The organism is Chryseobacterium sp. SIMBA_028 (assembly GCF_046535285.1).
GTDB lineage: Bacteria > Bacteroidota > Bacteroidia > Flavobacteriales > Weeksellaceae > Chryseobacterium.
Window position 1 is genome coordinate 1 of record NZ_JAWRWZ010000002.1, and the last position, 57,671, is coordinate 57,671.

At 34.9% G+C, this 57,671-nt stretch carries 59 protein-coding genes, 1 tRNA gene and 1 riboswitch (1 of these 61 running past the window's edge); of the genes, 18 read left to right on the top strand and 42 right to left on the bottom strand.

Features of this window, described 5'->3' with window-relative positions:
• Positions 1-28: 28 nt before the first annotated feature.
• The 3 genes from SCA31_RS02235 to SCA31_RS02245 form a co-directional block, all read right to left on the bottom strand.
• Positions 29-181, bottom strand: coding sequence for a hypothetical protein (locus tag SCA31_RS02235; protein WP_410695195.1), 153 nt, complete (start codon positions 179-181; stop codon positions 29-31).
• Between the two features lie 168 nt (positions 182-349).
• Positions 350-449 (bottom strand) — tRNA-OTHER (locus SCA31_RS02240).
• Between the two features lie 38 nt (positions 450-487).
• Positions 488-1,870, bottom strand: a complete 1,383-nt coding sequence (locus tag SCA31_RS02245) for an RtcB family protein (protein WP_410695197.1) — start codon at positions 1,868-1,870, stop codon at positions 488-490.
• A gap of 166 nt (positions 1,871-2,036) precedes the next feature.
• Here SCA31_RS02245 and SCA31_RS02250 point away from each other — a divergent pair, with 166 nt between their 5' ends.
• The 3 genes from SCA31_RS02250 to SCA31_RS02260 all read left to right on the top strand — a co-directional run bounded on the left by SCA31_RS02250 (position 2,037) and on the right by SCA31_RS02260 (position 3,716).
• Positions 2,037-2,372, top strand: coding sequence for a HopJ type III effector protein (locus tag SCA31_RS02250; RefSeq protein ID WP_410695198.1), 336 nt, complete (start codon positions 2,037-2,039; stop codon positions 2,370-2,372).
• A 75-nt stretch (positions 2,373-2,447) separates the two neighbouring features.
• Complete coding sequence (locus tag SCA31_RS02255; protein ID WP_410695200.1) at positions 2,448-3,482, top strand: helix-turn-helix transcriptional regulator; 1,035 nt, start codon at positions 2,448-2,450, stop codon at positions 3,480-3,482.
• A gap of 96 nt (positions 3,483-3,578) precedes the next feature.
• Positions 3,579-3,716 carry a hypothetical protein gene (locus tag SCA31_RS02260; RefSeq protein WP_410695202.1) on the top strand — a complete coding sequence of 46 codons (138 nt, stop codon included), beginning with the start codon at positions 3,579-3,581 and terminating at the stop codon, positions 3,714-3,716.
• Between the two features lie 181 nt (positions 3,717-3,897).
• On the opposite strand, the gene SCA31_RS02265 is transcribed toward SCA31_RS02260, so the two are convergent.
• Both SCA31_RS02265 and SCA31_RS02270 read right to left on the bottom strand, forming a co-directional pair.
• Entirely contained in the window at positions 3,898-5,082 is a 1,185-nt protein-coding gene (locus SCA31_RS02265) for a DUF1501 domain-containing protein (protein ID WP_410695204.1), read from the bottom strand.
• Between the two features lie 174 nt (positions 5,083-5,256).
• Positions 5,257-6,636, bottom strand: a complete 1,380-nt coding sequence (locus SCA31_RS02270) for a DUF1800 family protein (protein ID WP_410695206.1) — start codon at positions 6,634-6,636, stop codon at positions 5,257-5,259.
• Positions 6,637-6,999: 363 nt separating this feature from the next.
• Between SCA31_RS02270 and SCA31_RS02275 the strand changes: the two genes are divergently transcribed.
• The 6 genes from SCA31_RS02275 to SCA31_RS02300 all read left to right on the top strand — a co-directional run bounded on the left by SCA31_RS02275 (position 7,000) and on the right by SCA31_RS02300 (position 12,437).
• A complete protein-coding gene (locus SCA31_RS02275) occupies positions 7,000-7,563 on the top strand; it encodes a hypothetical protein (RefSeq protein ID WP_410695208.1) in 564 nt (187 codons plus the stop codon).
• Positions 7,564-7,679: 116 nt separating this feature from the next.
• The gene (locus SCA31_RS02280) at positions 7,680-8,729 is read left to right on the top strand and encodes a glucokinase (protein WP_410695210.1); all 1,050 of its coding nucleotides are present in this window, start codon (positions 7,680-7,682) and stop codon (positions 8,727-8,729) included.
• Between the two features lie 141 nt (positions 8,730-8,870).
• Positions 8,871-9,437, top strand: coding sequence for a YceI family protein (locus SCA31_RS02285; RefSeq protein ID WP_106916551.1), 567 nt, complete (start codon positions 8,871-8,873; stop codon positions 9,435-9,437).
• A gap of 78 nt (positions 9,438-9,515) precedes the next feature.
• The gene (locus tag SCA31_RS02290) at positions 9,516-10,145 is read left to right on the top strand and encodes a YceI family protein (RefSeq protein WP_410695212.1); all 630 of its coding nucleotides are present in this window, start codon (positions 9,516-9,518) and stop codon (positions 10,143-10,145) included.
• 198 nt (positions 10,146-10,343) lie between these two features.
• Positions 10,344-10,994, top strand: a complete 651-nt coding sequence (locus SCA31_RS02295; protein WP_410695214.1) for an alpha/beta hydrolase — start codon at positions 10,344-10,346, stop codon at positions 10,992-10,994.
• A gap of 99 nt (positions 10,995-11,093) precedes the next feature.
• Positions 11,094-12,437, top strand: coding sequence for an ammonium transporter (locus SCA31_RS02300; protein ID WP_410695216.1), 1,344 nt, complete (start codon positions 11,094-11,096; stop codon positions 12,435-12,437).
• Between the two features lie 61 nt (positions 12,438-12,498).
• Here SCA31_RS02300 and SCA31_RS02305 read toward each other — a convergent pair whose 3' ends face one another.
• Together SCA31_RS02305 and SCA31_RS02310 are read right to left on the bottom strand one after the other, a co-directional pair.
• Positions 12,499-13,122, bottom strand: a complete 624-nt coding sequence (locus SCA31_RS02305; protein WP_410695218.1) for an FMN-dependent NADH-azoreductase — start codon at positions 13,120-13,122, stop codon at positions 12,499-12,501.
• 60 nt (positions 13,123-13,182) lie between these two features.
• Positions 13,183-13,761 (bottom strand): Crp/Fnr family transcriptional regulator, encoded by a 579-nt coding sequence (locus SCA31_RS02310; RefSeq protein ID WP_410695220.1) that lies wholly within the window; start codon positions 13,759-13,761, stop codon positions 13,183-13,185.
• A gap of 179 nt (positions 13,762-13,940) precedes the next feature.
• Between SCA31_RS02310 and SCA31_RS02315 the strand changes: the two genes are divergently transcribed.
• Positions 13,941-15,359, top strand: coding sequence for an L-serine ammonia-lyase (locus SCA31_RS02315; protein ID WP_410695222.1), 1,419 nt, complete (start codon positions 13,941-13,943; stop codon positions 15,357-15,359).
• A 186-nt stretch (positions 15,360-15,545) separates the two neighbouring features.
• On the opposite strand, the gene SCA31_RS02320 is transcribed toward SCA31_RS02315, so the two are convergent.
• From SCA31_RS02320 to SCA31_RS02330, 3 genes are read right to left on the bottom strand one after another with little or no spacing between them, the layout of a single operon-like run.
• On the bottom strand, positions 15,546-17,183 hold the full coding sequence (locus tag SCA31_RS02320; RefSeq protein ID WP_410695223.1) for a serine hydrolase domain-containing protein: 1,638 nt from the start codon (positions 17,181-17,183) through the stop codon (positions 15,546-15,548).
• A gap of 5 nt (positions 17,184-17,188) precedes the next feature.
• The gene (locus tag SCA31_RS02325; RefSeq protein ID WP_410695224.1) at positions 17,189-17,770 is read right to left on the bottom strand and encodes a YIP1 family protein; all 582 of its coding nucleotides are present in this window, start codon (positions 17,768-17,770) and stop codon (positions 17,189-17,191) included.
• 10 nt (positions 17,771-17,780) lie between these two features.
• On the bottom strand, positions 17,781-18,053 hold the full coding sequence (locus tag SCA31_RS02330; protein ID WP_076353689.1) for a DUF2089 family protein: 273 nt from the start codon (positions 18,051-18,053) through the stop codon (positions 17,781-17,783).
• A gap of 173 nt (positions 18,054-18,226) precedes the next feature.
• Here SCA31_RS02330 and SCA31_RS02335 point away from each other — a divergent pair, with 173 nt between their 5' ends.
• A complete protein-coding gene (locus SCA31_RS02335; protein WP_410695225.1) occupies positions 18,227-18,895 on the top strand; it encodes a hypothetical protein in 669 nt (222 codons plus the stop codon).
• Between the two features lie 91 nt (positions 18,896-18,986).
• Here the strand turns inward: SCA31_RS02335 and SCA31_RS02340 are convergent, their stop codons facing one another.
• The 16 genes from SCA31_RS02340 to SCA31_RS02415 form a co-directional block, all read right to left on the bottom strand.
• On the bottom strand, positions 18,987-19,829 hold the full coding sequence (locus SCA31_RS02340; RefSeq protein ID WP_410695226.1) for a prephenate dehydrogenase: 843 nt from the start codon (positions 19,827-19,829) through the stop codon (positions 18,987-18,989).
• A 331-nt stretch (positions 19,830-20,160) separates the two neighbouring features.
• The gene (locus SCA31_RS02345) at positions 20,161-20,298 is read right to left on the bottom strand and encodes a hypothetical protein (RefSeq protein WP_410695227.1); all 138 of its coding nucleotides are present in this window, start codon (positions 20,296-20,298) and stop codon (positions 20,161-20,163) included.
• A gap of 156 nt (positions 20,299-20,454) precedes the next feature.
• Positions 20,455-20,934: a hypothetical protein gene (locus SCA31_RS02350; RefSeq protein ID WP_410695228.1), complete on the bottom strand. Its 480-nt coding sequence runs from the start codon at positions 20,932-20,934 to the stop codon at positions 20,455-20,457.
• Between the two features lie 46 nt (positions 20,935-20,980).
• Complete coding sequence (locus SCA31_RS02355) at positions 20,981-21,493, bottom strand: hypothetical protein (RefSeq protein WP_410695229.1); 513 nt, start codon at positions 21,491-21,493, stop codon at positions 20,981-20,983.
• A 141-nt stretch (positions 21,494-21,634) separates the two neighbouring features.
• The gene (locus SCA31_RS02360; protein WP_410695231.1) at positions 21,635-22,426 is read right to left on the bottom strand and encodes an SH3 domain-containing protein; all 792 of its coding nucleotides are present in this window, start codon (positions 22,424-22,426) and stop codon (positions 21,635-21,637) included.
• Positions 22,427-22,470: 44 nt separating this feature from the next.
• Entirely contained in the window at positions 22,471-23,019 is a 549-nt protein-coding gene (locus tag SCA31_RS02365) for a DUF5991 domain-containing protein (protein ID WP_410695232.1), read from the bottom strand.
• Between the two features lie 134 nt (positions 23,020-23,153).
• Positions 23,154-24,200 carry a hypothetical protein gene (locus SCA31_RS02370; RefSeq protein ID WP_410695233.1) on the bottom strand — a complete coding sequence of 349 codons (1,047 nt, stop codon included), beginning with the start codon at positions 24,198-24,200 and terminating at the stop codon, positions 23,154-23,156.
• Positions 24,201-24,215: 15 nt separating this feature from the next.
• Positions 24,216-25,010 carry an SH3 domain-containing protein gene (locus tag SCA31_RS02375; protein ID WP_410695234.1) on the bottom strand — a complete coding sequence of 265 codons (795 nt, stop codon included), beginning with the start codon at positions 25,008-25,010 and terminating at the stop codon, positions 24,216-24,218.
• A gap of 28 nt (positions 25,011-25,038) precedes the next feature.
• Positions 25,039-25,686 (bottom strand): hypothetical protein, encoded by a 648-nt coding sequence (locus tag SCA31_RS02380; RefSeq protein ID WP_410695235.1) that lies wholly within the window; start codon positions 25,684-25,686, stop codon positions 25,039-25,041.
• A gap of 15 nt (positions 25,687-25,701) precedes the next feature.
• Entirely contained in the window at positions 25,702-26,835 is a 1,134-nt protein-coding gene (locus SCA31_RS02385) for an SH3 domain-containing protein (protein WP_410695236.1), read from the bottom strand.
• Between the two features lie 50 nt (positions 26,836-26,885).
• Positions 26,886-27,317 (bottom strand): hypothetical protein, encoded by a 432-nt coding sequence (locus tag SCA31_RS02390; protein WP_410695237.1) that lies wholly within the window; start codon positions 27,315-27,317, stop codon positions 26,886-26,888.
• A gap of 25 nt (positions 27,318-27,342) precedes the next feature.
• Entirely contained in the window at positions 27,343-27,924 is a 582-nt protein-coding gene (locus SCA31_RS02395) for a hypothetical protein (RefSeq protein WP_410695238.1), read from the bottom strand.
• A 49-nt stretch (positions 27,925-27,973) separates the two neighbouring features.
• A complete protein-coding gene (locus SCA31_RS02400) occupies positions 27,974-28,636 on the bottom strand; it encodes a hypothetical protein (RefSeq protein ID WP_410695240.1) in 663 nt (220 codons plus the stop codon).
• Positions 28,584-31,385, bottom strand: coding sequence for a hypothetical protein (locus SCA31_RS02405; RefSeq protein WP_410695242.1), 2,802 nt, complete (start codon positions 31,383-31,385; stop codon positions 28,584-28,586). Before SCA31_RS02405 ends, SCA31_RS02400 begins: the two co-directional genes overlap by 53 nt.
• A 3-nt stretch (positions 31,386-31,388) precedes the next feature.
• Positions 31,389-32,237: a PAAR-like protein gene (locus SCA31_RS02410; protein ID WP_410695244.1), complete on the bottom strand. Its 849-nt coding sequence runs from the start codon at positions 32,235-32,237 to the stop codon at positions 31,389-31,391.
• A gap of 1 nt (position 32,238) precedes the next feature.
• Positions 32,239-33,264 (bottom strand): LysM peptidoglycan-binding domain-containing protein, encoded by a 1,026-nt coding sequence (locus SCA31_RS02415; RefSeq protein ID WP_410695245.1) that lies wholly within the window; start codon positions 33,262-33,264, stop codon positions 32,239-32,241.
• 238 nt (positions 33,265-33,502) lie between these two features.
• On the opposite strand from SCA31_RS02415, the gene SCA31_RS02420 reads away from it, so the two are divergent.
• From SCA31_RS02420 to SCA31_RS02430, 3 genes are all read left to right on the top strand, one after another.
• Positions 33,503-34,156 (top strand): hypothetical protein, encoded by a 654-nt coding sequence (locus SCA31_RS02420; RefSeq protein WP_410695246.1) that lies wholly within the window; start codon positions 33,503-33,505, stop codon positions 34,154-34,156.
• Between the two features lie 220 nt (positions 34,157-34,376).
• Positions 34,377-35,141, top strand: coding sequence for a hypothetical protein (locus tag SCA31_RS02425; protein ID WP_410695247.1), 765 nt, complete (start codon positions 34,377-34,379; stop codon positions 35,139-35,141).
• Positions 35,142-35,492: 351 nt separating this feature from the next.
• Positions 35,493-36,254: a hypothetical protein gene (locus SCA31_RS02430; protein ID WP_410695248.1), complete on the top strand. Its 762-nt coding sequence runs from the start codon at positions 35,493-35,495 to the stop codon at positions 36,252-36,254.
• Positions 36,255-36,518: 264 nt separating this feature from the next.
• On the opposite strand, the gene SCA31_RS02435 is transcribed toward SCA31_RS02430, so the two are convergent.
• The 8 genes from SCA31_RS02435 to tsaE all read right to left on the bottom strand — a co-directional run bounded on the left by SCA31_RS02435 (position 36,519) and on the right by tsaE (position 43,649).
• Complete coding sequence (locus tag SCA31_RS02435; protein WP_410695249.1) at positions 36,519-37,055, bottom strand: hypothetical protein; 537 nt, start codon at positions 37,053-37,055, stop codon at positions 36,519-36,521.
• Between the two features lie 23 nt (positions 37,056-37,078).
• The gene (locus SCA31_RS02440; protein ID WP_410695250.1) at positions 37,079-37,564 is read right to left on the bottom strand and encodes a hypothetical protein; all 486 of its coding nucleotides are present in this window, start codon (positions 37,562-37,564) and stop codon (positions 37,079-37,081) included.
• A 96-nt stretch (positions 37,565-37,660) separates the two neighbouring features.
• Positions 37,661-39,934, bottom strand: a complete 2,274-nt coding sequence (locus tag SCA31_RS02445) for a cation:proton antiporter (RefSeq protein WP_410695600.1) — start codon at positions 39,932-39,934, stop codon at positions 37,661-37,663.
• Between the two features lie 198 nt (positions 39,935-40,132).
• The gene (locus tag SCA31_RS02450; RefSeq protein ID WP_410695251.1) at positions 40,133-40,843 is read right to left on the bottom strand and encodes a LytR/AlgR family response regulator transcription factor; all 711 of its coding nucleotides are present in this window, start codon (positions 40,841-40,843) and stop codon (positions 40,133-40,135) included.
• Positions 40,818-41,591 (bottom strand): histidine kinase, encoded by a 774-nt coding sequence (locus SCA31_RS02455; RefSeq protein ID WP_410695252.1) that lies wholly within the window; start codon positions 41,589-41,591, stop codon positions 40,818-40,820. Before SCA31_RS02455 ends, SCA31_RS02450 begins: the two co-directional genes overlap by 26 nt.
• A gap of 20 nt (positions 41,592-41,611) precedes the next feature.
• Entirely contained in the window at positions 41,612-41,983 is a 372-nt protein-coding gene (locus tag SCA31_RS02460) for a hypothetical protein (RefSeq protein ID WP_410695253.1), read from the bottom strand.
• A complete protein-coding gene (locus SCA31_RS02465) occupies positions 41,984-43,174 on the bottom strand; it encodes an alanine dehydrogenase (protein WP_076353720.1) in 1,191 nt (396 codons plus the stop codon).
• Positions 43,175-43,241: 67 nt separating this feature from the next.
• Positions 43,242-43,649, bottom strand: a complete 408-nt coding sequence (gene tsaE, locus SCA31_RS02470) for a tRNA (adenosine(37)-N6)-threonylcarbamoyltransferase complex ATPase subunit type 1 TsaE (protein WP_410695254.1) — start codon at positions 43,647-43,649, stop codon at positions 43,242-43,244.
• Between the two features lie 97 nt (positions 43,650-43,746).
• Here tsaE and dnaG point away from each other — a divergent pair, with 97 nt between their 5' ends.
• Positions 43,747-45,735 carry a DNA primase gene (dnaG, locus tag SCA31_RS02475; RefSeq protein WP_410695255.1) on the top strand — a complete coding sequence of 663 codons (1,989 nt, stop codon included), beginning with the start codon at positions 43,747-43,749 and terminating at the stop codon, positions 45,733-45,735.
• A 109-nt stretch (positions 45,736-45,844) separates the two neighbouring features.
• A complete protein-coding gene (clpP, locus tag SCA31_RS02480; protein ID WP_034726592.1) occupies positions 45,845-46,531 on the top strand; it encodes an ATP-dependent Clp endopeptidase proteolytic subunit ClpP in 687 nt (228 codons plus the stop codon).
• 101 nt (positions 46,532-46,632) lie between these two features.
• Here the strand turns inward: clpP and SCA31_RS02485 are convergent, their stop codons facing one another.
• Positions 46,633-47,751: a T9SS type A sorting domain-containing protein gene (locus tag SCA31_RS02485; protein ID WP_410695256.1), complete on the bottom strand. Its 1,119-nt coding sequence runs from the start codon at positions 47,749-47,751 to the stop codon at positions 46,633-46,635.
• Between the two features lie 69 nt (positions 47,752-47,820).
• Positions 47,821-48,016: riboswitch (cobalamin riboswitch) on the bottom strand.
• A 255-nt stretch (positions 48,017-48,271) separates the two neighbouring features.
• Between SCA31_RS02485 and SCA31_RS02490 the strand changes: the two genes are divergently transcribed.
• Positions 48,272-49,537, top strand: a complete 1,266-nt coding sequence (locus SCA31_RS02490; RefSeq protein WP_410695258.1) for an esterase-like activity of phytase family protein — start codon at positions 48,272-48,274, stop codon at positions 49,535-49,537.
• Positions 49,538-49,636: 99 nt separating this feature from the next.
• On the opposite strand, the gene SCA31_RS02495 is transcribed toward SCA31_RS02490, so the two are convergent.
• From SCA31_RS02495 to SCA31_RS02525, 7 genes are all read right to left on the bottom strand, one after another.
• Positions 49,637-50,452 carry a hypothetical protein gene (locus SCA31_RS02495; protein ID WP_410695260.1) on the bottom strand — a complete coding sequence of 272 codons (816 nt, stop codon included), beginning with the start codon at positions 50,450-50,452 and terminating at the stop codon, positions 49,637-49,639.
• Between the two features lie 117 nt (positions 50,453-50,569).
• Positions 50,570-51,724 (bottom strand): helix-turn-helix domain-containing protein, encoded by a 1,155-nt coding sequence (locus tag SCA31_RS02500; RefSeq protein WP_410695261.1) that lies wholly within the window; start codon positions 51,722-51,724, stop codon positions 50,570-50,572.
• A gap of 182 nt (positions 51,725-51,906) precedes the next feature.
• Positions 51,907-52,665 (bottom strand): triose-phosphate isomerase, encoded by a 759-nt coding sequence (gene tpiA, locus SCA31_RS02505; protein ID WP_410695262.1) that lies wholly within the window; start codon positions 52,663-52,665, stop codon positions 51,907-51,909.
• A gap of 77 nt (positions 52,666-52,742) precedes the next feature.
• The gene (locus SCA31_RS02510) at positions 52,743-54,869 is read right to left on the bottom strand and encodes a S9 family peptidase (RefSeq protein ID WP_410695264.1); all 2,127 of its coding nucleotides are present in this window, start codon (positions 54,867-54,869) and stop codon (positions 52,743-52,745) included.
• Between the two features lie 24 nt (positions 54,870-54,893).
• Complete coding sequence (locus SCA31_RS02515; protein WP_076353736.1) at positions 54,894-55,244, bottom strand: hypothetical protein; 351 nt, start codon at positions 55,242-55,244, stop codon at positions 54,894-54,896.
• A 56-nt stretch (positions 55,245-55,300) separates the two neighbouring features.
• The gene (locus tag SCA31_RS02520) at positions 55,301-56,410 is read right to left on the bottom strand and encodes a BT_3928 family protein (protein ID WP_410695266.1); all 1,110 of its coding nucleotides are present in this window, start codon (positions 56,408-56,410) and stop codon (positions 55,301-55,303) included.
• Positions 56,411-56,412: 2 nt separating this feature from the next.
• Entirely contained in the window at positions 56,413-56,979 is a 567-nt protein-coding gene (locus SCA31_RS02525) for a DUF1599 domain-containing protein (RefSeq protein ID WP_410695268.1), read from the bottom strand.
• 328 nt (positions 56,980-57,307) lie between these two features.
• On the opposite strand from SCA31_RS02525, the gene folP reads away from it, so the two are divergent.
• A protein-coding gene (gene folP / locus SCA31_RS02530) for a dihydropteroate synthase (protein ID WP_410695601.1) crosses the window boundary here: on the top strand, positions 57,308-57,671 show its start. Its footprint extends 407 nt past the window's final position; 364 of the gene's 771 nt are visible here — the first part of the coding sequence; the start codon lies at positions 57,308-57,310; its stop codon lies beyond the right edge, outside the window.

Sequence of the window (57,671 nt, forward strand, 5' to 3'; positions counted from 1 at the left end):
GGAAATCAACTTTTATTATAACTTTAAACTAACAAACACTCCCTAAGAGAAAGTCCATTTTCTTTTGAAGACATACAGCCCAAAGCGCATCAGGTTCAATGATAAAACCATCATTGGATATAAAAGGTTTTTCATCTGTTTTTTTAGCCAGTACGGCATTGAAAAGTTGAAGTGTTTTCATGATATAAAAATTAAATAAGTGAGGAGTAATTTTTTTAAAAGAAAAATGCTATAGGAACTCCTTTTACCTATAATTTTGAAAAAGCGGGGAGTAATACCAGTGAATTATAGGAACTCCCTTTGCCTTTATTTTTTGTGGACAGAAAACCTGTGCTTTCTATCATTTTTGCTGAGCAGGCAGGATTCGAACCTGCGTCCCACAAGTTGAGGAACTTCGTTTGCCAACAGCGGAAAGTTGTTGTTGCTCTAACCAGCTGAGCTGCTGCCCATCCATCATTATTAGTTTTTTATGATTAAAAATTACAGATTATGGATTTCTGTATTTCTTCTTTTTCTTCCATGGTGCGTTTTTCTGAACATCACCGGCCATGATACATCCGTAAGGCATTACTTCATCCAGAACTTCACAAAGCCCGTACTCCTCAATCTGGGCTCTCACGTTTTTAGCACTTTTATAAGCACTGGGTAACTCAGAAATATCAATTTCATTGGAGTAGAAACGGATATCCAGCCCTTTGGTTTCTTCATTAAAGATTTCTTCAGTCGTTTTATGAGCCATAGACCTTTTATGCTGACTTCTACTAAAGTTTCTTCCTGCTCCATGAGGCGCAAAACCAAGGTTTCTTTCATTCGTTTTACCCTGAACAATCAATACAGGCTCTGCCATATTCAAAGGAATCAGTCTTGGTCCGGTAATATCAGGCATGAATTTATCATCCAGCGGTGTTGCTCCTTTAGCATGATAGAACAAATCACCATCCTTGAATACAAAATTATGCTCATTCCAATATCTGTTTTCTTTCTCTATTTCCAGTTTGTTTAATACTGCATCATGAATAGATGTATGATTTTCTTTCGTCCATGTTCTGATTAACTGGAGAGCTTCCCAATATGACTTACCCTCTTCAGTATCATAAGGAATCCACGCATTTTCCCTTAATGTTTCAGGAGAAATATCCTGTCTGAAACGGTTAGCTACTTTCATTCCTTTATTATATAATGCCGCCCCTGGAGCTCTTGATCCGTGATGGGTTACCAACATTGTATTTCCTGTATTTTTTGAGATTCCTACAAACAAGAAATGGTTTCCATCTCCCTGAGTTCCCATATGAGAACGTGCAATACTGATCAGTTTCTCATCATTTAAAAAATAGTTTTCTCTAAATGCCTCCATCAATTCCTGAGACATAGGCATCTGTTCACCTCTTGGTCTCCCTCCATATCCAAAGTGCGTTATTGAATGAGCGGTATCCAGAATATCCTTAGGGTTTACTTTTCCAAAGTCTGTAAGCATCACAGAACAACAAATATCTGCGCTATGGAATCCCGGATGAATAGCATTTTTTGCAACTACCACACCCCCTACCGGGATCTGACCTACCGGACCTGTAGGACAGGCATCCGGCATAATTGCTCCTGCTGTTAGTGTAGGTGTCTTCATCAAAACTTTCATCGTTTTGATTACCTTTTCTACATTATCATCTTCACTTTCATGTTCAGCCCTGATATTGATGATAAAATCCTTGGGTGTTTCATGGAGCGGAATAAGTTCAGGTTGTTTGAACAGTTCCAGATATTCCTTGATCTGATCTTCATTCAGATTATTTTCATTGATATAAGTAATGGCATCTTTGAACCATTGAGCTGGTCTATATCCTAATTCGATTAAGTGATTTCCATTAAATTCCATTTGTTTTCTCATTTTGATAATGCAAAGTAATACTCTTGTTGCGCAATAGTTTTGCGTAGATAAGAAATTTTTGATTATTTTTACAAAAACAAATAAATAAAATCAAAAAGGCTAATTCGATATCCATCTATTAGCTATCAAATAATATAATTTAAAACCAATTTTTATGGTATTATTAGAACAGTTACAGCATTTTCCGGAAACGATTGAATTCAGTGAAGTTATTGCTTACATTGATCAACATTATGATTTTACGCCTACTGCATTCAAAAATGGAAGCACCGCAAACGAAGCAGGACAAAATAATGGCTCATGCAAGGTTTTTAGCTTTGCTAAACTTCAGGGACTGACTAAAGGGCAGACCCTTTCTCTTTTTGGAGAATTTTATAGAGAAGACGTGCTAAAAAATCCCAATGGAAATGATCATCAGAACATCAGAAACTTCATGGAATTTGGATGGGAGGGTGTTTCCTTTGAGGCTGAAGCTTTAAAGGAGAAATAATTTTGGAAAAGGGAATTTGCTAATTTGCTTATATAATGCTTCCGCATTGAAGCCTGGCAATTAAATATTACAATCATGTCATCCAATAAAAATGCACTGATCCGTTACAAGACGTTGGATAAATGTCTCAAAAATAAGTATCGAAAGTATACCCTTGAAGATCTTATTGACGAATGCTCTGAAGCGTTGTTCGAGTTTGAAGGAAAAGAATCTTATGTAAGCAAAAGAACGATTCAGCTCGATTTGCAGAATATGCGAAGTGAAAAGTTCGGATATGAAGCCCCCATTGAGGTGTATGAAAGAAAATACTACCGATACAGCGATCCGGATTATAGCATTCATAATATTTCTGTGAATGAAAGTGACCTGAAAGCGATGAATAATGCTGTTCAGATCCTGAAACAGTTCAAGGACTTTTCCATGTTTAAGGAGATGAACGGAGTGATTCAGAAGTTGGAGGATTCTATTCATGCTACCAACCAAAAATCAATCATTCATTTAGATAAAAATGAACAGTTGAAAGGACTGGAGCATATTGATATTCTGTATGAAAGTATTGTCAATAAAAAGGTATTAAAAATTCTTTACAAGAGCTTTACAGCAAAAGAGTCGAGTATTTATACCGTCCACCCTCAATTATTGAAAGAATTTAATAACCGCTGGTTTCTCATCTGTCTTTACAAGCAGAAAATGTATAATCTGGCTCTGGACAGAATGGAGAATATTGAAGCAGATGAAAGCCTTTCCTATATAGATAAGGATCTGGATGGTGATGAATACTTCAAAGATATTGTAGGCGTTACGGTTGCAGAATCAATGCAGCCCAGAAACGTTATATTTTTTGTAGACTCAGCCAATGCCCCTTATGTGAAAACAAAACCACTGCATAAAAGCCAGGAGATCATTAATGAAACAAAGGACGGAACTTTGTTTAAAATCTGTGTGCAGATCAACTTTGAACTGGAAAGACTGCTGTTAGGCTTTGGAGATACTCTGATTGTCCATAAACCACAGAAACTAAAACTGAGAATGGAAGAAAAGTTCAGGGCAGGGCATAAAAATTATCAGGATCTAAACGTTCTTAAAGAAGAGTCTGTGCAAGATCTATAGGTAATCCTCATTTGCATAAATGAAGTATAACCACAAAATTATCTGTTTTTTTTATCTTGGCTTGGAAATTGTAGTAGTTAGGTACAAAATAGCACTATGAAATCAAGAATATTTAAAGCATTAATTGCCATTATAGCACCTATAGCGATAGAATATATCGTTAAAAAAATATCTGAGAGACTTGATAAAAAAGATGATCAGAAAGAGAAAGAACCCAAGCAGATTACTGCTTAAACGTAAAAGTAGTTAAAATTTAAAATTATTGAAAAGAGACTATCGTATCATAACGGATAGTCTCTTTTTTTGTGGATATTCAATAAACTTAAGTGAACTTCTTTTACATAAGTTTTGTAGCTTAAAAATTACTTAAGCGTTTAGAAACTTTTGAGCCTTTGTAGTTTAAATTCCATAGGATTTATATAAAATCATAGATTCCGTCTTTCCATCCCAAGACTTTCGAAGAATCTGCCTTAAGCCAGTTTCTCAAAATAGTGGCATATACTTTTCTAAAATCTTCTTTATAAATAAGATCTCCTTCATTTAGGTTTTGCAGGTCAGGAAGTGCATTTAATAGTCCCTTCTTTTTGAGGTTTCCGCCGATGAAAAACATCTGGTTGGCTGTTCCATGATCTGTTCCGTTGCTGGCATTTTGGGCAACCCGGCGTCCGAATTCAGAAAACGTCATCAATAGAATGTTATTGAATAATCCATTACTTTTCATATCAGCAACAAAGGATTTTACAGCCTCATTGATGTCTCCAAATAATTTTTTTTGTCTATCATTCTGATTGACGTGAGTATCAAAACTTCCGATGGAAAGATAATAAACCTGAGTATTAATATCTGATTTGATGAGAGAGGCTACTGTTTTAAAATCTTTTCCCAGTTGAGAATTAGGATAAGTCTGTTCCGTTTTTTTAGCCTTACTTTTTTCAAAAATATAGTCTGCATTATTGATCGTAGATCCCAATGTTTGATAAAGATAAGAAACCGTTTCATCATCATGATGATGGTCGTAAAGTGATTTGAAATACTTTTCCTGACTTGTCTGATATAACCTTTTGGGATCTTTAAATGCAAATGCTTTATTGTTTTCTCCCTTTAAGGCAAGGCTTAGCATGTCATCTACCTCCAGTGCTTGGGTAGGATGCTCACAACGGTAGCACTCCTCATCCAGAAAACGGCCAAGCCAGCCGGTTTCCAAAAACTCATCACTTCTGCTTGCAGATTGCCAGATATCCATACTTCGGAAATGAGACTTGTCAGGATTGGGGTACCCTACATTGTTCATCACAGAAAGTTCCCCATCGTCAAAGAGTTTCTTAAAGTAGGAGAGGGAAGGGTTAATTCCTGCTTCATCTGTAAGGGATAAAGCATCCTGAACAGCAAGTGTTTTTCTTTCTCTGAAATAAATGTCATTCTTTACAGGGATAATAGTATTCAGTCCATCATTTCCTCCCGTAAACTGGAGTACTACCAGGATATTCTGATGAGGAGCTAAGGCTTCGTCCAGTGTCATGGCCTTTAGAAAATTAGGCATCAGTAAAGAAGCTGTTGCCAATGAACTTATTTTAAGGAATTCTCTTCTTTTGATTAACATAATTTTACTTTTAGGTTAAAGGTGGCAGATGATGGGTTGCTGGTTGTACATTGTAGAACTGGACTATATTTTTATTACTAATTGTTTTTAAACCTATTATGGAATTAAATAGTAAATAATAGACAGGAAGGCTAAACGGTAATTTGCTATTGCCTGTACCCTAAAATATACTCTCTACATTAACTGATATTCAGGGGTAGACATAAGGTTGATAATATTCATCTTTAAACTCTTGTCGGAGAAATTCTTTACCGTATTCATATCCAGACTTTTTGCATTTTGAATCAGATAATCTTCACAGTTTTTATGAGCGAAAATTTTATCTAGACGATCCCAGTCTATGGTGATATTGGGGTTTTTAAAGGTCTTATTTAAGGTTGTTTCCTTAGATTTCATTCCCATATCAATGTCATCATCCTGTCTCGGGCTATATTCTAATGGCCGAAGACCGGACCATATCTGTGGGATCTGAAGTCTCAGCATCAATGTAGAACTGTCAATCCAGGATTTTCCGTTGGGCCAGCCTGAAACGTTGGGCGGGTAAAGTAACATTTGCCCTAATAGTTTTTGATATACGATGAGGTTTTCAGGATTCTGAATCTGCATTGGAAGCACCCGCATCATTCCGGCCATCAGTTCTACAGGAGATTTTATCCTGTTTCCTATATTTTTCTGATCATAAAACCATGAGCTTGAAAATATTTCAATCATCAGTTTTTTAATATCATAACCGGAACTATAGAAATTGGAGCTTAGCGTATTGACTATATCATGATCTACATTTTCATTCACAAAAAACGTATAGATTTTAGTAGTAATAAACCTGGCTGTAGCCTTTTGTTCAAGTATAATATGTAGAGCATCACTTCCGTCAAAATTACCGGTTTTACCTAAGAAAGTCTTTGTTCCCTCATCATGCTGATTTTTCCTTTCCTTAAAATTTCCCTCTTTATCATAGCTCCAGCCAGTAAACGCTCTGGCACCTTCTCTTACATCTTTTTCAGTGTAATTTCCTCTTCCCATGGTAAAAAGTTCCATTACTTCACGGGCAAAATTTTCATTGGGATGATCTTTTTTGTTCTGTTGATTATTCAGAAAATTGAGCATTGCCGGTGATTGGCTTACTTCAAAAAGTAACTCCCTAAAGTTTCCCAGGGCATTCTTCCGGATTGTATTTAAAAGCTGTTGGTTGAATTTTGGATTCAGAACTCTTGATGCAAAATGTCCATGCCAGAAAAAAGCCATCTTTTCTCTCATTTGCTCTTTGCTGTTTACTATTGTATCCAGAAGATTGAGGTTCAGTTCATTATTCTGTTCCCTGTTAAGCCGCTGCATTTCCTTTTTCTTTTCAGCCGGAGCCGTACTGTTCATATAATCTGCTGTTGAATCTATGTCAGGAGTATCATAGGTGATCTCACTAAAGCTGTCTTCTTTAAATAATTCATTCAGCAACGTTTTGATATTTTTATTCTTCAAATCATCAATCTGATTGATGCCGATACCGAAACCGGCACGCCAAAGAAGATGCTTGTTCTTTACTAATGAATCAGCCATGGTGAGATTATTTATTTTTTTGATGAAATTGCTGTAATAAGGTTAAAATAATAACGGGTTAAGGTTTGTTAATATTATTACAAGCTAGAGTTGGCATTGTTTACTGTCCAAAACCTATTCTGCTCTCTGTTTATTGTACAATATACTTCCTGATTCCTAATTGTGAACCTTTTTTTCTTTAATTCTACTTTTTTAACTCCTTTTTTGATAATTTTTGTTAAACAAACATTTAAATTTTGTTAAAAATAAGACGTTGATATTCATTGTTTTATGTTTTTGTTGAGTGTTAAAATAAAAGATATAGCTTTCCTTGGCACGATTTTTACATCCTCTTGTTTAGTAAAATTTAAAAAAAATAGAGTTATGAAAATGTTTAAACAAGCAATATTGCTAGCTGGTATTTTAACAGCAGGAATAGCAAGCGCACAGGACTCAAAAATGACTAATATGATCAAGGTAGGTGCGAATGTTGGTTTGGCAGTTCCTTCAGATAATCTTTCTGCTGCAGTAGGAGTGGATGTAGCTTATCAGAACTTGATTACTCCTGGGTTCGGTTTAGGGATCGCAACAGGATATACTCACTATTTCGCAAAAGAAAATAACGGTTATAAAAATAATGATGTAGGAGTAGTTCCTGTAGCAGCTTTAGTAAGAATCTATCCAAAACAAACTGGTTTCTATTTTGGAACTGATTTAGGATACGGGTTCTTGGTTGGAGATAAAACAGTAGCTTCCAACACAAATGTAGAAAGAGCCAACGGTGGTTTCTACATTAAACCGGAGATCGGATACCACAACAGAGACTGGAACTTCTTCGTACAATACCAAAAGGTTTTTGTAGGAACAAAAGGAGATTTAGCTGGTCAGGACTATAATGTGGGGAATATCGGAGTAGGATTCGGTTATAATATTCCATTAGGAAAGTAGTTAGATTTAATATATAAACAATTATTAACCAAAACCTTTTCACGAAAGTGAAAAGGTTTTTTTGTTCTGTGCAGGATTTACGAAAACAATTATTATATTTGGTAAAATTTGAGGTTATGATTCTGAATCCAAAATTTCCACTTTATTTACCAGGAGTAGAGAACAGTAATAATGATAATGTTTCTATCATTGGGGCAAGCCTCCGTGAAGATGTAACAATCTTAGGCTACTTCGTTTCCGGTAACGGAGGTCTTGAGATAAAAATTCAAAATACATATTCTACCAAGGAATATGCTTCCTTTAATGATATTCTAAGGAAGTTTACCCAGGATAATCAGTTGGAAAACGTACAACGTCTGGGAATGGCTGTGCCGGGGCCGGTTATTGACGGTAAAAGTAGTCCTGCAAGATTGGGCTGGAATTTAGACGTTGAAGAATTTAAGAGAGACTTCGGGTTCGAGAAAGTAGATATGCTGAACGATATGGAAGCATCAGCCTACGGAATGGCTCTTCTTGAAGACAGTGATCTTGAAGCGATCTATACCAGCGGTCATCTTGAAAAAGGAAATGTAGCGATCCTTGCTCCCGGAAACGGACTTGGAGAAGCAGGATATTTCTTTGATGGAAAAAATTTAAGACCTTTTGCAACAGAGGGTGGACATTCTGAGTTTTCACCAAGAACCAATGTAGAAGTTGAGTTTTATCAATTCCTAAATAATATCTATGGAATTGTAAGCTGGGAAAATGTACTTTCCAAGACAGGTTTGTTCAATATCTATAGATTCTTAAGAGATGTTAAAAGACACCCTGAACCGGAATGGCTGGGAGAACGTCTTACTAATGGAAACTTCGCTCAAGAACTTTACAAAGCAGCGGTAGAGGATAATGTTTTAATTTGCAAAATTGCTTTAGATACTTTCCTTGAGTTTTTGGCAAGAGAAGCCAATAACCTGACCTTAAAACTGAAAGCAACCGGCGGGTTACTGATTGCAGGGGATATTCCTCAGATGGTCATAGAATACGTCGATAAGACTAAGTTTTATGAAAAATTCAAGATCAGTGATAAAATGGAAGGAATGCTTAAAAACATTCCGATCTATCTGGTTAAGCAAAATCATACGGCATTAAAAGGTATGGCACTTTATACAGCCTACTACCAAGAATAAAGAGAACTCCGAAGAAATTCGGAGTTTTTTTATAGGATGATATTATTCATAAAAATAATTAAATTTCTTGATATACATCAATGAAATCTATCGAATAAGATAGTTACATTTGCATCACTAAATAAGTAAACAATTCTATCAATGAAAAAAATATTTTTATTAGCAGTTTTAGCTGGTGGTTTAGCTTTCGGACAGTCAAAAAAAGTAGTTGCATCTGATGTTCACTGGTGGGGATATAAAGTAGCAAAATCTGAGGCAAGTTCTCATGACGGAACTGTAAAAGTAAAGTCAGGAGATATGGTAATGAAAGGAAACCAACTTGTAGGAGGAAGCTTCGTATTGGATATGACTTCTATTAATGCTACTGACCTTACAGGAGAGTATCAGCAAAAACTAAACGGGCACCTTAAGAATGGTGACTTCTTTGAAGTTGAAAAATTCCCGACTGCTACTTTCAAAATTACAGGAGTAAAGAAAAACAACGATAAAGTGTACAATTCTTTAGTAACTGGAACCCTTACTTTAAAAGGAAAAACAAGCCCGGTTACTTTCCCTGCTAAAATTTCTTACAGCAAAGGAGTAGTAAGTTTAGTATCTAACAAATTCTCTTTCGACAGACAGAAATTTGATGTAGCTTACAAGTCTACGATGCAGGATGTTTTTGTGAAAGATGATATTGATATGCTCGTTAAGGTGACTGCTCAATAAATTAATCAAAAAAAGATTATTAAAAGTGTAGAAGTTCTACACTTTTTTTTATTTTTGTTGAATTGTAAATAAAAAAGAATGAAAAGATTACTATTGTTTGCTATGGTGTGCGCAAGTATATCATTTGTTTCTGCTCAAAAGAAATTTGATAAGGTATCAAAGGTCACTTCATCAGAGATCAGATGGTGGGGATATAAGGTGGTAAAAACCGAAGCTTCCTCACATTCCGGAACTGTAAAACTGAAGAGTGGAAAATTCAACTTTGACCACACCGTTTTGGTAGACGGAGAATTTATAATAGACATGAGAAGTATGATGGCAGGAGATGTTTCTGATGAAGATCAGATCAAGCTTACTAATGACCTGAAAAGTACCAACTTCTTTGAAGTAAAAAAATTCCCTGTAGCCAAATTCCACTTGACTAAAATTATTCCTTTAGCAAACAGTGAGTATAACTCTACCGTATACGGAGACCTTACCCTTAAAGGAGTGAGAAAAACAATATCTTTCCCTGCGAATGTATATGTTACTCAGTTTACAACATCAATTGAGTCTGCTAAATTCTCTCTGAACAGAAGAGACTTTAAGGTGTTCTATCAATCTTCATTAAAAGATTATTTCATCAAGAATGAAATGGATATTCAGTTTAAAGTTTCTACAGAATTGCTGGATAACGATAACAGAGTTCCTGTTAAAAAGAAAAAATAAGATTAAATACTATATTGATAAAAATGAGCGGTTCTAAGGAACTGCTCTTTTTTTGTGGAAATTTGCAAACTAAGGGTTGAACCCTACGATAAAATCTAGGTTTGTGAGAAAATAATCATTAAACATATTCTTTCAGATTAATCCTATTCTTTAGATGTAACCCATTTCTTTTTACCGTATTTTTTATAATTTAGTACCATGAAAATTTATATTGTAAGCGGTCTTGGAGCAGACTTTAAGGTGCTTGAAAGAATAGAGTTTCCCAAGGATTATGAATTGGTTTTTATAGACTGGCTTATTCCTGAAAAAGATGAATCTTTTTATGCTTATGTGGAAAGGATGGCTGAGAAAGTGGATACTTCAGAACCATTTTGTCTGCTGGGGTATTCTTTTGGAGGAATTATGGTGCAGGAGATCAATCAGCTGAAGCCTGCAGAAAAAGTAGTTATCCTGGGAAGTATCAAATCAGATAAAGAAAAGTCCAAATTTATCAAGACCGGTGAAGTAACAAAGATCCCCAGAATGCTTCCTGTAGGGTTATTTAATACTAAAGCTGCCAGTGTATATGCTTTGGTGCGAAAGCTTTTTGACCCTAAAAATCCAAAGCTTTTACAATATTTCAAGGTCAGAGATCCTTACTATTTAAAATGGTCTGTGGAGAAAGTTTCCGAGTGGAAATTTGAAGAGAATCCAAAGGTGATCCAGATATTGGGAGATAAGGATATTGTTTTTCCGGTCCGTTACTCAAAACCAGACTATGTAATTAAAGGTGGAACTCACTTATTTCCCGCTACCAAATCCAAGGAAGTTTCTAAAATATTGAATGAGGTATTTCAGAAAAATGGATAATATTATTTTCTAAATAATTTTTTTATGGGGTTGGTTTGTTAAAAATGTATTTTTATAAGGTTTTATGTTTAAATTTGATAGGGTTAAATATGAAATTTTATGAAAATAGGATTAAAATGGATCGTTTCGTTCTCCATTATTGCCCTTGTGGCAATCGGTGGTTTATTCTGGAATCCCACTTCAGACGCTACCAGCTCTGGTGAGTTCCTAAGTGAAGATAAGATTGTGGGTGCAGACGTGGCCTGGATTCTTGCGGCGGCAGGCCTTGTTTTACTGATGACTCCAGGGCTTTCTTTTTTCTATGGGGGAATGGTGGGTAAGAAAAATGTAATTTCTACGATGCTGCAAAGCTTTATTGCTTTAGGGGTTATCTCTATTTTATGGGTGGTGATAGGATTTTCTTTATCTTTTGGAGAATCTTTAGGTCCCAATATCAATGGCAATCATTACGGGATCATTGGCAATCCACTGAGCTATCCATTCTTTAGCGGAGTGGGTATTTTCCCTCACAAAATGATGGCATCTACCATTCCTTTCATTCTTTTTGCTTTGTTTCAGATGAAGTTTGCAGTGATTACTCCTGCAATTATTACAGGATCTTTTGCAGAAAGAGTTCGTTTCATTTCCTATCTTTTATTTATTGTTCTTTTCTCTCTTTTCATTTATACGCCGCTTTGCCATATGGTTTGGCATCCTGATGGTCTTTTAAATAAATATTTTGGAGTGAAAGACTTTGCAGGAGGAACCGTGGTGCATATGAGTGCCGGTTTTGCTGCTCTTGCAGGTGCGTTGGTTGTAGGAAATAGAAAAATTTCCCACCATGAACCGTCTAATATTCCTTATGTGCTTTTGGGGACAGGAATGCTGTGGTTTGGTTGGTTCGGGTTTAATGCCGGATCAGCATTAAGTGCGTCTGCATCTGCAGCCACAGCCTTTGGAACAACTACGATAGCCTCTGCTTCAGCAATGATAACCTGGATATTTTTTGATAGAATCAGCGGAAGAAGTGTTTCTGCATTAGGTGCTTGTATTGGTGCCGTTGTAGGATTGGTGGCCATTACTCCCGGATGTGGATTTGTTAGTATTCAGGAGAGTCTTTTTATAGGCTTTATTTCGGCCATTGTTTCTAATGTGATGGTCAACTGGAAAGCTTTAAAGAAGATTGATGATACACTGGATGTTTTTGCCTGTCACGGTGTAGGGGGAATTATGGGAATGATCCTGACTGCTATTTTTGCCCATGGTGAAAATGCGAGCCTGCTTCATGGCGGTATTGAAGTATTTCTTCATCACATGGCTGCATTGGTTTTGGTTTCCGTTTTTACGTTCTTCGGTTCATTGCTTTTATATAAGATTACCAATTCGATCATTACGCTCAGAGTTTCTGAAGAGTCTGAAAATAAAGGGCTTGACCTGTCTCAACATGAGGAAAGTTTCAGTTAATAAAAAGGACATTAAGTTGTACCTAATGCCCTGAATGATATTAATAAAAATCAAAAATAATTTATTGAATTGATTCAATCGCTTCGAAGATTTTATTTTTAGAATTTTCAAAGACTTTACCTCCAAATTCTTCATTATCTAAGGAATGAATGGTGACATCATGCACGCCCATGATCCCAAAAATATGCTTCAGATAAGTAGTTTGAAAATTGATGTGTCCGTTCTTTTCATTTTCTCCGTATCCGGTATCACCACGGGTTGAGAGGATAAAAAGCTTTTTGTTTTCAAGAAGTCCTACATAATCACCATCCGGAACTCCGGATCGGAATTTCCAGGTTTTATTAATCCGCATGACCTGATCAATATAAGCTTTCAATCCGGACGGAATAGACCAGTTGTACATGGGCGTTCCGATTACATATACATCATGTTCTTTGAGCTCTTTGACCAGTTCATTACTGAGCTGTAAAGGCTTTTGATTTTCTTCGGTTTTGTCTGAAGATTTTTTGAAAGCTCCTGCGATCCAGGATTCATCAATATTGGGAATAGGATCAGTTCCCGCTTCTCTGTAAGTGAATGTGTCAAGAGGATATTTGGTTGTCCAGTTTTCAACGAAAAGCTGGGTTAGTTTCCTGCTGTAAGATCTTTCATTTCTTACACTGGCATTAATAATCAATATTTTCATTTGTTAAGAATTTATAACAGCAAAATTCTTGATTATTTATTTCTGAAAAATTGATCTAGTTCAAGAGGATTTATTTTTTTTTCGGATTCTGCTGATAAATTCTGCGGAAACCCCCAGATAAGAAGCAATCAGATACTGAGGGACTCTTGATGAAATATCAGGATAAGTATCCAGGAAATCATAATATTTTTGTTCGGCTTTGTACATATGATTGAGCACAACTCTTTTTTCAAGAGTTCCAAGATAACCTTCCAGAATTATTCTGAAGTATTTTTCTAAGGATGGAATTTCCTTCAACATTTTTTGAAAAGACTGGTGGCTGATCTGTAAGAGTTTTGTTTTTTCTACAGTCTGTATATTATAAATGGAAGGTTTTTGTTTTGAAAAACTAGCAATATCTGTTGCCCACCAATGGTCAATGGCTAAAAAGAGAATTTCTTCATGTCCATTTTCTTCATTGATGCAAAAGGCTTTTAAAACTCCCGAAATAATATAACTGTCATGGCGGCAGATTTCCCCGTTTCTTAATAGAAAATCCCCTTTTTCCAATGTTTTTTCTGTCCAGAAACTTTTACAGGCAGTTATTTCTTCCGGACTTAGTTGAACATGTTGCAGAATACTCTTAATTAATGTTTCCATTCAAAAAATGATTAAAAAGAACGGTTGTAATGATAGATCTGACTGAAATTCTTACAATCAGCTCATTTACAAAAATACTTATTTTATGGGCTGTCAAAACCAAATAAATCTAAGATTTTGCTATGCATATATTAGGATTTATCATGTATCTTTGCTTTGAGGAAAATGAAGAATCATTTATGGAATCAATATCGGTTTTTGAGATTATTAAAGTAGGAATAGGCCCGTCCAGTTCGCACACGATGGGACCATGGAATGCAGCATCTGCATTCATCAGAATTATAAAAAGAGAAAGGTCAATAGCTGAAGTTAAAGAAGTTTTTCTTGAGTTTTTTGGCTCACTCGCAAAAACGGGAATTGGGCACGGAACCGATATTGCAGGAATGCTCGGTTTAAATGGCGAAGACTTCAAGACCATCAATACTTCAAAAATTGATGAGAAAATAGCATACATAAAAGATACACAGACCATTAATTTGGGAGGTGAGAAAGAAATTTCATTTATCTATGGACATCACTTGATTTTAAATATGAAAAAATCCCTTGATTTTCATCCCAACGGAATGATCTTTAAGGCTATTTTTGAAGATGGAACCGAGCTTGTTCAGGATTTTTATTCTGTAGGTGGAGGTTTTATCGCAAGTCAGGAAAAAAATTCCATAGAAAAACAATGTGTACGTACATTATATCCTTGTCATAGGGCTTCTGATATTGCAAAATATTGCCAGAAATTAGGCTTTGATAGAATTTCAGATTTAATTTTAATCAACGAAGAAAGCTGGAGAACTCAGGAAGAAACAAGAGCGGAAGCACTTTATATTTGGCAGCAAATCAAAGAATGTATTTATAAAGGAGTGAATAAAGAAGGAATTCTTCCCGGCGGCTTAAATGTTTCCCGAAGAGCAGCAGGAATCAACAGAAAGTTATTAGGCGACAAAATCTATAAAAATAAAGATGAATGGTTTCAGCAGGTTGTTGATGCCGAAGAAAATTTCACCAATATCAATAAATGGATTGCCTGTTTTGCACTGGCAGTGAATGAAGAAAATGCAAGCTTTGGAAGAATCATTACAGCGCCTACCAATGGTGCAAGTGGTGTAATTCCTGCGGTTTTAATGTATTCACAAGCCTTTACAGAATCTATAAGTGATGAAGATATTGTACGTTTTCTACTGGTAGCAGGGGAAATCGGAACTTTATTCAAAAAAAATGCAACCATTTCTGCAGCAATGGGAGGTTGTCAGGCAGAAATCGGAGTTTCATCAGCAATGGCTGCAGCCGGACTTACCGAAATTTTAGGGGGAAGCGTGGGACAAGTATTGATGGCGGCCGAAATTGCCATGGAACATCACCTTGGCTTAACCTGCGATCCAATCAAGGGGCTTGTACAGATTCCGTGTATTGAAAGAAATACAATGGGAGCCATGAAAGCCATTACCGCCGCTAATATTGCATTGGAAAGTGATCCTGCCAAGGCAAAAGTAACATTGGATGAAGTTATCCAAACCATGTGGGAAACAGCCTTATCAATGAGTGACCGTTTCAAGGAAACCTCTGAGGGTGGATTGGCTATTGCAGTGAACGTTCCTGAATGTTAATGAAAATAGTATTTTAAAATACAAAAAATCCTTAGATAATATGTCTAAGGATTTTTTGTTGTGCTTTACAACCACCCCGTCAAATCTTTGATTTGCCACTCCTCCAAAGAAAGAGAATTTTTATGTCTTCAATTGTAATCTTTATGGTAATGATGGATTCTTTAGGCTGATTAGAATATGTCGTATTTACTTTTTGCTGAACAGGTAAGTTTTTCCACCCTGTGTAAGTTTAAGCTGTTTACTTTCAGGAATGAAAGATAGTTTTAAACCTGCTTTGTCAAAGGTAAACTGATCCTTTGCTACCGAAGTCAGAGGGAACTCAGGTTGGTTGGTACCTTGAGCATACAGTACCCCGTTTTTGACGGTTACCTTTAGTCCCAAATCAATATCCTTTGAAGCATAATCTCCAATATATTTTTCCAGATCAGCCGCCGGAATTTTAGGGCTATCCAATACAGGATATTGATAATCTCTGTCATAGATTAAATTCAAAAGAGCGACATAGAAACTGTTATGTGGAAATTCCTGACCATTGATGGTAATAGCATAAGATAATTGATCGTTCGGCTCAAAGGCTACTGTAGAATGGCTTCCTGATGTATCTCCGCCATGGCCGTATAAAGTAATATTGTAAAATGGCATTTTCATAATTCCTAAGCCAAAAAGTTTCTCGTTTTTATTGGAAATCATCATGTCAAGGGTTTCTTTCTGTACCAACTGACCATTGAATAGGGCATTGATAAAGATGTTAAGGTCTTCCGGAGTGGAAGTGATATCTCCTAATCCAATACAGTTATGGAAATCGAAATCTTTAACTTCAACCCATTGCTTATCTTTAAGTTCGTAGGACTTAAAAATATTATTTGGTTGGTCCAGAACAGAAAAAGTATGGGGCATTTTAACTTTTTCTAGAATGTTTTCCTTTAAAATCTCATTGTAAGGTTTATTATGTATTTTTTCCAATATCCTGCTCAAAAGGAAGTAGGCCGAATTGGAGTAGCTCATTTTTTCCCCAGACTTAAAGCTTACCCCATCTTTTTTAATAACTTTAATAATAGCCTGATCGCCTACCGATTTTCCAAAAAGCCAATTGTTTTCAATAGATTTTCCTACATAATCTCCTAAGCCGCTGGTGTGGTTGAGCATAGTTTGGATGGTGATTTTTTTAGCATTGGGAATTTCAGGATAGAATTTTGAAAGTGGATCGCTTAGTTTTAGCTTCCCTTTCTCTACAAGCTGAAGCAGCATGACAGCAGTGATAAGCTTACTAATGGAACCTATCTGATATGCGGTATTTTTATCATAGGGAGTATCAGATAAAAGCTTTTGTCCAAAATCTTTTTGATAGACTTGTGATCCGTTTCTGAAGATGGAAACACTTCCAATCACTTGGTTGTTTTGAACCATATAATTTAAAAAGTCATCTATTTTCTGTGTATTGATAGGCTTTCCATTAAGGTAAGAAACGTCAGAATTTTCAGATTTTTTATCCCTGTAAAGATTTAAAACCATGGCTTTTCCATTTTGTAAAAGGTTTCCCTCAAAATGATCTGTTGTATAGCTTCCTTTATAAGTAGCATTAATTTTTTCTATTTCAAAAGTGAGTTCATTGTTATTGAAATCAATTTTATCTACAGGAATTTCTTTAGTGCTTTGCTTTGTGCTTATAAGCGAAGAAGTATAGCCTTTAGATCCTTTTGAAATTGTAAGAACAACCGGAAGTTTCATGGATTGGGTATCTACTTCTCCGTTCCATATTCCTTCAATTTGGGCGTGACAAAGGTGTGCCAGGAATACCAGCACTAGTAATAATTTGATTTTCATAGTATTTAAATAATTTTAGTTATCGTAATCTGGCAGATCAGGGTACTGATCAATGACACTGCACAAAATAGTACAATATGCTGCCATTTTTTAATATTGGTTGCGGTTTTGAATCCGTTGTAGTAAAGGGTAAAACTATATATGAGTAGGGTAATGGCAATAATGGTGGTGGAAATCGAGATTAGAAAATCCAGAAAGGGAAACGCACCTGAAGTGTTTGACTGATATTTTATAATATTTTTTCCTGCGGTCTTAAGGTAGGGGATCTTTTTGGATAACTGTAAGATAATCAGAAAGAGCTGGGATATTAAAACGGTATTTACAATATCAATGATTCTGGTTTTTTTGTTGAGGCATTTTCCTAAAATAAAAAGAACAACAATGGCCGCAGAGAAGCTTAATACAGTAGATCCTGCTATTGTTTTTAATGAGGCATTCTCTAAATTATTGATTCTGTATATGCTGCTAAAGCTAGATTCTGTCCAATATCCTATTCCGATAGAAATAATTACCGAGAGGATCCCGGTAAGGAGCAGAAGTTTCTCATCAAACTTTTCAAACGGGTTAAAGATAGATTTCCAGTTCATAGGAGTGAGTTTACAGGTTAGTTTTCAATTGTTCAACCTTTGTGATCAGGTCATCCATTTTATTTCTCATGGTCGGGTAGGAGAGTCCTGCCTGTTTGGCCATTTCCTTGATGCTTCCACTGGATAGGAAAAAATTAAGAACAAAGTCCTGCTCCTCACGATTCAGCTTCAGGAGAACCGGCAGTTCATAATCACCGCTTACTTCTGTCTTGCAGCTGGGACATTTCATCTGGCTTACGTTTAAGGTATGGTCGCAACTTGGGCAGACTATGGGTAACTTCATGGATTATATTTTTTACGAAAGTAATGTTTTTTTTAATAAAGTTAAAATGTTTTTTAATTTTATTAAAATTTATTTTCTTTAAACAAATTGAACACTGCTTTATTCCTAGAAAAAATGAAAGAATATTTGTTTTTTATATAAAAACGAATATTTTTGCCAAAAAACTAAATAACATGAGAAAAGTTCTAACAGTTCTGTTTGCTGTGGCTTCATTGGCATTGTACTCCCAGATCAGCATTCCTGAATCTTCAACAAAAGGAATTATTATTACCCAGGGTAATCAGAAAATATCCTACAAAAATCTAACTTACAGTAAAGGAAAAGTTACTTATACTAATATTCAGAATGGAGCTGAAGAATTTCTTTATGATAATTCTGTGAAAGGAATTCAGGAAGAAGGAAAGAGTGGAATTGGGCTTATACCGGGAGAAAATTCTGGAGAAATAGTTAAGGGTACAGAAATGCCTAAACTAACTGCTAAAAGAGACATCAAAGATTATTTGCTTCAACAGAAAGATCCACTATACATGAAAGGACGAACTATAAATAATATTGGGACCGTTCTTGTGATAGGAGGTGCAGCATCTTTTGTCATTGGAGGGCTATCGAATCTTTCTAAGGCTGACAGTAATGGAGTGAAAAATGGGGAAGCAAAGGGTTCTTCCGTCCCTCTTATTATTGGCCTTATCGGTGCTGGAGCCGGGGTGGTACTCAAGCTGGTGGGGCACTCACAGATGAAAGATGCGATGGATCATTACAGTACTGCAGGAGTAAGAAAATTTAATCCGGATTATTATGTGCTTAATGATGGAAATGGAGTAGGATTGATGATGAAATTTTAAGCGTATTCAATACTATTATCTAACCATAAAAGCCACAGAAGTTTTTTAATAGTAAACTTCTGTGGCTTTTGTTTTTGAAAGGATATCGTTTCTATCTTAATATTCCTCTAATTCTGTTAGCATTGGTAATAAGCTCTTCAAGGTATTCGTAGTTTTCTTTTTCCAGGGCAGCCTTGAATTTTCTGAGCTGAGTGATATGCTCATTCAAAACATCCAATACGTTTTCTTTGTTTTGTTTGAAGATGGGAACCCACATTTCAGGATGAGATTTTGCAAGACGCACTGTGCTTGAGAAACCTGAACTGGCAAGCTGAAATATGGTTTCTTCCTCACGTTCCTTTTCCAGTACTGTATTGGCCAGGGCATAGGAGGTAATGTGAGAAATATGGGAAATATAAGCGGTATGGATATCATGATCTTCTGCATTCATGTAAATCATGTGCATATCAAGGGCATTAACTACTGTTTCCACTACATTGAGTGCATCTTCAGCAGATTCTTCCTTATTACAGATCACCCCGGCTTTTCCTGAGAAACTTTCAGCAATGGCAGACTTTGGACCATTGTTTTCAGTACCCCACATCGGGTGAAAGGCTACAAACCTTGAACGTTTCGGGTGGTTTTTAACGGCACCAACGATCCCAGCCTTGGTAGAACCGGCATCCATAACGGTCTGATGATCGGATATAAGATCCAGGACACTTGGCAATAACTTTCTTGCAGCATCTACCGGAATGGCAAGAATAATAAGGTCTGAACCTTTAACTCCCTGCTCCAGATCTGCTTCAGCATCAATTATTTTCAAATCTAATGCTTCGTTGATATGCTGCTTGCTGTTATCAATACCATAGATGAAGCTGGCAATGTTTTTTTCTCTTAATTTCAAGGCCATTGAACCACCGATCAATCCTACTCCAATAATACTTATTTTCATCTTTTTCAATTTTTTTTAAATAAAAAAACCTCGTCTAGGACGAGGTTTTAAATTATATTCATAAGAATCCCTATCCCAAATCTGAGTTAAAAATTCTATAATAATATGTTCCGTTGTTAAAATTCACTTGGCGAAGTTATAAAATATTTTTTAAAGTTGATCACTTTTTATGATTTCTTCTTGACAAGAATTGGAGTATTGTACTGCCAGTCCTTGTTGGGAACGATACTGCTTTTGATATAATATTTTCTTTCTTTTTTGAATACAACAGCCAATGTATCAGTAGGAGAGTGGGAAGTTATCTGGTCACCTTCAATCTGTTTTATGTATTTTATAATGATCTGTTTTCATCTCCCATAATGCTGCAAACATCTGTGAAATAGGTTTTATAGCCAATTCCCCCAAAAGTACAGCTATCTTTGGTAATGGTAAGATCATAATCCAGTGTCATTTCAGAGAAATCATCCAATTTTCCAAAATCATAGGCTACGGAATATTTCCCTTTTCATTGGTCATGAAGTGTGGTTTCGGAATCTTTTGCAGATCCTTCAGGCATACTTTTACAAGAAATAATCCCCAGAACAGGAAGTATAAGGAGTGTTTTTTTCATAAAGTTGAATGCTTCTTAATCAGCGCTGTGAATGATTGTTCTTTTTACATTTTCACCTTTCTGCTCCAATTCTAATGTAGTAACACCGCCGGCAAATGAAAATTCAATTTCAATTTTATTGGAGGATACTTTGTAGCTGATCATGTCCAAACCATCCTGATTAATTTCTTTTTCAATATTTTGCTTGGGTAATTCTGCTAGAAGAAGTTCTGATTTTTCCACTTCTTTCTCCTTGATGGTTTTTTGATAAACCTCTTCCATTGTACTTTTCGGGAAGATGCATTCCTCTTCACTTCCGTATTCCAATGTTTTTTCTGTACATTCTTTCAGGGTAGGAATTTCTTTGCTTTCCGGAGCTGTATTTTCTACGATGGGAGCTTTTACAACAGGGCTGTCTTTTTTAGGAGTTTCGGTTTCATTGGCTGCCTGTTTTGTATCGTTTTTACACCCTGTTATCATTAACAGGGTAATAGCGATGAAGCTTATTTTTTTCATTAATAGTGGGTTAAAATTATTTTATATTTAAATAATGAGTGTTAATTTACCTGGTATATCGGCTTCCTTTTTTACCAGTACTAGGTATGAATTTAGTGAGCCTACATTTTTCAGGAACAGAAGACTTTTTGGGAGATTTTATCAGATTCCAGTCCATGTAATGATAGTTTCCTTCATTCCAATCTAAAAGTTCAGCTTTTCCTTTATCTTCAGCCGGATATGATTTAGGGTAAAACTCAATCACCATTTTTTTTTCTTTTATAATACCTGTAATGACTCCCTCTTCTTCTATTTTTCCGTAAGCTTTGAATAAATATGACCCCTTGATGCTGTCATTATCTTTCCTTTTTTCTAAATGTATATAGAACTTAATCTGTTGAGAAATGCCCATATCTGAGTATTCCCAGCTCCCATTGATGGAATCTTTAACGCGGAGGTTATATGATTGTTGAAGATAGCTTTCAACAGCAACGCTGTCACGGGCGAAGATGGCTTCATTGGGTTTCATGACTTTGTTGTCCTGAGCTTTATTGCAGGAAAACAAGCATGCCGCATACATGAATAAGAAAGTTATTGAAAGGAATAAATATCGTTTTTTGATCATGTTTCCTAAATCGATGGCTGTTTTTATGTTTTTGTTCCTGAAAGATATTAAAAAAATTAAAACTTCAATAGGTTGAGCTGGGTAAGGAAGCTATTTTTATCTGAATTTTATCCTGCTTTTATGGACATATCCCTTTTTCCCTTCTTTAGAAATTACCAACCACCAATCACCACCTTGGTCTAAAACATCAATTTGTTCACCAGTGTTTATTTTTTGTAGTATTTGAGAAGAAGAGTTCTTGTCCTTTCTTAAATTAGTATAGCCATCAGCATCTTGAATATAATAGCTTGTATTTTGACTTTTTTCCACTCTACATTTTTTGTCTCTTACATTTTCTTCAGGAATAGGTGTTATTTTATCAGTCCATCCGGTTTTTTGTATATCAATATTTTGAGGAACATCACAAATGTATTTTACTGCATCCTGTGAAACATCTGACATTGTTTTATAGATGATATTTTGAAGAATCCATGTGTTATTTTGTAAGATAATAGGATATTCTTTTTCATAATATCCACGGTCAGGAAAGTAGGTTTTTATAGTAAATCCTTTGCTATCAGAGAGTGGAGTGATAGTGTCAATAATATTGCCTCCATCTTCAGAAAAATTTCTTGTTTCCAGGGCTAATGTATATTTTCCCTGTTTATTCCCGAAAAAGATAAATAAATTTTCTCCTTGATAAGGTTTATTACTTACAATTTTATCAGAGATACCATCCTTGTTGACATCAAAAGTTTTTATGAAATAATCTTCGTTATTGATGTAGGTTGCCAGAGCACTTCTTCTGGTTTCACTTGAGGTTGTTTTGGAGGAAGTCTGTGGGGTTTTCTTTTGAGAATGACAATAGATTGAGATGGTTAGAATTAATGGTACTAAAAGGGTTTTCATCAGTTAGTTAAATAAGATTAATTAGCTATCATCTTATGGGAAGATTATCTGCTATTCTTATTGTTTAATAGATAGGTTACTTTTTGATTATTTGTATAACTAATATCTAGAAAAGGACTTTCCCACATATACTTTCCGTCTTTTAAATACAGCTTGCCAAAATCATGGGTTTTTGCCAATGCCCAAGAATTTGTACCATCTAATGACTCTTGGTATTGTAGATCAAGAGAATTATTGTTTTCAACAACTTTTAATAAAAATTTTTGATAAAGCTGATAACCTTCGGCATAGTAGATCACGGAATCTTTTGAGATCTTTAAATTTATTTTATATTCATATCCTTCTCTTTCCCCTTTACCGTGTAAATCAAAATGATAATCACCTATCCATTTGTTCAAAGTATCTTGATTTCTGGTTTCTTCACGAACTATATTATTATGATCGGAAACTTTTTGAAGACTAATTATTTTTCCTGTATCAACGGTGTTTGATACATTTTCAGTAGAGATAGAAGAGGTTTTCGTATTCTGTTTACAAGAAAGTAAAACGATAATTGCTAAACTTATTGTAATTTTTATAGTGTATTTAATCATTGTTTATCTTTTGAGTTTCCACTATAATTTTAGATTTCTCAATCCAATTATTTTGTGAGCATGAAAAAATAAGTAGAAGAAATGGTAACATTAAAAAGTTTTCATCAATTGGTACTTAAAGCTATTAAAATTTTTTAATAATAAAGATTAAGCTCATCTAATTTTACATCCAGAGATTCATCTAAATAATGTATAGAATCCGATTTAATTGAACCATCAGAAGATATACTTTTCTCCGTGTATGAAATTATATTAACATTCTTATCATTATTTGAATGAAAATATTTGATTTGCCATATTTTACCTGTTTTAGTATTAAAATATGACATGCAATTGTATAAGCCCATTTCTGATTGAGGAATGTTTCTGTAAAATTGTATTGAGTCGGTTTTTTTATTGTTGATAAAAGTAAAGAGATTTACTTTTACCACATTTTTATCCTTTTGTTTTTCTTTTATAAGTTTAATGGAAACACCTTTTTCTAAAGATAAAAAAAGTTCATTGTTTTCAGTTAAAGAGTATTTTTTCAAATATTCTTCATTTTGTTTCTTTAATACTGGATATCCTTTTCCATTCTTTAAGGAATTGAAATAATTAGCACTAGCAAGAATAGAATCTCCAACAAAATAATTTTTACTTCTTAATGAATAGAGGAGATCTGATGTAATGTTTTGAATTTCAATATTTCCAATCGTTTTTCTGTCAATACGAAGTTCAGGGATATCTTCTTCAAGATCTTGAGTGCTTGTATAATTTACAGCATATTTATGCAAATAAATTGATTGTCCCTCTTGCTTAAATGTAATGTATTCATAATTGGTGAAATCTCTTTCTCTATAAGCCTGTTCAATAGTAAAATAAGGATATTTAATTGCTATTTTCTCAAAGCCACTATAGGGAGAATCTTCTTTAGCTATTCTTATAAACTTTCCAGATTCATGATTTTTAATTTTAATATATCCATAATTATAGAAATCATCTGTTTTTTCAGAGGGAAATAGATAGATTTTTTGGTTGTTAAAAGTCCATTCTCTAATGGCTTTTTTCTTTGTGGTGGTTGTATCAGTTTTAATATTATTAGATGTGGGTAAATTGGAATTTTTACTTAATATTTCTTCTTTTTTTCGTCCATTTGAACATGAAATTATAATAAATATTAATGGGATTAAAAGGGTTTTCATCATTTGGCATTGTATTTATTCAGATTTTATTCTGCTCTTATGGATATATCCCTTTTTTCCTTCTTTAGAAACTACCAACCACCAATCTCCGCTTTGATCTAAAACATCAATTTGTTCACCAGTGTTTATTTTTTGTAGTATTTGAGAAGAAGAGTTCTTGTCCTTTCTTAAATTAGTATATCCGTCAACATCTTGAATATAGTAGCTTATATTTTGACTTTTTTCCACTCTACATTTTTTGTCTCTTACATTTTCTTCAGGAATAGGTGCTATTTTATCAGTCCATCCGGTTTTTTGTATATCAATATTTTGAGGAACATCACAAATGTATTTTACTGCATCTTGTGAAACATCTGACATTGTTTTATAGATGATATTTCTAAGCAGCCAGGCATCATTTTGCATGATAATATTATATTCCTTTTCATAGTATCCACGATCAGGAAAGTATGTTTTTATAGTGAATCCTTTACTATCAGAGAGTGGAATGATAGTATCAATAATATTGCCTCCATCTTCAGAAAAGTTTCTTGTTTCTAGGGCTAATGTATATTTTCCCTGTTTATCTCCAAAAAAGATAAATAAATTTTCCCCTTGATAAGGTTTATTACTTACAATTTTATCAGAGATACCATCCTTGTTGATATCAAAAGTCTTTATAAAATAATCTTCGTTATGCCTGTAGGTCTCAAAAGAGCTTCTTTGAGCTTCACTTGATGATTGTTTATGCTTTACAGTGCCCTTATTTTTATCCTGAGCAGGACAAATAAAACTATATGTTAAAAAAATGAATAGACAAATATTTTTCATGAAATTCAATTTTAATTCTAACAAATTGCTATTTAGAATGAATTGTTCTATCGTTAAAATTTTCGAATGAGATAAATCCAAAATCTTTTGTCGTTAGTTCTGTTTTATATTCTTGTTCATCTCCGGAAGACATTTCAGAAGCTAGGGTAGAATATTTATGTAAATAAATTCCTTTTTTAATTTTATCATATTTAAAAGTTGTATAACTATTTTCTATAATACCACCACCTGCATTAACCTGTTCAATGGTAAAGTAATTATCTTTAATTTTTACGTCTGAGAACCCAGATGCTACATTGTCAGGATAATAAGGTTGAATGATGTTGTCATTCGTGAATGTTGTAAATTTATTTTTGTCATTACTTAATTTAACAACGACTCTGAAAATCTTAAAATCAGTTGGCTTAATTTCTTTATTCCATTCAGTACTATAAACTATTATATTATCAGGTTTCCCATCTTGGTTAATGTCAGCTTCTTTTTCAGTGATAATAGAATAGGGATTGTCTTTTTTAGTTTTGGAGGATTTTATTTCTTCAGATTTCGTTGATTGAGAATTTTTGCTTTCATCTTTTGATTTCGAATCCCATATGTCAGGAGGAGAGCTAGAAGATTCTTTCTGTTTGCCTGAACATGAAAATAGAATTAAGATTAATGGGATTAAAAGGGTTTTCATCATTTGGCATTGTATTTATTCAGATTTTATCCTGCTTTTATGGACATAACCCTTTTTTCCTTCTTTAGAAACTACCAACCACCAATCTCCGCTTTGATCTAAAACATCAATTTGTTCACCCGTGTTTATTTTTTGTAGTATTTGAGAAGAAGAATTTTTGTCCTTTCTTAAATTAGTATATCCGTCAGAATCTTGAATTATAAAAATGGAATTATTTTCTTTTTGATAGATATATTTTACATAATCTTTTAAAGTAGGTAATTCATAAAAATTATTCTTTTCCAGATTTGATTTATACTTAGGATTTTGATTTATATAACTTTCAGCGTCACCTTGTATTCCTACTCTTAATTCGCGTTCAAATAAATAGGATATTGTTTTTTCAGGGTCAGAATATTCTTTTGGAGATGATGATACTTTATTTATAATTTCACCAATTCTTAGATAACCATTTCCTTCTTTTGCATAAGAAAAATCTTCAGCCTTGCCTTTATAAATGATTGTTTCTATGTCATCAAATATTTGTCTTTTTAATACCTTATGGGAGCCGGAATTCATGAAAATAAGTTCTTCCATATCAGAAAGGCTATTAAAATCAAATTTTTTAAATATTGACTCTACGAGCTTTTTGTCCTTATTGTATCCATAATAAACAACTAAATCATATAAAAGATTTGAATTGTTTGTTTGTAACCATGCATAGGATACGGGTGTATTATAAAATATATAAGAATTAAAATGATATAACAAGTCCGGATTTATAAACTCCGGTTCGTTAGCACCAGCATCTTGGATGAAAATAAATTTATTATCTCTGATAGCTACTTCTGGAAACATTGCTGGACGTAATGCAATTATAGAATTCTTATATTCTTTTACATTGAAAGAAAATACATCCAAAATTTTTTGATTGAAAGTGTTTTCATCCAGAAATTGGAACCTTCTTTGCTCAAGTATTTTTTTTGCTCTATTGATAAACTCAAGAGATAGATCATCATAGTTTGATTTTGTTCCATCTCCCTCATCTGTAATATTGTAATGGGCTATTTTTAATGAGTTCATTTCTTTGTTATTCTGCAACTGAGTTTTACTTTCTTGTCCATTGCAAGAAAGTAAAATGAAAGTGAAAACTAAAGAAAGGGTTTTCATCATTTGATAGTATTAGTAATAAAAAAAATATTTTTTTAGAATTATATTCTTTATACCATATTTTTTTTCCATATACTCACTCTCAAATAATAACTGACCTTGGCTATATTTGATATTACCGAAATAAAATAATGGTTGTCTGATTTCTTAATATAAATAACTCCCATATCATCTGAGGAGTTATCATAAGTTATTTTAATTTTTTCATTGTCAACTTCTTCAGCTTTTAAATGGGAATATTTATTTTTGACTCCTTCTTCAATAACGGTTAATGTAATGTCTTCTAATGATGTTATTGTAATATCAAAAATTGTTTTTGCAGAATCTCTGTTGGTAGCTTCAAAATAATATTTCCCTTTCCAAGAATCTTTATCTTTTGTTGATTCCTTGATTTTGGTTTCAATATTTTTAATATCCTCTTTTTTCTGCCCGCTTGAACATGAAATTAGAATGAATAATATTAAGGTTAGAAATTTTTTCATCTGTGCTATTGTTTTGTGTTGAATGCTAATTTTTACTTCTTAATGAATAGAGGAGATCTGATGTAATGTTTTGAATTTCAATATTTCCAATCGTTTTTCTGTCAAGACGAAGCTCAGGAATATTTTCTTCAAGATCTTGAGTGCTTGTATAATTTACAGCATATTTATGTAAATAAATTGATTGTCCCTCTTGCTTAAATGTAATGTATTCATAATTGGTGAAATCTCCTTCTCTATAAGCCTGTTCAATAGTAAAATAAGGATATTTAATTGCTATTTTTTCAAAGCCACTATAAGGAGAATCTTCTTTAGCTATTCTTATAAACTTTCCAGATTCATGATTTTTAATTTTAATATATCCATAATTATAGAAATCATCTGTTTTTTCAGAGGGAAATAGATAGATTTTTTGGTTGTTAAAAGTCCATTCTTTAATGGCTTTTTTCTTTGTGGTGGTTGTATCAGTTTTAATCTTATTAGATGTGGGTAAATTGGAATTTTTAGTCGATAACTGTGGTTCTATATTCTCTTTTTTTGAATTATTCAAATGCTGCTTACAACTCAAAAAAACTAGTATACTAAAAATAGTAATTATTAAATATTTCATTGTATTTGTAAATTAATAAATTTATAAAGTAGGTTTATTTTAAATATGATTAGAGAGTTTCGAACCAATATCTTGTAAATTTCTTTCCTCCAATAATTCCAAATTGATATGATTCAGGTTCTTCGTCCTTTACATAATCATTTGGTGCTGGACAGTCAAAAATAATTGTATTTAAATTAACTTTTTCAAATTTACCACTATTAGTTATTTGATAAAGATGATGAATTTCAAAAAAATCATTTTTTTTATTTATTTTATACTTTCCAATTGCTAATCCATGTTTCTTGTTTTCTTTATCTAGCTGGCAAACTGAATAATCAAAATTTTTCTCTATTTTCAAAGTATCTTTTAATATATTATTTTGAATAATAAAGAGATATCTAGTTCTTGAATTTGTTTTTAATAAACTAGGTATATTACTTGCTTCTAATTCAGTAATAGCATTATTACTTTCTTCTATTTTTTGCCATCCTTTTTGAATAAAATATTTAGAATCATTTTTTAAAACTTTCTTTAGTTTTTTTGATTGTAAAATTGTAACTGTACCATCATTAGAAATTTTATCAGCATAATTATTTAAAGAGAATGGTAGATTTAAGATACTATTTTCTTGACCTTTACAAAAGAAACATACTAATAGTATTATTATAAAAGAAAATTTATAAGTTTCGCTGGTCAGTTTTTGGAGCTTTCCATGGAATTTTTTTACCATCCTGTGTGTATTTGTAGTTAACTGCATCATCTTGATCTTTTGTGTCATATGAATTTAATTTAATAAATCTGGCGGGATTTGTCCTTTTTGTTTTTCCTGTTCCATATGCATTTTGGACAGTAGCTATTTCTAAATGTAGATGAGGACTAGGTATTTTGTTTGCAATACTTCCAGAAACTCCAGAATATCCTATTAAGGTTCCGGCAGTAACATCTCCTTTATGTAATAATCGTTTACTTAAATGCATGTATATCAGGTATACATCATCACTCTCCTTTATATCGATACCTCTCTCTTCTCCTTTTTTAAACTCTAATTGATAATTTATCTTTTTTTCTTGTTCCAATAAGTCTTTTACATTTTTTATTTTAATTCTAATTGTTTGTCCAGCAGAATTTCCTGGTGTTGATTCAACAATTTCCCCATCTAGGCAAGCATATACTGGTGTTCCTATAAATTCATCCTGAATAAATGGTAATGCAAATAAATCTAAACCAGAATGGTATTTTGTATAGCCATCTCTAACATCTCCATATGCCCCACTAACAGGTTTAATATTTCCGGATGAATTATATTTTGTTCTTCGAGGCTTATCAACAGGATCATGCCATTTGCCTATCGGTTCTTTTGAAGAGGGCTGGGCAACGCCTGGTTCACATTCATTTATTCTAAAAACTTGACTTGTTATATTTTGAAAATTTGTTTTTCTCTTTCTTTTAGATTCTGCATCATCATCTTTGTTAATGAGGAAAGTAACTTTATCTACGATATCAGGAGATTTATCTTTATTTATGACATCGTTGATCTTTTTCCATTTCCAAAATCCCATCGCACTGTAAACTGCGTATTTTTTATCTGTAAGAATTTTATTAGGATTAGAGACAATATCTACACTTCCATCAAAAACTGTAATTTCACTATTTACTTTTTCATAATTTTCTTTCCAAGTTAATTGAATAAGACCTTTTCCTCTATATTTACTTCCGTCTCCTGATTCTACACTCCCATTACCATATTTGTTAGAGTAAGCATGGTTAGCAAGCATGTCTTCATTCGCAATTTGTATACCTTTATCTTTATAGTGGTTTAAATCTTTTCGACCATATTTTTCAGCAATGTCAGGATGACTTTTAAAATAAGAGAGGTTGCAAAAACTTTTTTTAGAGCCATTTCCATAATATCCTCCTTTTTTATTTTTTAAGTCACCTTTAACCCAATTAGTACCTTCACTATACCAAAAACCATTTTTTAGGGCATCAGTGGAATAATTCATACTTTCGGGACTTTTAATAGTTAAAGCATTTCCTGTTTCTTTAAGTACCTGTGCAAAAAAATGAGCTTTTTTTAAACAAGTATTAATTCCAAAATGTTTAGCACCTTTGTTGAAGTGTGTTACAATTTCTTCTAAATGATTTACCTCCTTAACCCCAGTAAATATTTTTTGAAGTTCTTCGAGAGTTACTTTTTCACATCTTGGACATTTTGTAGAACTTGGGGTTTCCGGTTTCGGTGTATTCTGCACCCCAGACGGGCTCAGTGGATTTTCCACAGTCAGCAATCCCTCAGAATCCACCCCAAATTTCTTAGATTCTGCTGCAAGATCCTTGGAAATAATCTCAATAAAATAGTTTTGTGTTTTTTGATCCGGGTCATTCGGAATAAAAGAGTCAACTCCTTTTTTGAAAATATCTTTTGTAATGACAAAGCCCATAGTATCACAGAGATCGGCAGGAATTTTAATATTACCACTCCTATATACTTCATCATTGGATCCCATGTCATATTCCCAGATTACATACTGAATATATTTACCCACCATGTTTTTAGAATGAATCCTTACATGTACTTTATTTCCAACAGCTACTTTAGAAAGTTCTTTTCCTGAGCTATCTACGAATACAGCTTCTATAATGTTGCCCTTAGGATCGGGTTGTCTTGGACCTCCTCCTTGGCCTGTAGGAAATTTTGGAGTGTTTGTTTGAGGTTGAGATTTGGGTTGAGTTGGTTGTTGTCCTGTTTTGTGATCAGGATTAGCTACATCTACGTTGGTTTGGCTGGCTCCCATAATTTTCCCAGAGTAGCTTGCCGTAACATAATACTCATGATTAGCCCCTTCATTTTGGTCACCTTTCATGAGGAGCTTATTGGCCATTTGCCTTAATACTCTTTCATCAGACATCAGCGGAATGCCTATTTCTGCAATCCCTTTTTCATTCACCCTTGCTGTATAGGTTCTGGTGTGGCGGTTATTTTTATTGATCGTAGAATTATGTCCTTTTCCAGGGGCATCATCTTCCCAAAGATGAAATTCAATGTCCTTATTGAACATACCAATACAATGAGCCTGCGCAATAAGAGTATCGCGATAACTCGCTTTGTTTACATCTCTTGCTCCTCTGTTGAAAAGGACTACTTTTTCTATTTTAGGAACAGTATTACTGGTAGGGATCAATTTTATACTGCCTGCCAATTGCTTGCTGGAGGGCATTCCTGGTAATATGCCCTGTTTGGTTTCATAGACTTTCATTTCGAATTCTATTCCCAAACCGGGTTCTCCAAATCTGTAGGTTACTTTTTCTCCGGTTTTAGGACTTCCGGTAATATCTTTCCAGGTTCCATTCTTTTGCTTCTTGTACAGATACCATTCATATTTGCTTTTTGGACCAAACGAAAGACCAAATGGCTTTATTTCATAGTTGTAAGTTGTTCCCAGCAAAGGATTCTGATTGCCAATAATAATTCCTACCATAATCTAGCTGTAATAAAGTTCGTTCGATTCTTTTACGTCTTCCTTAAATTCACCAAAATCTACAACCGGATTATAGACCTGCTGTTCCTGAGTATTAGCGTTTGCTGCTTGATTTTTACCCACTTCGCTTTGCTGTCCGTGTTTAAGGATGGTGATTTTCCCTCCTGTGGCACACATGAGTTCAGAAATTTCTGTAAGGCAGCTTTTACCCGCAATCTTTACCTTTTCGTAAGATTTCTGCCATTTTCCTGCGGCAGCATAAGCACATGGAAGATAACCTCCCGAGGTTGGCTTAAGTTTGCATTGACCAAAAGGTTGTGCAGGCGGATCAAATTGTAGATCGTCTTCTGTTACAGCAAGATAATCAGCTTGGCCCTCAGCATTATTCCAATAATGCTTTTTTTGACTGGTCACCTTAAATTTTGGGAATTTGAATCCCTGGTTACATTGCACAGTTCCTTTTTGTACAATAAAATACTTTCCATCATGAGGGCCGGAACTGCTACTGCTTTCTTGTTTATCTTTATTTTCTTCTTTGTCCTTGGTTTTATCAGATGCTTTATCATCATTCTGACCCTGTTCGGTAGATTCTTCATTCTGAATTACATTGTCTGAAGAGTTTTCCTCTTCCTGGCTAGAAGGACCATCTGTATTTTGAGAGTCAGTTTCTTCAGTCATTAATTGAGGATCTTCCGGAATAAGAATTTTCTTTCCTGGAACAGGCTCCTGCATAACATCTTCCTCTGAACAGTGAAGATTGTGAAAGGTCTTTAACGTTGCTTCATTTTTCAGCTTAAACTGCCGGGCCAGCGAACTGAATGTATCGCCCTGTTGTATGACATAATTTTTCATATTATCCTTGTGTTATCGTGATTTTGTGATGGTGAATCAATTCTTCTTCATGGTTTAAAGATATAGAGCCTTTTACCTGAAGCAGATTTTTATTTTTCTTATGAGTGGTGTATTCTACTATAATATTTCCTGAGGCAATTGCTGTGGGAGATTCTTGAAGTCTAATACCTCTCATAATTTCCTGAGTACTGCATGATTCCATAACTTGGCCTTTTAGAACTGTTAAGACAAGATCATTATCATTATCTTTTTGCTCAATTTCCATGTCACATTCTACCGGAAAGGAGTTTTGTAAAAAGTAAAATGATTCTTTCCAGTTTGTTTTCTTTTGGAACCAATCCATTTTTGGAAATAGTGTTTGAAAGAGTAGGGTACTTTGAAACTGCTGTAGAAAAAACTTTTCATCTGCAATATTCCTTTCAAATAAGTCCAGATACTTCTGGGAAACTTCCCCAATATAGAAATCTTCAATCTCTTTACGCTGGTCTGCAAAAGCTTTAAGGATCTTTTTGTGATTAACAAAACCGTTGATTTTACCAAAGTCACTTAGAGTAAATTCAATAGGCATAATGCTTTTCATACAAGCAATGGAAAGCCCCCCCATTTTATCATCCGGAGGGTTTCCGTTTGACTTGAAACCCTTTTGACTGTATGCCAAAATGTAAAGGTTTTTGTTCTTGTCTTTATGAACGTTGAGTTCTATAGTGTAATCAATGTTTACAGATGCCTCAAATGGACTTTCAATGGATTCTGAAATAGTATAAGTCTTTGCAAAAAAGTCTTCTGATAATTGGGAAAGTGGTAAGATGTTTTTTCTTTCCTCTTCCTTTTGTTTTTCTGTTTTAAAATCTAAGGGAACAAGAATACTTCTAACCTCATTCAGGTTTTCAAACCAAATGGTATCCATCTTTTCACAATGGGCATTATGGAACAGCTTTAGCTCTTCTCCGGTCATGCCCAACCGTGAAGCTATGGATTTCAGTGTATCTCCGTTGCGAACCTTATATTCTAAAAAACCAATTTCCATCGAAAGTGAATTATAGGATAAAGCTATTAAAAAACTCTACTGGAAATTAATTTTTAAGGTTAAATTTTAAAAATTGTAGTAAAACTACGACAAGAGGCTTCTGTCTATTTTAACTCATTTTAAACAAGAAGATTGATTAAATTTGTGGAAATAGTATCTGAAACCATTGTAAAGTGGATTTTGATTATTATAACTACAAAATCTTTTGTAACTTTTAATTTCACGGAAATTTAATGATATGAAAAATAAATATTTTCAGGGACTTTTTATTCTATTGACAGCAATCAGTTTTATGTCTGCAGAAAGCCTGCATTATGGGTTTTCGGATTCTTCTATTGTAAAGCAGAGGGACACGATAAGAATCAAGGAAAGTTACAATGAAAAGGATACGGATACGAACGAATACCTGAAAGACAGATTAAAACCTATTCAGGCCAATTTTAAGAGGATCAATTCCATTACAAACTGGACATCTATTAAAAAGAAAGATATTGAAGGAGAATCCGCTGAAGGGGGAGAAGCAACGTATTATTATAAAAATAAACGTCTGGAAAAAATTATGGCCAGACATTATGGAGAAATGGGGCAGGTTTTGATAGAATATTATCTGCTGAACGGAAAGTTATCTTTTGTTTTTGAAAAAGACTATAAGTATAACCGACCTCTTTTCTATAATATGAAAGCAATGAAAGAAAATAATGATACCGAAGCTTTTGATTTTGAAAAATCAGAAATTATGGAGACCAGAAATTATTTTGAAAAAGGAAATCTGATCCATATTATAAACAGTCAGGATTGTGGTGCTCCTTTCAGTGGAAGTTATATGTCTGAGGAAGAGAAAGGAATGACGGAGGATTTTAAAAAACTTTTGAAGCTGTCACAAGAGAAATAGTCTTGAATGTAACAATCTAGCCACTCGATAATACAATCAATCTGTATAATAATAAGAGGAATTATTTCTATTTAACCTGTTTATCAGGAAATACAGATAAAAAAAGGCTGTCACTATTCGCGAATAGGGACAGCCTTTTCATTTTTATATCATATTCATAAGCTTACTTTTAACCACTTTTTTAAAAAGAGAAAAAGTTTTAATTTTAAGAAGACAATTTATGATGAAAAAAAAAATTACGATTACCGTACTTTTATGTGCTTATGCATTTGTATTCTCTCAGGTTGGAATCAATACGTCCCTTCCTCATGCTACCCTTGATGTAGCAGCCAACTCTTCCTCAACCTCCCGTCCGGACGGTTTTATTGCTCCAAGACTTACGGGAGCGCAGCTTAAAGCAAAAGATGCTGCTTATGGAGTCCCTCAAAAAGGAGCAATTATCTATATTACAGAAGGACTTACAGCAACGGAAACAAGCCCAAAGACGCGCAACGTTCTCAGTTCCGGATATTTTTATTTTAACGGAACAGAATGGGTAAGGTTTGAAAATGTGGTAAAAGCACCGGAAATAGTAACTGCTTTTAATGCTAAAGGAAATCCGGAGCCGTCTAATATACTTCCCTCATCACCTCCGAATAAGCTTTCTTTTCCTGTTGTTAACATTGCAGCAGATCCTTCTATTGGATCATGGAACAATGCAACGAGCCAGTATACAGTTGCAAAGAAAGGGGTATATATAATTTCGGCAGGATTAATAATGGAAAATATGAATCAGTTTGGATCATGCAGTATTATTATACATGGAGGAGATCAGATTGCCTCTTCCAGTGGTATTAGTGATACTGCTGTGCAGCTTAGCGTGATGAGCTCTATGATTCTCAATCCCGGAGATATCATCTGGGTAGGAGCTTCACGTAATGCTAACGTTTCAGGGTTTACAGCCGGATACAGAACTCTTAATATCGTTTTTGCCGAGATCAATTAACTCTGCTGCCTGCATAATTTATTATCATTGGGCTGCCTGGTATCCCAGACAGACTTTGTTGTGGCATATAGTTTTGATAAACCTCAAATCTTTAGATTAATAATTGCATAACTATTGTAGGAGGAAGCCGTAAGAATTGGTTTTTATCGAATGGAAACTCAGTAACCAATCTTTACTTTAATCATAAGGGGTCGTGTTTATTTTGTTGATTACTAGTAATTTTTGTTGAGATTAGCTATCATTATTCGCGAATAATGATAGCCTTTTCATTGCCATATCATATTCATAAATCTATTTTTGAGTACTTTTTAAAAAAGAAGAAAAGTTTTAATTTTTAATAAACAGTTTATGATGGAAAAAAAAATAATGATTAGCGTGTTTTTATGCGCTTATGCATTTGTATTCTCTCAGGTTGGGATCAATACGAGCAATCCCAATGCAACCCTTGATGTAGTCTCTACACCGGCTGCTACTTCCAAGGCGGATGGCTTTATTGCTCCCCGGCTCACAGGAGCGCAGCTTAAAGCAAAAGACAACGTTTACGGATCAGATCAGAGCGGAGCTGTCATTTTTGTTACAGAAGGACTGACAGTAGCGGAGACTACTTCCAAGACACGGGCTGTAGTAAATGCAGGATATTTTTATTTTAACGGAACAGAATGGGTTCGATTTATTGACATGGTGAGGGCTCCTGCAGTAGTAGTGGGGTTCAATGCCAGTGGAAACCCTGAACCGAATATTTCACTTCCCTCATCACCTCAGAATAAGCTGTCCTTTCCTATCATTAATATCGCTGCAGATGCAACAATCGGGTCATGGAACAGTGCAGGTAATGAGTATACAGTTGCTAAAAGAGGGGTCTACATGATTTCGGCAACATTAACCATGGAAAATATGACTGACCTTGGAGCATGTGGTCTTCATATACACGGAGGAAGTCAGATTGCTTCATCCAGTTCTTCAAGTGGTTCAGCAATAAACCTGAGTACCAATAGCTCTATGATTCTTGATCCCGGAGATGTTATTTGGATAGGAGCTTCCCGTAATCCTAACCTTTCAGGCTTTACCGCGGGATATAGAGCTCTTAATATCATTTTTTCCGAGATCAACTAAACCAGATGATTATAATATTACCTATTTTTTATGCTAGAAAAGACTTATTCTAAAAAGATTCAGTCTGGTATTGTAATATAATGATCTATCTAATTTTCAACAGATAAATACCTGTTAACGAAGAAAGTTTATCTGTTGAAAATATTAATTCATAGAAGTTATTAAAAATATTTTGTGATTTTTACCTTAGTTTAATCGTCGGTTTGTGGTTAAATAAGGTGAAATTTTCTAAGTATCAATACACTATTATCCATCATTTCGCACCTATTTACTTTCCCGGATAGTAGTCAGCCGTTCTTCAACTTCCTTGATCTTATTGATCCAGTAATTGATTCCCTCCTGATTGGTTACCGTTTCTTTAAAAGCATTACGACTAACGGTCCATAGCTGAGATCCATTTTTTTGATACTCAATTTCGCGTTCTCTTTTATTTTCAGGTTCTATACGGTATCTCCAGAAGACCAGTGCATGCATGTATTCTGAGCGTATTTTTTCAAGATATGCAATAATGGCCTTTCGGTCCTGAGGAATATATCCGGGTCCGGAACATCCACAAGAATGAAAGGTGATTCCTACGGTATAAAGATTTCGGATATGGGCCCATTGCTTGTGATCGTTTTTTGCAGGAGATTCAAAATCCAGTCCCATATTCGCCATCAGATTTCCACATTCCGGGCACTTCGCCTCCACAGAAGTTTGCTTCTTTTTATCCACGTCATATAAAACGCGTCGTTTAAATGTTTTCTGGCAGTTGAAACAGGCATAATGAGCTTTGTAAACCATCATGGCATATCGGCACATAGTATACTATTTTGTTTTTATGGTTATGAGTTGTTTTCCTCTTCATTATAGCTGATTCCCATCAGGCTGCTGGCACTTCTCGGATCATATACAGACCAGATATTCCCCCATGAGAATTTGAAAGTGCAGCTTGGGTAGGGCATTTTCTTCTTCTGTGTTGGAGGTATCTCCAGTATCATTTCCAGAAATGTATTGTTCCGGCGGAATACCCGCATTTCTTTCTCTTCTGTCCATTGATTCCAGTCTTTGGCATCAGTGCTTTCCCAGGTATTCATATGGATGCTGTGCAGCTGATCTCCAAAAAAGCAGAGATTAAGGCAGAATTGATATCCTCTTACCTCCATTCTATTAAAATAATACCAAAAATATCCGGTTTTTACATCCCACCTATGATGATATTTTTCCTTATAAAAATCAGTCTGTTGAAGCTGGTCGAGAAGCATTCCCTTATACAGCTGTGTAGTAAAGGCCTCCAGTTGTATGGTGCCATTTTCACTGTTAATCAGCATATCAAAAAAAAAATGAAGCCATAAATATACCCGTTTTTTCTTTACAGACAACGAATAATATTTACAGCTTCATGTAGAAATAGAAATATCGGTGTGTTATGGATTTGAAATAATTAATGTTGACGGAATATCAGACAGCCAAAGACTCTTAGTATCAATTAGGTTTTTCCAGCTTTTGCTGCTGATTAACATTAAGTTCTGTGAGCTTAGGAATTCCTTTTCAATTTTTTTCTCATTGTACAGGGTAATATGATTAGGAGCCACCTGTTCTATGCTTCTGATGAGTTCTTTCACCTCAATATTATTACGGATCTGACCAGCAGCGTCAAGAATAATGATTTGAGAATTGTTATTGTTAATCAGTCTCTTGGCATATTCAAGAAGATAAAAGTCACTTAGATTGAAGATCGGGACAAATACCTTGTCTGCGGCTGTGAAATCCTTTTCCACCAATACACCCACGGGGATATTGGCTTTATCGAGAATTTGCAGCGTAAAATCGTCAAAAGGAGAGTTGTTGAAGATATTTCCTTTGCCTTTTACTGTATTCAAGAGCTTTTCAGGGTTGATGATCTTGGTGGTAAAACCTAAGAGTCTTCCCAGTAAACTTCCTTCATACATTGATTTTCCCAGCATAATCAGGAGAAGATCATAATGACCTTTATTGGTGATGCTGGTAAGGTCATTTTCTATATCCGTTGAGGCTTTAAAAAGAGTCGCAACTTCCAAATTCAGTTCATGGGAGGTTTCAATAACATTCTGGAACTGAGATTCTTCATATTCATCAATGTCATAGGCATGCATTTCATCTACCGGAGCAATATTCATCGCGGTAATACTCTTATTACCATTCATTTTATTCGTAAAATCGTGGGCAAGTCTTAGAAGAGTACTTCCGGATTCAGGTTTGTCAAAGGAGAGTAATACTCTGTACTTGGAATCATTTTCCGGAATTGTTTCGTCTTCGTCTCTTTTAGATTTAAAAATAAAATTAATGAAATCTAATGCAGGACCTGTCATAAAAGTGGTAAACAAGGCCATAATAACAAGCATTGCGAAGATTTCAGGGCCTAATACTCCAAGATCATAGCCAATATTCAGGACGATAAGCTCCATTAAACCTCTGGTATTCATCAAAGCTCCAATCGTTAAGCTTTCTTTCCAGTTTATTCCGACGAACCTTGCGGTCAAAGCACTTCCTGCAAATTTTCCGACAACTGCGGTTAAAATAATAAACCCGGCAGTCATCCACAAATGACTGTCATTCAACAGGCCAATTTGGGTACGAAGTCCTGTAAAAACAAAGAACAACGGGAGAAGAAGTACCAAGGCTACATCCTCTACCTTATCGATAAATAAGGTTCGGAACTTTGCATTTTCCGGCATAATAGCTCCTGCCATAAACGCTCCGAATAAAGCATGAATACCAATAACTTCTGTCACATATGATGATAAGATCAGGGTAAGGAAGAAAATGGCAACCATTGGTTTATTGATTGTGTTTTTTCCTGCCTGAAGATCCCCGATTCTTTTCAGAAACGGTCTTACAATTTTAATCATTAAAAAGACATACGCAATGGCCATGATAATCACATAGATTGAACTTGTAAAAGAACCTGCCTTTACAATGGCAATTACTGCTGCAAGAATACACCAGGCTGTAATATCATCCGCTGCTGCACAGGTAATAACAATGGTTCCAAGTTTGGTTTTCTGAAGATTCCTTTCCTGTACAATCCTTGCCAAAACCGGAAAGGCCGTAATACTCATGGAAATGGCTATAAATAAAGCAAAAGAAGTAAACTGAATACCATCCGGTGAGAATTCCTGATAAATAAAGTAGGATAATCCGATACCCAGGGCAAAAGGGATAATGATACTGGCATGGCTGATGACAACAGCATCATGTGCTTTTTTTCTTAGCACACTCAGATCCAGTTCCATTCCTACAATATACATAAAGAGAATAAGGCCTATCTGGCTCAGAAACTGCAGGTTCCCTAATGATTCTTTTGGGAAAAGAAATGCAGAAAACTCAGGAAAATACATCCCCAGAAGTGATGGTCCCAAAATAATACCGGCAATCATTTCACCAATGACACTTGGCTGCCTTATTTTCATACAGATCCATCCAAAAAGCCTTGCAGTAAGAATAATGGTAACAATTTGGGCCAATAATAATGCGAGTGGATGGTGTAGATTGGTTTTAAAAGACTCCTGAAAATTTTCCCAGGTAGAGCCAGTGCTGGTTTTAGCAACAATGTTTTCCTTTATTTCCAGGGTCTGTCCTTCAATGATGAAATAGTACATCAGACATGAAAAGACCGCTATGGTAGTGATGTAGAAAATTAAATTTCTGTATTTCCCCAAATTCATGATTCCTATATTTTGATGCAAAGTTGATAAGAATATTTTGAGATTTAAATACCTTATTTTTTAAATGTAATGAATGTTGTAAAAAATGTAATAAAAAAGGGAGCGTTGAAATATAACCTGAAATTGTCATACTATGCTGGCATAGGAAACTGGAGCGTTAAAAAAATGAGACCTGTGAAAAAATCACTTCTGTTATTTTGTAAATAACTCCAATAATGAATTTTTGTAGGCTTCTCCAATCTGAAGTTTCACGAAACTGTGGTCTTCCGCAGGAATCGTGGTAATGATTTCGTTGGTTGAAAATACTTTGATAGAGGCCATTGCAATGATCTCTTTTTTGTTAACCTGTGCAAAATCCTTGGCAGGAAGCATTTCCAGAAGGTTTTTAAAGTTAAGGTTCTTTAAAACAATAGTGGTTCCGTCATTGAGGATAATATCCTTATCACGGCTGTCGATTTCTGAGGTCTTGATGTAGGCAATCTGCTCTGTTAAAATGACTGTTTTACCAATATTGGTATTCCATTCAATAAAGGTTTTCTTCTGAATGGTAGCAATTTGTTCCTTAGCTTTTTCAAAAGCCTGTACCAAGCGTTCCTTTTTGATGGGTTTTCGTACATAATCCACAACATTCAGGTCAAATGCCTCAGCAGCGTATTCTTTGTAAGCGGTAGTAAAGATTATTTTTTTGGAACCTGAGATGAGTTCTGCAACCTGAAGCCCTGTCATTCCAGGCATTTCGATATCCAATATACAAAGATTACAATCCAGGGAATCAATTTCGTTTAGAAATATTTTAGGATCATTGAAGGCCTTTACCACTTCTACGTCATCAATCTGTTCACATAGAAGCTTTAGATAGCTTATCGCTAGTAATTCATCATCCAGAATAACGCATTTTATCATAAAATTCTCCTAAATTGATTTTTAATTCTGCAGTGAAGATACCGTTTTTAGAGCTTCTTTCCAGCTGGTAGTAAGTGCTGTAGATCATCTTAAGCCTTTGATCGAGTGACTGGCTTCCGAATCCGCTCTTTTCTTTTTCCAGAATATTTTTTAATGAAGCTTTGTTACTCACTTTCATCGTAAAAATGCCGTTTTCAAGTTCCATATAGATGGAAATGAAAGAATCCTGAGCAAGAAAATCAGTATGTTTGAAAGCATTTTCAATAAGGTCAACAGAAATTAATGGTGCAAAGACTTTTTCTTCATAAATAGAATCAGACTTATTGACCTTTGATTTGATTCTGAAATCAAAAAGGGGATTGATCTTGATCTTATTAATTTCAATAAGGCTTAAGGCGAAGTTTAATTCCTCTTTCGGGCTTACATACTTATTGTTGCTTTCATATAAAATATAATCCAGAACATTGGCCAGTTTATCCAGAGACATATAGGTCTGATAGGCGTGTGACTGAACAGAGTTAAGAATGTTTTTAAACAAATGTGGGTTCAGCTTTGTTCCGATATGCTCTAGGCGAACTTCGTTAAGGCGTTGTTCAATAATCTTATTGGTCTCAGACAGTTTGCTATTCTTCTGTTTCAGTTTCTGATTTTGACTGAAAAGATAAATGCTTGTTGTCAGAAAAAGGAAAATGGCAAAAACTCCGATGAATATCAGATAATCATGAATCATGTAGTAATTGCCTTCCATATCGTTGGGATTATTGAAACTTATTTAAGCTTCTTCAGGCTGTTTACAGTTACAGTTTCCTCACATTTATCAAAACCAATCTCGTAGGTTGGATTTTTTTCAGGATAGGTCAAAAGATAGCCAGGGCATGGTTTTTTCTGAGCGTCACTTTTGTCAAAATCTACTTTCCCATTGGTAATGATGCTGTCCTTTACAAATTTTTCATCAATCTTGTAGGTGGCCATAGCCATTTTAGCCTCTTCAGAATATTTGAATTCCTTTGAAAGGGTTTCTGCAATCACACGGCTGTTGGGTAGATACCCGCTGCAGCTTGCTCCTTTCTTGTTTAAAATAAAAAATACGATAACTAGCCCCGGAATGAAGCCTATTGCATAGAATTTAAGTTTTTTCATTTAGAAAATTAAAAGATTGATATCGTGGTACGTAAGTCCGAAACGGTCACAGATGATCTTTTTGGTATGTCTGCCTTTGTACATATATAAGCTCTGCTTCATTTCATTTTTGCGGATCAGCATATTTTCAAAGCCGCCTTCTTCATCATAATTTAAAATATAGGATAGGAAGAAATTAGAAATAGCCTTTGTGGTAGTTCTAGGCATTCTTGATGTAAGGTTGGGAAGTCCGCAGTGGATAACACCATGCTTGATGATATAAGGGTCTTCCATGGTTGTCAGTTCTGATGTTTCAATTACCTTACCGTTGTCTATGGTAATATCAATAATGACACTGCCTTTTTTCATCTTCATCACCATATCTTCGGTTACGATAGGGGTCATATTTAATCTTGGAAGAGCTCCAATCACGACATCGGCACGTCTTAGACTTTTGCTAAGTTCCTTAGGATCAATGATGGAAGTAGGAACGCGGCTGTCAACCATTGTGTGAAGCCTTCTCAGCTTTGACAATGAGTTGTCGAATACCTTGATACTGGCTCCTAAACCGATAGCTGCCTTTGTGGCAAATTCACCTACAATTCCTGCTCCAAGGATTACGACTTCTGCAGGTCTTACTCCTGTAATGCCCCCAAGCATTAAGCCGTTGGAAAGGGCTAGTAATTCTGAAGCGTATAGAACAGAAACGGTTCCTGCAATTTCACCTATTAATCTTACCAATGCAAGCTGCTTGTATTCATCAACGATAAATTCAAAGGCAATTGCATTTATTTTTTTCTCTGCAAGCTTAAGGAAATATTCTTTATCCCTAAGATTAATTTGAAGGGCTGAAACCAAATAGGTATTAGGTTTCATAAAATCGATTTCGTCTTCAGTAGGAGGGTTAATCTTTAAGATCAGATCCTGTCCAAATGCTTCCTTGGGATCATTGGTGATCTTTGCCCCCGATTCGGAATATTGTAAATCTGTAAAAAATGAACCTTGTCCGGCCCCTGATTCTACGATGATCTCATGGCCATGTTCTACCAATACCTGTACCGCGTCTGGAGTAATGCAGGTTCTCCTTTCGTTGAGACAGGTTTCCTTAGGAATTCCAATACTGAATTGTTTTCCTTTCTTTATAACCTCCAATTTTTCCTCTTTCGGCATCAATTCTTCTTCTGTGAAAGGAGTAAAAATGTTTGTGCTCATCCTAAATTAAATTATATCTTACAGATTGTTTTTTTACACTTAATAAGTAAGCAAAGATACATAATATTTAATCGAATGAAACTTCTCTGTTTTCACCCGTATTCAGAATACTCATTGTGTGGTAGTTGAGCCCGTAAAGCTCATCTTCATATACTTCCGGCCATTCAATAATGCATAGAAAAGAGTTATCAAGGTATTCTTCAATCCCGATATCATACACCTCTTCAATGTTTTTTAGACGATAAAGATCAAAGTGATACACTTTTCCTTTTGAGGTGTTGTATTCATTCACAATAGAATAAGTAGGGGAGTTGACCTCATCTTTACTTCCCATATTTTTAAGTAAAAATTGAGTGAAAGTAGTTTTTCCTGCTCCCAGATTTCCCTTTAATAAAAGAATGTTATGTTTTAATTCAGGAATGATGCTGTCGACAATTTCCTGCCAATCTTCAATGGTATGTATAGTAAACTGCATATGCTAATTTGTTTGCAAAAATAATCATAAAAATCCTCGAAATATATAAGTACGTTTATATAATTGTAAGGTTTTTTTTTATGTGTATTTTTGTACCATGATTTCTAAGCAGACCATTGATAAGATATTCTCCACAATCCGGGTAGAAGAGATTGTGGGTGAATATGTGCAGTTGAAAAGAGCAGGGTCTAACTTTAAGGGGCTCAGTCCTTTTCATGAAGAAAAATCGCCAAGTTTTGTGGTTTCACCAAGTAAGCAGATCTGGAAAGATTTCTCTACCGGAAAAGGAGGTACAGCCATCTCTTTCCTGATGGAAATTGAAAACTTTACTTATCCTGAAGCACTTCGCCACGCAGCCAAGAAATATGGAATCGAAATTGAAGAAGATCTTCGTGAAATTTCTGAGGAAGCCAAGCATGCACAGACGGAAAAAGATTTGCTGTATAAGATTCATGAGGTTGCCAATACCTATTTTCAGGAGATCCTTTGGGATGATGAAGAGGGACGAAGCATAGGTCTTGCTTATTTTAAGGAAAGAGAACTTAAGGATGATATCATCAAGAAGTTCCAGCTTGGATATTCCCCAGAAAAAAAGAATGCCTTTACAACCTATGCGCTGGAAAAGGGTTACAATAAGGAGATTCTTGAAAAATCAGGACTTTCCATTTTTCCTGAAAATACCCCTTCAGGAGTAGACCGTTTCAGAGAAAGGGTTATTTTCCCGATTCATAGTTTTTCAGGAAGGGTTTTAGGATTTGGAGCAAGGATTCTGAAGAACAATGTTAAAACGGCGAAGTATCTCAACTCACCGGAAACAGAGATTTATCATAAATCCAATGTTCTTTACGGATTAAACCAAAGTAAACAGGCTATTTCGAGAAAGAATGGCTGTCTTTTGGTGGAAGGATATATGGATGTGATTTCTCTTCATATGTCCGGAATAGAGAACGTTGTAGCAAGTTCCGGAACTTCACTGACTACAGAGCAAATTAAGTTGATAAAGAGGCTTACAGAAAATGTAACGATCCTTTTTGACGGTGATAATGCCGGTATTAAAGCCAGTTTCCGAAGCATAGATATGTTGCTGACAGAAGGAATGAACATCCGTGTATTGCTATTCCCCGATGGTGATGACCCGGATTCCTTTGCCAGAAAACATCCGCAGGAATATGTTGAAAAATACATTGAAAATGAAGCGATGGATTTCATCGACTTTAAGGCTGAAATTCTGCTAAGGGACGTAGGAAGTGATCCCATTAAAAAGGCTGAGGCCATTCGTGATATTGTAAAATCGGTTTCCTTTGTACAGAATGCCCTAAAAAGGGAAGTGTATCTTAAGGAGGTTTCCAATAAGTTTGGTCTTTCTGAACAGAGTCTTTTCAATGAACTGGATGTTCAGAAGCAGATTACTCAGAATCAGACGCATCATGTTCAGCAGCAACAAAAAGAAAAGACTGCCACTCCAAAAATGGAGATCGTTCCTTTGGATAAGGAGAAAGAAGATCCTTTTCTGTTTGATGTCTTGTTTATGGAGAATAAACTGGTAGATCATATGCTGATGTTTGGGGATATTGTATTGAAGAGGAAGAATGAACAAAATGAAGAATATCAGATTACCGTTATTGAGGAAATTCTCCATCATTTTGAAGAGGAGCAGTATACATTTTTAGTCAAAGAAAATGAGATTATTATTAACCAGGTAAAAGAGGGAATTCAGAAAGAGGAACTTAGAAGCGGGAACTTTTTTGTATCTTTTATGGATGAAGAGATTACCTCAAAGGTGGTGGATGCTTTACTACCTTTGGATGAACTTGAAAACTGGGCTTCCAGAAGTATTTATCCACCCAATTACGGAGATAAGGTAGCAGATCAGATCAAAGGAGATGTTTTATTGCATAAATACAGGTATATTGATTATTTAATCACAGAGACAGCCAAGGAACTGGATGAACACAGCAGTACGGATGAAACCAAGTATTATGAGCTGATTAAAAAGATTACCTTGCTGAAACAGGCTTCAATACGATTAAGCAATATTATAGAATATTCACCGATCAAGGGAATTTACGGGAATAGAAAAAGATAGTTTAAAGGCAGCAATTTTCAGGATTCTGTGACAAAAAGTCCTATAAAATTTTAGGAATAAATATTGTAATTTAAACTTTGAGAATATTAAAATAATACATAATAGAAATATGGACATTAAAAAAGATTTCAGAGATTTCTCTGTAAAGCATTTAGGAAACAACGGTTTGGTTACCGATCAGTATATGGGTATGTATGGCCCAACGAATCTTACCCCATACATTATGGAGGAAAGAAGATTAAACGTTGCTCAGATGGACGTTTTCTCCCGTTTGATGATGGACAGAATTATCTTCCTGGGAACAGGGATTGATGATCAGGTAGCGAACATCGTTACAGCACAGCTTTTATTCTTGGAAAGTGCTGATCCTTCAAAAGATATTCAGATCTACATCAACTCTCCTGGTGGTAGCGTGTATGCAGGTTTAGGAATTTATGACACTATGCAGATCATTAAGCCAGATGTAGCAACAATCTGTACAGGTATGGCTGCTTCAATGGGAGCTGTATTATTGGTTGCAGGTGAAAAAGGAAAACGTTCTGCTTTGAAGCACTCAAGAGTAATGATTCACCAGCCTTCAGGAGGTGCACAAGGGGTTGCTTCTGATATGGAGATCAACTTGAGAGAGATGTTGAAATTAAAGCAAGAGCTTTATGAGATTATCGGACACCACTCAGGACAAACTTATGAGTGGGTTGAAAAATCTTCTGACAGAGATTACTGGATGACTTCCGAAGAAGCAAAAGGCTACGGAATGGTAGATGAGGTTCTTCAAAGATCTACAGAGAAAAAATAATTGATTTTAAAATCATAAAAAAACGTACCTGAAGAGGTACGTTTTTTTGTTATGATAAACCTTGTGTATATATAAGGTTCATTTAAGAGTCAGAATATTTCTTATTTCTTAACTATCTTCTGTATTGTAGAGCTGTTGGATGTCTTAATTTCTACCCAATACACGCCTGCATTTAAAGATTTCGCATTGATCTTTGCTGCTTGGGATGTCATTACTTTTTGTCCCGATGCAGAATAAATATTGACTTCTTTAATGTTTTCTGATGTTTCAATATGAATAAAATCACTTGTCGGATTAGGATAAACACTGAATTTATTTTTATGTACAGAAGAAACTCCCAGTGTTGCATTATTGGCTTCCGTAGGGGTAAATGGTCTTCTTTCTCCAAAACTTAATCCTAACCAGCTGTTATTACTCAATTGTATTTGATTAAGATCTGTTTTTTTCTGCCAGCTTGAAAGATCTTTTCCCGTATATAATTTCCAGTTTTCCGTTGCTGAACCGTTTCCTGTGAAAGTATTTAATGATAGATTGGAAATTTGATTATTACCGGCAGTGAAATTGAAATAAGAAGCCTGAGATTGAATAAGCTGTAGCGCCTGTTCAGCAGTTATACTTCCGTTGTATTTAATTCCAAAAACAAAAGAATTGGCATTGCCATTGGTATTATCCGTTCCAAAGTCTATCACAACAAGGCTTTTGTTGCTTCCTGTTCCCACCCAGTTGGTAATTTGGGATGAGGTAAACCATTGGGAACTGTAGGCCGGCACTGGAGTAGATGGTGGAGTGTCAATTTGAGCATTGTCAGTACCATAGGTGATTCCAAACCATAATCCATCTGTTAAATGAACATAACCGGCCCCATTATTTTCATTAGACATATTTTCAGGACTTGGCCCGAACCAGGGTATCCAGGAATCATCTGTACTCGGAGTATGGTGGTTATAGGTGAAGCTGAACAGATATCCTGAAAGAATATCAGCCTGCATTTTAGGTTCTGCTGACATAATAGCATTGATCATGTCTTCCGCCATTAAATTATCCGCGTCAAAACGATACCCCCATGCATAGGATTTTGGAGTGTTGTTATCATTAAAATCGGCAATGAAATAAGCCTTTTTAGAACCTGTTCCTACCCAAAACTTAATGTCGTTTTCTGTGAATTGGGCAAAGAAAAACTGCATACATAGCAGCAAGAAAAAAAGATAGATTTTTCTCATAATATAATTAAATTAAAGTTTTATTCCCGAAACTTATTCCCGAAAAAAGAATCAGATCCTTAGTTCAGAAATGAAAAATGTATTCAAGGCAGGTCTCCTGGCTCGCATCCTTATAGCTAACCTTCCCAGATTTTTTTAATCCAGTGGTAGTATAGTGCTATAGGTGAAACAGCTTACAGTTGCGGGTACAGCTCAAGAATTGAATAATATTCTCACTTGATTCCCTATTAATGAACAATGTTCAACCTTAGAACACTACAAATATATCATATAAATTTTTGAAGCCCTTTTGTGAATTATGTACGGAATTGTGTTTTTTTTGATGGTTATATATGCTTTGTTGCTTTAGATTTCGTGAGTTGATAGTAAATTGTAAATTATCTTTTTATTTTCGAATAAAACTCTAGGTTTTTATTGTTTATATTCAATTCATTCTGGAGTTCCATTGTTAAAATACAATTATTATTGTATTCAAGATCAGTTTACAATCAATTTATACTTTCGCGCCATAAAAGTTAATATGAAAAAACTACTATTATCTGCCTTGGTAATGACTGTGTTATTATCATGTAATAAAGATGATGACAATGTGAATAACCAGGAGGTCAATTATTCTAAACTTCCTCAGGAGTTTCCTTTTTCTAAAATGGCAACTATAAATGGGGTAGATGTGATAAATGGTGGCTTTGGCTCCGGGGCTGCAGCTCATCCCAGCAGAAAAGGTGAATTTTATGTGATTACAGATCGTGGCCCGAATACAGATTATCTGAATGGTAAGAAGTTTTTGACCCCCAATTTTACCCCAACCATTATGCATTTTAAAATTAATGCTGAAAGAAATGTAGAAGTAATCAAATATATTAAGCTTAAAAATCCATCAGGACAACCTATTACCGGACTTCCAAACCCGGTAGGAATGGGAAGCACAGGGGAGGTGGCTTATGATGCAGCAGGAAATGTTCTGGGTACGGATAATTATGGTCTGGATAGTGAAAGTATCGTTGCTGCACCAGACGGTACATTCTGGGTATCTGATGAGTATGGTCCACATATCGTTCATTATAGTGCAGAAGGAGTAGAGATGGAAAGAATAAGCCCGATTGGAGTGAATACAGGTACAAAAAAATTACCTGCAGTTTTGGCGAAAAGAAGAGCCAATAGAGGGATGGAAGGTCTTTGTATGACTCCGGACGGAAAAACATTGGTAGGAACTATACAGTCTATGATGCTGGTGCCTACGAAAGCGCTGGCAACGAATACTACTTTAACCAGAATTGTGACTTTTGATATTGCTACAGGACAAACCAAGCAATATCTGTACAGACAGGATGGCGGGGCTTCTGATTCAGTATGTGATATCACGGCATTAGGCAATAATGAGTTTCTTGTGATTGAAAGAGACGGAAACTTTGGAACTCAGGGGGGAATTAAAAAAGTATATAGAATCAGTCTAAGCAGTGCCACTGATGTCAACGGAACTGATCTGGCTGCTGTAGACGGAATGAAAGTAAATGGTAAGGCCTTGGAGCAATGTACTTGGGATGAACTTACCAATGCAGGAATAAAACCTGTTACTAAAAAACTGGCTGTAGACCTGGTGGCAAAACTAGGATATGAACATGATAAATTTGAGGGGATTGTTTATTTGGGAAACAATAAACTGGCTGTTTTCAATGATGATGATTTTGGAGTGGTGGATGACGGAAGCGGAAACCCCAAGGCAAAGATCCTACCTAAAACAGGGAAAGTAGATAAAGGAACTATGTATGTAGTCGATATTCAATAATTAGATTTTTTTAAAGGAAAACGGCGGAATTTATTCCGCCGTTTTTTATTATCCTGGGCCTGAATAAGAAAATAAAATAATAAATATTGCTTTTGCATACTATTTTATCCAAACTTTGCTTTTTTTTAAATCAATCGTGAAAATATATTTGGACAAAGTCTCAAAATTAAGTACACCATCATAAATAATATCTCGTGTAAATGATCTTGAGATTAATGATTTTTTTCCGATAATAAATTGAGTTTCGGAGTTCATACCATCTTTGTCTTTTGAGAGTTTCCAGGTTGCAGCAGTTTCGTTAGATAACAGTAAAGGGCCACTGTTTCCAGAATCAAAAAGAAACCAGTATGATTGATTATCTTTTGGAATATTCAAAAAAATATTTAGCTCAGTAGAGTCCAGTCCATTGGCAAATCTACTGGCAATAAGATTTTTCCCATGTATTGCCTTTTGGGATGAGGATTTGCTCTCTATAATAATGATATTTCTAGCAAGGTTGAGCGTCAGAATATGTTCAGTAAAAGATTTTAAAGATATAACACCATCTAGTTTAGGGAATTCTTTCGGTAAAATAGTCATGATATCAAAAACACTGACTGTTGGATGAAATATTTTTGTCGAACCTATAGTCATTGGAATACGATCTGATTTTTGAGCTTTAATCATTTCTCCGCTCATTCTAAATCCTGTTGCCCTTCCATAGATTTTTTTATTAAAAAGGTTTGCTATTTCAGGGGAAATAATGGTTTCTGCTCCACCTGTGTCAAATAGGAAATCATATTTTTTCCCTTCAATAAACACCTCTATGGTTTTCATGTTTTCAATATAAGGTTTTAATCTTATGGTATCTTGTCCAAACCCCAATAGGCTAGCTCCTAAGGATAATAAGCTGAAAAGCATTTTCTTTGTTTTCATAATTCTTTTTTGTTTAGTAAGTGAGACAAAATAATCTCTGTTTTATAGCTGACAAATTTGAATTATTATCTTCCGAAAAGCGACCGATTTTAAAAAGTCGAACCAAATAAAAAGATGCTAGTTGGTTTTATTAAAGGTATTTCTGTATTCTGTAGGGGTTAAAGCGGTATGTTTTTTAAAAGCGGTATTAAATGATGATTTTGAATTGAATCCAACCTGATATAAAATTTCTAGAATAGTACAATCTTTTTTAGAGTAATTAGTTAATAATTCCATTGCATTTTCGATACGGTATTTATTCACAAAATCAAAAAAATGTTGATCCATATTAGAGTTTATTAAAATTGATAATTCGCGGCTGGGCATATTCATTTTTTCTGCGAGGCTTTGTACCGTAAGTGCTGGATCTAAATACGGTTTTTCTTCTGTCATATATTTCTTCAGCAGTTCGAGTTGGAAATTGATACTCTCATCTGGATTTTGTTTGTTTTCTGATTTAGTTTTTGGCAGTGTTTCATTGTTAGAATCATGTATTAATTGTAACTGCGTATTAACTCCTCTGAAAAATTCAGGATATTTTAATGCTTTTAAGACAAACCAGCTAGTAACAATCAATGCAATGATTTCCAAAAAACCGTTAATAAAAATCAATAGTCGGTGATTGTCAGTATATCTCAATATATTTTTAAAGGTTGCAAAATAATGAACAATCATAAAAATCAAGGTTATTTGAAACAACCATTTATAAACTAAGTTGGTAGAGTAAGATTCATTTTCCAAATAAATATTTCTGGTTTTTTTCAAAACCAGAAGAATGGCAATAGTGTAAATCAAATATTGAATTTCTATCAAATATTGGAAGATTATCATTTCATCGGTCTCATGATGATGCTGTAAAAAATATTTTTTTTCAATACCCTCTGCATAATATATTTTTGAAGCTAATATGAGATTGATGATGATAAAAGGGATGAGATGAAACAGATGTTTTCCTTTTAATTGAAAATCTTCATAGCAAAGTGATAAGACATACAAATAGAATATAGGTATATTAAATAAAATGAGAGTCCATCTGAAAATCTCTAAGTTTGGGTAAGTGCTAACGAAAGCTTCTGATGTGAAAACTCCACTTGCATCAATGGCTGTGAAAAAAAGAAATCCTGCAAAAAGCTGATTGGGAAGCTTTTTGTTAGATTTTAAGGTCAATAAAAACAAAATAAGAAGGAATAGTATAAAAACAGATATGGTGGCGATCGTTTTTAAAAAATCCATTTAAGTAATTTTAAAAGATATATTCGAAAAAATAAAATCTTCGGGATTTATTTTCAATTTTTGAGCATACCTGCCTTTCTGAAAAATCAGAACGAAAGTAAATATGGTTTTATACTAATTAGACCAAAGGCTATGGAAAAGGGCATCAAAGATGCCCTTTTATTGATGTTAAATTTTTAATATTAATTAAAACCCTCAATAATCTTAGAGAAATCCTCTAATTTCAAAGCTGCACCTCCAATCAGACCTCCGTCAATATCCGGCTGAGAGAAGATTTCCTTAGCATTGTCCGGCTTCACAGAACCTCCGTAAAGAATAGAAACTTCATCCGCTACCTCCTGACCGTATTTAGCTGCAATGATACTTCTGATATGTGCATGAATTTCCTGAGCCTGCTCAGGTGTTGCCGTTTCTCCTGTTCCGATAGCCCAAACTGGTTCGTAAGCAATGACTACTTTTTTGATTTCATCAGCAGAAAGAGTGAAAAGAGCGACTTCAGTTTGGTTTTTAACCACTTCAAAGTGTTGTCCTGCCTTTCTTTGTTCAAGCGTTTCACCGTTACAATAGATTGGAGTAAGGCCTTTATCTAAAGCTAATTTTACTTTTCTGTTGCAGTGAGAATCTGTTTCACCGTGGTATTGTCTTCTTTCAGAGTGACCGATCAAAGATCCGTTTGCTTCAATGGACTCCAACATATCTGCAGAAATCTCACCAGTGTAAGCTCCACTTTCATGCTCGCTCATATCTTGAGAGAATACTCCTACTTCATCCTTTTCAAAGATGTCTTTTGCCATCATTAAATATAAAGAAGGGGGAGCGATCCAAACCTCACAGTGGGTTGCGTTGTTGTTTTTATAGCTTAGTAACTGAATCATCAATTGTTGTGCATCAATTACATTTTTGTTCATTTTCCAGTTTCCTGCAACTATTTTTCTTCTCATAAAATTTATATTGATTTATTTACTTTTTAATTTTTATTCTAATGAATCTGCTAGATCAAACCAATCTGCGAGACTTATTATTTATTAATTCCTTCCAATTTGAACATGAAAGCATACACCAAGGCAATATCCTTTAGATAATCAAATCTTCCTGATGCACCACCATGGCCATAATCCATGTCTGTTTTCAATAATAATACGTTTTTATCAGTCTTCATATCCCTAAGCTTTGCGACCCATTTAGCAGGCTCAAAATATTGTACCTGAGAATCGTGAAGCCCCGTTGTTACCAATAGATTAGGATAGTTTTTCTTCTCTATATTTTCATAAGGAGAGTAAGATTTCATGTATAAATAGGCATCCTTATTGTTAGGATTACCCCATTCGTCATATTCATTTGTTGTCAAAGGAATACTTGTGTCAAGCATTGTATTAATTACATCCACAAATGGCACCTGTGAGATCACCCCATTCCAAAGATTAGGACTCATATTGGCTACAGCTCCCATTAATAGGCCTCCTGCACTTCCTCCCTGAGCATACAAATGTTTAGGAGAAGTATATTTTTCCTTAACTAAGTATTCTCCACAATCGATAAAGTCGGTAAATGTGTTTTTCTTTTTCATCATTTTTCCGTCTTCATACCATTGTCTTCCCATCTCCTGACCTCCACGGATGTGGGCAATTGCAAAAGCAAAACCTCTGTCCAAAAGGCTCAGTCTTGTACTGCTGAAGCCTGCATCCATAGAATTTCCATAGGAACCGTAGGCGTATAGTAAAAGTGGATTACTTCCATCTCTTTTAAATCCTTTCTTATACACAATGGAGATAGGAATCCGAGTTCCGTCTTTTGCCGTGGCAAAAAGTCTTTCAGTAGTATAATTCTCTTTGTTATAACCTCCCAGAACTTCCTGTTGTTTCAATAAAGTTCTTTTTCCGGTCTTTAAGTCCTGTTCAAACTGAGAACTTGGAGTAATCATGGAAGTATAACCAAAACGGAAATTATCCGTATTGTATTCCGGATTTCCTGATGGGGAAACAGTATAAGCTGCTTCTTCAAATTTCAGGAACTCCTTTTTACCCGTTTTTCTGTCATAGATTACCAACTGGGAAAGTCCGTTTTGTCTTTCACTGAAAACAAGATAATTCTTAAACTCAGAAATCCCCTGCATCAGAACCTCTTTTCTGTGAGGAATAAAGTCTTTCCAGTTTTCAACGCCTGTTTTGTTTAAAGGTGTTTCTACCACTTTAAAGTTAAGGGCATCCTTATTGGTCGTAATTAAAAATTTATCTTCCAGAGCAGTTACATCATATAATACGTCCTTTATTCTTGGTTGAAATACTTTAAAAGTTCCATTAGGATCATTGGCATCCAGATATTGTATCTCAGAAGATGTAGTGGCCTGAGAGTAGATCATGATAAACTTCTGATTCTTGGATTTCTCTGCGCCAATATAATTGGTTTTATCTTTTTCCTCATATACCATAACATCCTTGGAAGAATCTGTTCCCAATGTATGTCTGCAGATCTTTTCTGTTAAAAGCGTTTCAGGGTTTTTGGAGGTATAAAAGATCGTTTTATTATCATTGGCCCATATTGCAGATCCTGTTGTATTTTTAATGCCAAGATCAGTAGTTTTTCCGGTAGACAGGTCCTTTAAAAATAATTTATATTGTCTTCTGGAAACATCATCCACTCCGTAGATCATTTTCATATTATCCGGGCTGATACTGAAACCTGAAGCGGCATAATAAGGATGTCCCACTGCGAGCTGATCTACATCTAGCAGAATTTCCTCAGGAGCATTAAGGGTTGCTTTCTTTCTGCAATATTTGAAGTATTGCTTTCCGGTTTCTGTACGGGTATAATAATAATAACCATTCCTGAAAACGGGTACAGACTCATCCTTTTCCTTGATTTTTGCTTTCATTTCCTGAAAAAGCTTTTCTCTGAAAGGTTCTGTATCTTTCATCATGCCTTCCCAATAGGTGTTTTCGGCTTTTAAATAATCAACGACCTTGGTAGAGTCTTTTCCTTTTTTAAAATAATCGATCATCCAGTAATAAGGATCATTGACCTTATCACCGTGGATTTCTCTAATATGTTCCTGTTTTTCTGCAACAGGAGCTTTCATGTCCGGAAATTTTTGAGATTGAAATGTTGATGCACTCATTACTAATAATCCTAGATAAATTTTTTTCATTGTTATTGGATTTTGGATCAGTGTTTATGATAGTCCCCAAAGATTTTTCAGAAGAATGTAGAACGTATGTTCTTCTTCTGTAACCTTGTTGTCTGCTTTTATTAATGATTTTGCAAATTGAGCAAACTTTACACGCTCATCCTCGGTAGAATCATCAAGAAAACATCTTCCGTGGAATTCAAAGTGATCTTTCCATTCTTCAGGCTGTAAAAGAGCAAGTGTATCAAGCTCATTGTCAAGATTCATTCTGAACGGAAACTCATCAGCCAGGTATTGCTGTACAAGCATTCCTTCCTCCGGAGCAAATTCTCCGTCTACAGATGAAAGGATCATTAATAAGTGGTAACCTGCGATAGATTTATTTGATTTTTGCATGTGTTGTTGAAATTTAATATTGAAGTTGAGTGTTTAAATTAGGTAGTAATCACTTGTTATTTAACATAGTCCTTTGCTGGCTGCTTGTCTACAATTTTTCCGTTTTCAAGGACCAATATAAATGGATTACTTCTTGCGATAGTTTTGATGGCAGTTCCGTCCATCATTGTATTTTTAATAGTTTTAAAGGTATTCTGATACGTTGAAACCCCATAGATAAGGGCTCCTTTTTGAGCATTTACCTTGGCTTCCACTTTTTGAAGAAGGTCGGCAGAAACTTCTTTTGGAAGATACGAGAACACTAAAATAGCCTTTGGAGCCTTGATGATCTCTTCAGTAAGTTCCATTCCGGTAGGATCCTCAATCTTGAATTTCACAATCTCAGATTTATAGCCTTCCTTTACCAAAACAGATTCGTTCTTACCCTCCTCAATTTTCCACGGAGAACCCTCTGCCCAGTATTTTGTTTCTTTGATATAATCATCCTGATTTACCTTTAAAACTTCTCCTGTCTTTTGATTTTTAAGAGAATAGTAAGTCTTGTATTCAGATGGATTTTTATTGATTTTTTCTTTCTCGCCCTTAATGTCTGTTCCTATTTTGTAATCACGGAAATCAATCATCGGTTCATGCATGATTCCTTGTGCCATAATGTAGATCATTATTAAGGAAAATGCCCCCAGAATATAATATTTGAATTTGCTTGTAGATTCTTTTCTGATGCTGCCATATTCATCCTTTTTACAGAAATCTTTTCTGTACAGTAAAAACAGAAGAATAAGCCCTGCCAGAAGCGCAACATCTTTCAGGAAGCTTTGCCAAGGCGTAAACTTAATGGCATCTCCAAAGCATCCGCAATCTGTTACAACATTGAAGTAAGCGGAATAAAAAGTAAGGAAACCGAAGAACACACAAAGTGCTATTAAGGCTGATAAGGTAAATTTAAGCTTTAATTTTATCAGTAACATAAATCCCAGAAAAAGCTCCAGCACAACCACGATAATTGAAAATAGCAGAGCAAATTTTTCAAAAAACGGCATATTGAAGACCGCGGGTGAGAAATATTCCTCCATTTTAAAGGAGAATCCTACCAAATCCACAGCTTTTACGAAGCCTGAAAGGATAAAAATAACAGCGATAATAAAGCGTAATAAACCTTTGATCATAATTAAATAGTTTTGGGTTCGAATTGATTTTGTTGTTCTGCAAACTTAATCAGACAGAAGACAGCATAGTTCAGCATATCGAAGTAATTGGCATCCAGCCCTTCAGACACGATAGTTTTTCCCTGATTATCCTCAATCTGTTTGGTTCTTAATACTTTCTGATAAATAAGATCTGTGATCGAGGAGATTCTCATATCTCTCCACGCCTCACCGTAGTCATGATTTTTTCTTTCCATTAAAGCTTTCGCTTCACCGGAATATTGGTCATAAAGACCTAGAATTTCTTCCTTATTTTCATTAAAATCATTGGAAAGCCCTTTTTCAAGCTGAATAAGTCCAATGATAGAGTAGTTGACAATCGCGATAAATTCATCTTCCTCACTTTCATCCACCATTTTTACATCGGTCATTTGCAGCGTACGGATTCTGTTGACTTTTATATAAATCTGATCCGTAATGGAACTCGGTCTCAAAACCCTCCAGGCTGCTCCATAATCCTGTAACTTTTTACTGAATAGATCACGACACTGACTGATAATTTTCTCGAATTGTACTGATGTTTTTAGCATAAATTTTCTTAATCTTCCAAATATACGAATTAGGTTTTAGGTAGCAGAATTTTTAGAAAGAGAGTTTAAGGGTTTTAGCAGTGAGTTTTAGAACGATAGAATGGGAAAGGATAATGATATGATGGTAAGATGATTGATAATGAAATATTTTACATTTCTGACATCCGTTTTTCCCCCAGATACAACCACAATCACTAATTTTGCAGGATAAAAAAATCATTCATCAATTCTCATGCTTTCAAACGCTCAAATACTTCAAGGCTCTGATGCCCCAATCTATTCCATCAACTGCAATGGCAGGCTGGTACAGTTTGATACCCCAAAGATTATGGGGATTCTCAACCTTACTCCGGATTCTTTCTCTGATGGGGGAAAATTTAATGATAAAAAACAGGCATTGAAGCATGCTGAAAAGTTAGTAAAAGAGGGTGCCGAAATTCTTGATATCGGACCGCAATCTACCCGTCCCAATGCTGAATTTCTGAGCAGTGAAGAGGAAATTAACAGGGTGGGAAATATCATCTCTCAAATAAAAAAAGAGTTCCCAGAAACACTGGTTTCTCTGGATACCTTTTATGCTGAAACCGTAAAATATGGATTTAATGAGGGTATTGACATCATCAATGATATTTCGGGCGGTCAGTATGATACAAACATGTTTGATACAGCTGCAGAAACGAAACTTCCTTACA

Bases quoted from the DNA above. Each gene is read 5' to 3' on its own strand.
- tpiA (WP_410695262.1), bottom strand. From the start codon at position 52,665: ATGAGAAGAAAAATAGTTGCAGGAAACTGGAAAATGAACAAAAATGTA.
- SCA31_RS02500 (WP_410695261.1), bottom strand. From the start codon at position 51,724: ATGGATTTTTTAAAAACGATCGCCACCATATCTGTTTTTATACTATTC.
- SCA31_RS02335 (WP_410695225.1), top strand. From the start codon at position 18,227: ATGAGAAAAGTTCTAACAGTTCTGTTTGCTGTGGCTTCATTGGCATTG.
- SCA31_RS02340 (WP_410695226.1), bottom strand. From the start codon at position 19,829: ATGAAAATAAGTATTATTGGAGTAGGATTGATCGGTGGTTCAATGGCC.
- SCA31_RS02350 (WP_410695228.1), bottom strand. From the start codon at position 20,934: ATGAAAAAAATAAGCTTCATCGCTATTACCCTGTTAATGATAACAGGG.
- SCA31_RS02320 (WP_410695223.1), bottom strand. From the start codon at position 17,183: ATGAAAATCAAATTATTACTAGTGCTGGTATTCCTGGCACACCTTTGT.
- SCA31_RS02305 (WP_410695218.1), bottom strand. From the start codon at position 13,122: ATGAAAATATTGATTATTAATGCCAGTGTAAGAAATGAAAGATCTTAC.
- SCA31_RS02460 (WP_410695253.1), bottom strand. From the start codon at position 41,983: ATGAAAAAACTTAAATTCTATGCAATAGGCTTCATTCCGGGGCTAGTT.
- SCA31_RS02235 (WP_410695195.1), bottom strand. From the start codon at position 181: ATGAAAACACTTCAACTTTTCAATGCCGTACTGGCTAAAAAAACAGAT.
- SCA31_RS02385 (WP_410695236.1), bottom strand. From the start codon at position 26,835: ATGAAAACCCTTTCTTTAGTTTTCACTTTCATTTTACTTTCTTGCAAT.
- SCA31_RS02395 (WP_410695238.1), bottom strand. From the start codon at position 27,924: ATGAAATATTTAATAATTACTATTTTTAGTATACTAGTTTTTTTGAGT.
- SCA31_RS02435 (WP_410695249.1), bottom strand. From the start codon at position 37,055: ATGTGCCGATATGCCATGATGGTTTACAAAGCTCATTATGCCTGTTTC.
- SCA31_RS02415 (WP_410695245.1), bottom strand. From the start codon at position 33,264: ATGGAAATTGGTTTTTTAGAATATAAGGTTCGCAACGGAGATACACTG.
- SCA31_RS02295 (WP_410695214.1), top strand. From the start codon at position 10,344: ATGAAAATTTATATTGTAAGCGGTCTTGGAGCAGACTTTAAGGTGCTT.
- SCA31_RS02400 (WP_410695240.1), bottom strand. From the start codon at position 28,636: ATGGTAAAAAAATTCCATGGAAAGCTCCAAAAACTGACCAGCGAAACT.
- SCA31_RS02360 (WP_410695231.1), bottom strand. From the start codon at position 22,426: ATGAAAACCCTTTTAGTACCATTAATTCTAACCATCTCAATCTATTGT.
- SCA31_RS02285 (WP_106916551.1), top strand. From the start codon at position 8,871: ATGAAAAAAATATTTTTATTAGCAGTTTTAGCTGGTGGTTTAGCTTTC.
- SCA31_RS02265 (WP_410695204.1), bottom strand. From the start codon at position 5,082: ATGTTAATCAAAAGAAGAGAATTCCTTAAAATAAGTTCATTGGCAACA.
- SCA31_RS02380 (WP_410695235.1), bottom strand. From the start codon at position 25,686: ATGAAAACCCTTTTAATCCCATTAATCTTAATTCTATTTTCATGTTCA.
- dnaG (WP_410695255.1), top strand. From the start codon at position 43,747: ATGATTTCTAAGCAGACCATTGATAAGATATTCTCCACAATCCGGGTA.
- SCA31_RS02315 (WP_410695222.1), top strand. From the start codon at position 13,941: ATGGAATCAATATCGGTTTTTGAGATTATTAAAGTAGGAATAGGCCCG.
- SCA31_RS02290 (WP_410695212.1), top strand. From the start codon at position 9,516: ATGAAAAGATTACTATTGTTTGCTATGGTGTGCGCAAGTATATCATTT.
- SCA31_RS02450 (WP_410695251.1), bottom strand. From the start codon at position 40,843: ATGATAAAATGCGTTATTCTGGATGATGAATTACTAGCGATAAGCTAT.
- clpP (WP_034726592.1), top strand. From the start codon at position 45,845: ATGGACATTAAAAAAGATTTCAGAGATTTCTCTGTAAAGCATTTAGGA.
- SCA31_RS02330 (WP_076353689.1), bottom strand. From the start codon at position 18,053: ATGAAGTTACCCATAGTCTGCCCAAGTTGCGACCATACCTTAAACGTA.
- SCA31_RS02455 (WP_410695252.1), bottom strand. From the start codon at position 41,591: ATGGAAGGCAATTACTACATGATTCATGATTATCTGATATTCATCGGA.
- SCA31_RS02310 (WP_410695220.1), bottom strand. From the start codon at position 13,761: ATGGAAACATTAATTAAGAGTATTCTGCAACATGTTCAACTAAGTCCG.
- SCA31_RS02270 (WP_410695206.1), bottom strand. From the start codon at position 6,636: ATGGCTGATTCATTAGTAAAGAACAAGCATCTTCTTTGGCGTGCCGGT.
- SCA31_RS02410 (WP_410695244.1), bottom strand. From the start codon at position 32,237: ATGAAAAATTATGTCATACAACAGGGCGATACATTCAGTTCGCTGGCC.
- SCA31_RS02420 (WP_410695246.1), top strand. From the start codon at position 33,503: ATGAAAAATAAATATTTTCAGGGACTTTTTATTCTATTGACAGCAATC.
- SCA31_RS02510 (WP_410695264.1), bottom strand. From the start codon at position 54,869: ATGAAAAAAATTTATCTAGGATTATTAGTAATGAGTGCATCAACATTT.
- SCA31_RS02255 (WP_410695200.1), top strand. From the start codon at position 2,448: ATGTCATCCAATAAAAATGCACTGATCCGTTACAAGACGTTGGATAAA.
- SCA31_RS02280 (WP_410695210.1), top strand. From the start codon at position 7,680: ATGATTCTGAATCCAAAATTTCCACTTTATTTACCAGGAGTAGAGAAC.
- SCA31_RS02375 (WP_410695234.1), bottom strand. From the start codon at position 25,010: ATGAAAAATATTTGTCTATTCATTTTTTTAACATATAGTTTTATTTGT.
- SCA31_RS02275 (WP_410695208.1), top strand. From the start codon at position 7,000: ATGAAAATGTTTAAACAAGCAATATTGCTAGCTGGTATTTTAACAGCA.
- SCA31_RS02325 (WP_410695224.1), bottom strand. From the start codon at position 17,770: ATGAACTGGAAATCTATCTTTAACCCGTTTGAAAAGTTTGATGAGAAA.
- SCA31_RS02245 (WP_410695197.1), bottom strand. From the start codon at position 1,870: ATGGAATTTAATGGAAATCACTTAATCGAATTAGGATATAGACCAGCT.
- SCA31_RS02300 (WP_410695216.1), top strand. From the start codon at position 11,094: ATGAAAATAGGATTAAAATGGATCGTTTCGTTCTCCATTATTGCCCTT.
- SCA31_RS02465 (WP_076353720.1), bottom strand. From the start codon at position 43,174: ATGAGCACAAACATTTTTACTCCTTTCACAGAAGAAGAATTGATGCCG.
- tsaE (WP_410695254.1), bottom strand. From the start codon at position 43,649: ATGCAGTTTACTATACATACCATTGAAGATTGGCAGGAAATTGTCGAC.
- SCA31_RS02365 (WP_410695232.1), bottom strand. From the start codon at position 23,019: ATGATTAAATACACTATAAAAATTACAATAAGTTTAGCAATTATCGTT.
- SCA31_RS02515 (WP_076353736.1), bottom strand. From the start codon at position 55,244: ATGCAAAAATCAAATAAATCTATCGCAGGTTACCACTTATTAATGATC.
- SCA31_RS02490 (WP_410695258.1), top strand. From the start codon at position 48,272: ATGAAAAAACTACTATTATCTGCCTTGGTAATGACTGTGTTATTATCA.
- SCA31_RS02485 (WP_410695256.1), bottom strand. From the start codon at position 47,751: ATGAGAAAAATCTATCTTTTTTTCTTGCTGCTATGTATGCAGTTTTTC.
- SCA31_RS02405 (WP_410695242.1), bottom strand. From the start codon at position 31,385: ATGGTAGGAATTATTATTGGCAATCAGAATCCTTTGCTGGGAACAACT.
- SCA31_RS02525 (WP_410695268.1), bottom strand. From the start codon at position 56,979: ATGCTAAAAACATCAGTACAATTCGAGAAAATTATCAGTCAGTGTCGT.
- SCA31_RS02250 (WP_410695198.1), top strand. From the start codon at position 2,037: ATGGTATTATTAGAACAGTTACAGCATTTTCCGGAAACGATTGAATTC.
- SCA31_RS02430 (WP_410695248.1), top strand. From the start codon at position 35,493: ATGGAAAAAAAAATAATGATTAGCGTGTTTTTATGCGCTTATGCATTT.
- SCA31_RS02355 (WP_410695229.1), bottom strand. From the start codon at position 21,493: ATGTATGCGGCATGCTTGTTTTCCTGCAATAAAGCTCAGGACAACAAA.
- SCA31_RS02495 (WP_410695260.1), bottom strand. From the start codon at position 50,452: ATGAAAACAAAGAAAATGCTTTTCAGCTTATTATCCTTAGGAGCTAGC.
- SCA31_RS02390 (WP_410695237.1), bottom strand. From the start codon at position 27,317: ATGAAAAAATTTCTAACCTTAATATTATTCATTCTAATTTCATGTTCA.
- SCA31_RS02370 (WP_410695233.1), bottom strand. From the start codon at position 24,200: ATGAAAACCCTTTTAATCCCATTAATATTTATTATAATTTCATGTTCA.
- SCA31_RS02520 (WP_410695266.1), bottom strand. From the start codon at position 56,410: ATGATCAAAGGTTTATTACGCTTTATTATCGCTGTTATTTTTATCCTT.
- SCA31_RS02440 (WP_410695250.1), bottom strand. From the start codon at position 37,564: ATGCTGATTAACAGTGAAAATGGCACCATACAACTGGAGGCCTTTACT.
- SCA31_RS02425 (WP_410695247.1), top strand. From the start codon at position 34,377: ATGATGAAAAAAAAAATTACGATTACCGTACTTTTATGTGCTTATGCA.
- SCA31_RS02260 (WP_410695202.1), top strand. From the start codon at position 3,579: ATGAAATCAAGAATATTTAAAGCATTAATTGCCATTATAGCACCTATA.